Source organism: Corynebacterium sp. ACRPE, assembly GCF_022347435.1.
Taxonomy (GTDB): Bacteria; Actinomycetota; Actinomycetes; order Mycobacteriales; family Mycobacteriaceae; genus Corynebacterium; species Corynebacterium tuberculostearicum_D.
In genome coordinates, this window is record NZ_JAKRNA010000018.1 from 1 (window position 1) to 46,781 (window position 46,781).

General features: G+C 60.2%; 39 protein-coding genes and 1 tRNA gene. 21 read left to right on the forward strand and 19 right to left on the reverse strand.

The genetic code is table 11. From position 1 onward, the window contains the following. Positions 1 to 90 precede the first annotated feature (90 nt). Entirely contained in the window at positions 91 to 1,092 is a 1,002-nt protein-coding gene (locus MHY13_RS08910) for an IS1249 family transposase (protein WP_239282900.1), read from the reverse strand. Positions 1,093 to 1,801: 709 nt separating this feature from the next. Here MHY13_RS08910 and MHY13_RS08915 point away from each other — a divergent pair. Further along, positions 1,802 to 5,245, forward strand: a complete 3,444-nt coding sequence (locus MHY13_RS08915) for a bifunctional proline dehydrogenase/L-glutamate gamma-semialdehyde dehydrogenase (RefSeq protein WP_239282901.1) — start codon at positions 1,802 to 1,804, stop codon at positions 5,243 to 5,245. A 119-nt stretch (positions 5,246 to 5,364) separates the two neighbouring features. Then, positions 5,365 to 6,738, forward strand: a complete 1,374-nt coding sequence (locus MHY13_RS08920) for an AI-2E family transporter (protein ID WP_239282902.1) — start codon at positions 5,365 to 5,367, stop codon at positions 6,736 to 6,738. A 53-nt stretch (positions 6,739 to 6,791) separates the two neighbouring features. Here the strand turns inward: MHY13_RS08920 and MHY13_RS08925 are convergent, their stop codons facing one another. Continuing rightward, positions 6,792 to 7,382 carry a nucleosidase gene (locus MHY13_RS08925; RefSeq protein WP_239191710.1) on the reverse strand — a complete coding sequence of 197 codons (591 nt, stop codon included), beginning with the start codon at positions 7,380 to 7,382 and terminating at the stop codon, positions 6,792 to 6,794. A gap of 23 nt (positions 7,383 to 7,405) precedes the next feature. Continuing rightward, the gene (locus tag MHY13_RS08930; RefSeq protein WP_239282903.1) at positions 7,406 to 8,389 is read right to left on the reverse strand and encodes a hypothetical protein; all 984 of its coding nucleotides are present in this window, start codon (positions 8,387 to 8,389) and stop codon (positions 7,406 to 7,408) included. A 402-nt stretch (positions 8,390 to 8,791) separates the two neighbouring features. Between MHY13_RS08930 and MHY13_RS08935 the strand changes: the two genes are divergently transcribed. The 4 genes from MHY13_RS08935 (at position 8,792) to MHY13_RS08950 (ending at position 11,795) form a co-directional block, all read left to right on the forward strand. Beyond that, a complete protein-coding gene (locus MHY13_RS08935; RefSeq protein WP_239282904.1) occupies positions 8,792 to 9,883 on the forward strand; it encodes a hypothetical protein in 1,092 nt (363 codons plus the stop codon). An 81-nt stretch (positions 9,884 to 9,964) separates the two neighbouring features. Further along, positions 9,965 to 10,690: a hypothetical protein gene (locus tag MHY13_RS08940; RefSeq protein WP_239282905.1), complete on the forward strand. Its 726-nt coding sequence runs from the start codon at positions 9,965 to 9,967 to the stop codon at positions 10,688 to 10,690. Positions 10,691 to 10,919: 229 nt separating this feature from the next. Further along, a complete protein-coding gene (locus tag MHY13_RS08945; protein ID WP_239282906.1) occupies positions 10,920 to 11,408 on the forward strand; it encodes an LppP/LprE family lipoprotein in 489 nt (162 codons plus the stop codon). Between the two features lie 198 nt (positions 11,409 to 11,606). Further along, a complete protein-coding gene (locus MHY13_RS08950) occupies positions 11,607 to 11,795 on the forward strand; it encodes a hypothetical protein (protein ID WP_239282907.1) in 189 nt (62 codons plus the stop codon). On the opposite strand, the gene MHY13_RS08955 is transcribed toward MHY13_RS08950, so the two are convergent. Genes MHY13_RS08955 through MHY13_RS08965 form a run of 3 tightly spaced genes read right to left on the reverse strand, consistent with a single transcriptional unit; the run spans position 11,792 to position 14,759 of the window. Further along, positions 11,792 to 13,075, reverse strand: coding sequence for a sulfate adenylyltransferase subunit 1 (locus MHY13_RS08955; RefSeq protein WP_239282908.1), 1,284 nt, complete (start codon positions 13,073 to 13,075; stop codon positions 11,792 to 11,794). The genes MHY13_RS08950 and MHY13_RS08955 overlap by 4 nt on opposite strands. Beyond that, positions 13,075 to 13,974, reverse strand: a complete 900-nt coding sequence (cysD, locus tag MHY13_RS08960) for a sulfate adenylyltransferase subunit CysD (RefSeq protein ID WP_086588811.1) — start codon at positions 13,972 to 13,974, stop codon at positions 13,075 to 13,077. Before cysD ends, MHY13_RS08955 begins: the two co-directional genes overlap by 1 nt. After that, entirely contained in the window at positions 13,974 to 14,759 is a 786-nt protein-coding gene (locus MHY13_RS08965; RefSeq protein ID WP_239282909.1) for a phosphoadenylyl-sulfate reductase, read from the reverse strand. Before MHY13_RS08965 ends, cysD begins: the two co-directional genes overlap by 1 nt. Positions 14,760 to 14,931: 172 nt before the next feature. Here MHY13_RS08965 and MHY13_RS08970 point away from each other — a divergent pair, with 172 nt between their 5' ends. The 3 genes from MHY13_RS08970 (at position 14,932) to MHY13_RS08980 (ending at position 19,116) form a co-directional block, all read left to right on the forward strand. Next, a complete protein-coding gene (locus MHY13_RS08970) occupies positions 14,932 to 15,351 on the forward strand; it encodes a methylenetetrahydrofolate--tRNA-(uracil-5-)-methyltransferase (protein WP_239282910.1) in 420 nt (139 codons plus the stop codon). A gap of 85 nt (positions 15,352 to 15,436) precedes the next feature. Further along, positions 15,437 to 17,179, forward strand: coding sequence for an ABC transporter ATP-binding protein (locus MHY13_RS08975; protein ID WP_239282911.1), 1,743 nt, complete (start codon positions 15,437 to 15,439; stop codon positions 17,177 to 17,179). Continuing rightward, entirely contained in the window at positions 17,179 to 19,116 is a 1,938-nt protein-coding gene (locus MHY13_RS08980; RefSeq protein WP_301332348.1) for an ABC transporter ATP-binding protein, read from the forward strand. Before MHY13_RS08975 ends, MHY13_RS08980 begins: the two co-directional genes overlap by 1 nt. A 17-nt stretch (positions 19,117 to 19,133) precedes the next feature. On the opposite strand, the gene MHY13_RS08985 is transcribed toward MHY13_RS08980, so the two are convergent. Genes MHY13_RS08985 through MHY13_RS08995 form a run of 3 tightly spaced genes read right to left on the reverse strand, consistent with a single transcriptional unit; the run spans position 19,134 to position 20,756 of the window. Beyond that, positions 19,134 to 19,727, reverse strand: a complete 594-nt coding sequence (locus tag MHY13_RS08985) for a hypothetical protein (RefSeq protein WP_239282912.1) — start codon at positions 19,725 to 19,727, stop codon at positions 19,134 to 19,136. After that, positions 19,724 to 20,188, reverse strand: a complete 465-nt coding sequence (locus MHY13_RS08990) for a DUF6114 domain-containing protein (RefSeq protein WP_239282913.1) — start codon at positions 20,186 to 20,188, stop codon at positions 19,724 to 19,726. The genes MHY13_RS08985 and MHY13_RS08990 overlap by 4 nt, the downstream gene beginning before the upstream one ends. Next, positions 20,178 to 20,756, reverse strand: coding sequence for a DUF6230 family protein (locus MHY13_RS08995; RefSeq protein ID WP_204610822.1), 579 nt, complete (start codon positions 20,754 to 20,756; stop codon positions 20,178 to 20,180). Before MHY13_RS08995 ends, MHY13_RS08990 begins: the two co-directional genes overlap by 11 nt. 250 nt (positions 20,757 to 21,006) lie before the next feature. Here MHY13_RS08995 and MHY13_RS09000 point away from each other — a divergent pair, with 250 nt between their 5' ends. The 5 genes from MHY13_RS09000 to MHY13_RS09020 all read left to right on the forward strand — a co-directional run bounded on the left by MHY13_RS09000 (position 21,007) and on the right by MHY13_RS09020 (position 28,420). Further along, a complete protein-coding gene (locus MHY13_RS09000) occupies positions 21,007 to 23,811 on the forward strand; it encodes a (Fe-S)-binding protein (RefSeq protein WP_239282914.1) in 2,805 nt (934 codons plus the stop codon). Positions 23,812 to 23,845: 34 nt separating this feature from the next. Continuing rightward, on the forward strand, positions 23,846 to 25,123 hold the full coding sequence (locus MHY13_RS09005; RefSeq protein WP_239282915.1) for a cation:proton antiporter: 1,278 nt from the start codon (positions 23,846 to 23,848) through the stop codon (positions 25,121 to 25,123). 57 nt (positions 25,124 to 25,180) lie between these two features. Continuing rightward, positions 25,181 to 25,822 carry a DUF1707 domain-containing protein gene (locus tag MHY13_RS09010; protein ID WP_239228441.1) on the forward strand — a complete coding sequence of 214 codons (642 nt, stop codon included), beginning with the start codon at positions 25,181 to 25,183 and terminating at the stop codon, positions 25,820 to 25,822. A 55-nt stretch (positions 25,823 to 25,877) separates the two neighbouring features. Then, positions 25,878 to 27,107: a pyridoxal phosphate-dependent aminotransferase gene (locus tag MHY13_RS09015; protein ID WP_239282916.1), complete on the forward strand. Its 1,230-nt coding sequence runs from the start codon at positions 25,878 to 25,880 to the stop codon at positions 27,105 to 27,107. Between the two features lie 149 nt (positions 27,108 to 27,256). Next, positions 27,257 to 28,420 carry a YibE/F family protein gene (locus MHY13_RS09020; protein ID WP_239282917.1) on the forward strand — a complete coding sequence of 388 codons (1,164 nt, stop codon included), beginning with the start codon at positions 27,257 to 27,259 and terminating at the stop codon, positions 28,418 to 28,420. Positions 28,421 to 28,491: 71 nt separating this feature from the next. Here the strand turns inward: MHY13_RS09020 and MHY13_RS09025 are convergent, their stop codons facing one another. Continuing rightward, positions 28,492 to 29,814: a UDP-glucose/GDP-mannose dehydrogenase family protein gene (locus tag MHY13_RS09025; RefSeq protein ID WP_239282918.1), complete on the reverse strand. Its 1,323-nt coding sequence runs from the start codon at positions 29,812 to 29,814 to the stop codon at positions 28,492 to 28,494. A 42-nt stretch (positions 29,815 to 29,856) separates the two neighbouring features. Then, positions 29,857 to 30,420 carry a dCTP deaminase gene (dcd, locus tag MHY13_RS09030; protein ID WP_239282919.1) on the reverse strand — a complete coding sequence of 188 codons (564 nt, stop codon included), beginning with the start codon at positions 30,418 to 30,420 and terminating at the stop codon, positions 29,857 to 29,859. A gap of 65 nt (positions 30,421 to 30,485) precedes the next feature. On the opposite strand from dcd, the gene MHY13_RS09035 reads away from it, so the two are divergent. Further along, positions 30,486 to 30,559 (forward strand) — tRNA-Gly (locus tag MHY13_RS09035). A gap of 481 nt (positions 30,560 to 31,040) precedes the next feature. On the opposite strand, the gene MHY13_RS09040 is transcribed toward MHY13_RS09035, so the two are convergent. From MHY13_RS09040 to MHY13_RS09050, 3 genes are read right to left on the reverse strand one after another with little or no spacing between them, the layout of a single operon-like run. Continuing rightward, entirely contained in the window at positions 31,041 to 31,340 is a 300-nt protein-coding gene (locus MHY13_RS09040) for a hypothetical protein (protein ID WP_239282920.1), read from the reverse strand. Between the two features lie 13 nt (positions 31,341 to 31,353). Beyond that, the gene (locus tag MHY13_RS09045; RefSeq protein ID WP_204610816.1) at positions 31,354 to 33,042 is read right to left on the reverse strand and encodes a VanW family protein; all 1,689 of its coding nucleotides are present in this window, start codon (positions 33,040 to 33,042) and stop codon (positions 31,354 to 31,356) included. A 34-nt stretch (positions 33,043 to 33,076) separates the two neighbouring features. Continuing rightward, positions 33,077 to 34,237 (reverse strand): glycoside hydrolase family 3 N-terminal domain-containing protein, encoded by a 1,161-nt coding sequence (locus MHY13_RS09050; protein ID WP_239282921.1) that lies wholly within the window; start codon positions 34,235 to 34,237, stop codon positions 33,077 to 33,079. Between the two features lie 58 nt (positions 34,238 to 34,295). Here MHY13_RS09050 and MHY13_RS09055 point away from each other — a divergent pair, with 58 nt between their 5' ends. Genes MHY13_RS09055 through MHY13_RS09065 form a run of 3 tightly spaced genes read left to right on the forward strand, consistent with a single transcriptional unit; the run spans position 34,296 to position 38,093 of the window. Beyond that, the gene (locus tag MHY13_RS09055) at positions 34,296 to 34,802 is read left to right on the forward strand and encodes a universal stress protein (RefSeq protein WP_049359996.1); all 507 of its coding nucleotides are present in this window, start codon (positions 34,296 to 34,298) and stop codon (positions 34,800 to 34,802) included. A 22-nt stretch (positions 34,803 to 34,824) separates the two neighbouring features. Beyond that, positions 34,825 to 35,022 carry a DUF2613 domain-containing protein gene (locus MHY13_RS09060; RefSeq protein ID WP_005325448.1) on the forward strand — a complete coding sequence of 66 codons (198 nt, stop codon included), beginning with the start codon at positions 34,825 to 34,827 and terminating at the stop codon, positions 35,020 to 35,022. A gap of 2 nt (positions 35,023 to 35,024) precedes the next feature. Beyond that, positions 35,025 to 38,093 (forward strand): alpha-(1->3)-arabinofuranosyltransferase family protein, encoded by a 3,069-nt coding sequence (locus tag MHY13_RS09065; RefSeq protein WP_239282922.1) that lies wholly within the window; start codon positions 35,025 to 35,027, stop codon positions 38,091 to 38,093. On the opposite strand, the gene MHY13_RS09070 is transcribed toward MHY13_RS09065, so the two are convergent. Continuing rightward, entirely contained in the window at positions 38,014 to 39,174 is a 1,161-nt protein-coding gene (locus MHY13_RS09070; protein ID WP_239282923.1) for an acyltransferase, read from the reverse strand. The two genes, MHY13_RS09065 and MHY13_RS09070, sit on opposite strands and share 80 nt — an antisense overlap. A gap of 9 nt (positions 39,175 to 39,183) precedes the next feature. Here MHY13_RS09070 and MHY13_RS09075 point away from each other — a divergent pair, with 9 nt between their 5' ends. Further along, positions 39,184 to 40,338 (forward strand): DUF3068 domain-containing protein, encoded by a 1,155-nt coding sequence (locus tag MHY13_RS09075; protein WP_150850587.1) that lies wholly within the window; start codon positions 39,184 to 39,186, stop codon positions 40,336 to 40,338. Beyond that, complete coding sequence (locus MHY13_RS09080) at positions 40,328 to 41,746, forward strand: hypothetical protein (RefSeq protein WP_239282924.1); 1,419 nt, start codon at positions 40,328 to 40,330, stop codon at positions 41,744 to 41,746. The genes MHY13_RS09075 and MHY13_RS09080 overlap by 11 nt, the downstream gene beginning before the upstream one ends. Here MHY13_RS09080 and MHY13_RS09085 read toward each other — a convergent pair. Beyond that, on the reverse strand, positions 41,661 to 42,770 hold the full coding sequence (locus tag MHY13_RS09085; protein WP_239282925.1) for a glycosyltransferase family 4 protein: 1,110 nt from the start codon (positions 42,768 to 42,770) through the stop codon (positions 41,661 to 41,663). The two genes, MHY13_RS09080 and MHY13_RS09085, sit on opposite strands and share 86 nt — an antisense overlap. A gap of 24 nt (positions 42,771 to 42,794) precedes the next feature. Between MHY13_RS09085 and MHY13_RS09090 the strand changes: the two genes are divergently transcribed. Continuing rightward, positions 42,795 to 43,562, forward strand: a complete 768-nt coding sequence (locus tag MHY13_RS09090; RefSeq protein ID WP_239282926.1) for a class I SAM-dependent methyltransferase — start codon at positions 42,795 to 42,797, stop codon at positions 43,560 to 43,562. Here MHY13_RS09090 and MHY13_RS09095 read toward each other — a convergent pair. The 3 genes from MHY13_RS09095 to MHY13_RS09105 all read right to left on the reverse strand — a co-directional run bounded on the left by MHY13_RS09095 (position 43,543) and on the right by MHY13_RS09105 (position 46,596). Next, positions 43,543 to 44,196, reverse strand: a complete 654-nt coding sequence (locus MHY13_RS09095) for an ABC transporter ATP-binding protein (protein ID WP_239282927.1) — start codon at positions 44,194 to 44,196, stop codon at positions 43,543 to 43,545. The two genes, MHY13_RS09090 and MHY13_RS09095, sit on opposite strands and share 20 nt — an antisense overlap. A gap of 4 nt (positions 44,197 to 44,200) precedes the next feature. Further along, positions 44,201 to 46,165 carry a hypothetical protein gene (locus tag MHY13_RS09100; RefSeq protein WP_239282928.1) on the reverse strand — a complete coding sequence of 655 codons (1,965 nt, stop codon included), beginning with the start codon at positions 46,163 to 46,165 and terminating at the stop codon, positions 44,201 to 44,203. Positions 46,166 to 46,230: 65 nt separating this feature from the next. Then, the gene (locus MHY13_RS09105; protein WP_239282929.1) at positions 46,231 to 46,596 is read right to left on the reverse strand and encodes a lactococcin 972 family bacteriocin; all 366 of its coding nucleotides are present in this window, start codon (positions 46,594 to 46,596) and stop codon (positions 46,231 to 46,233) included. Between the last annotated feature and the right edge of the window lie 185 nt (positions 46,597 to 46,781).

A 46,781-nucleotide genomic window follows, 5' to 3' on the forward strand; every position in this document is an offset into this window, starting at 1 on the left:
TCGGGATGATAAGCCCCGCCGACTTCGAGAACCGCATCGGTCTAACCACCAGCAGAAAAGAAATAGCCGCCTAACCACTAGGTAGCTCCACTACGTGTCCACAATTTGCGGGCAACCCCAGATGCGTTGTTGTTCGTCGTGCAGTCCTCGGTGGGCGTGCATGAGGTTCTTTATTTGTGAGTTCACCCCGCCTTCTAGCTTGTTGGTCGTGCGTTCCAATCGTTGGTCTTGTTTAGCTTTGGTCAGGTAGGCAAAGAGGTGGCCTTGTTGGCTCATTTTCTTTAGCTGCAAGTAGATTCCGCGGTGGGTGTAGTGGGTGTACCACCATTTTTTGTTGCGGCGTTTGGCTTTTGGAATCTGGTCGAAGGGGACGTCTTTGACGTAGGTTCTGGCTTTGAGCTGGGTGCTAAATACGGTGCCGAACTGTTGTAGTTTTACGGTCCATTCGGCTGCTTTATCCAGGTTGTCAACGGCGAGTAGTTCAAAGGAAAGTCGTTGTAATGCTTTGCCCATAGCGGAAGTGGGATAAAGGCCGGTGGCGCGTTGAATATTGCGTTTGACGTGGACAATGCAGCGTTGAACCGGGGTATGAGGCCACAGCTGGTGTAGTGCTTTAAGCCCTCCGGCATCGCCATCGCAGGTAACCAATTGTGGTGGGGCTAGCGGGTCGAGCAGGCGCATGTAGGACCAGGAGGATTCTTTCGTGCACCAGAACCAATTGATGACATGGCTGGAGTCGGCAGCTACAACAAGGCATTTGGTGTTGAAGTAGGTGCCGTCGATGAAGATTTGGTCGTAGATTCGCTGCCTATCAACGCTTCGGGGTGGTTGGATAAGCCAGAACGGTGTGAAGCGTCGTTGCAAAGTTCGTGGTGAAACACCGCAGGTTTTAGCCGTTTCTTCCAGGCTGTTGCTGGAGGTGAGCCAGGAAATGAACAGGCGGAACCATTTGGCTTGCACGGCATCGTTATTCACGCGGGTGAAGGTGGCCTTGCAGGTGCGGCATCGCCATCGTTGGCGCCCAGCACTCGTTTTTCCGTGTTTCGTGCATGCCCTGCCGCAGACGGGGCATCGAGGATGATTTTTACTCATCCCCTCATCGTGAACCTAGGCGCCTAGCACACCGGCATGCCTTTGGCGGTATTTCACGGTCGAAGCTGGAATATCCCTTTGGATAAGTGAAATAGTACTAATAACAGCACGCCAGACCAGCTAGCCGTACAACCTCACCAACACATCCTGTCGTTTAGGCCCTAAACCCCACATGCTGGGGTTTATTTTTTGTTTTTCTACCCCCGCATAGCGATTTTCAAAGGAGACTAGCATCACGTTTGGCGCTTCCCTATAATCTATAATTACGACAACACCAAAGTTCATAGTATTTCCTAGGCAACAATAGGAACCTGAACCTGCAGGGTTGCCGCACGTCAGAGCGCTATACCGCTCACGTTTCTTCCTCTTCCCCTATAGTCACGTCATAGAAAGCAGGTGAGTGTTGAACACCAACCTGGCGCGCGTTCGTCGCAGCAGCGATAGGCCTCCCGTCCGCATTCGGCCCGCATAATGGCCCGCTGAACATCGCATTTGACCACGAATCTCTGCGACCTTCACTTTGCGTCGCGCGCACCCGCGTGTTCGCTCCTCACCCAGCTGCACCCTGCAGCACCACATAGCTCACCGCTCACCATCCCGACGCCGTATCGCCCAGCAATTCCAGCCCGGCGCAGATACATCTACCTTCACTCCCGAGTGAAAAGTGGTGTCTAGGATGTGACCCGTTTGAAAAAGAGGTAGAACCCATATGACTTCTCCTGCAAATACCCGCTTGCCCATCTCTGATGATGTGGAAGCAGTCCTGCCCGCAGCGATTAGCCGCGCCCACGACTGGTTGAAGTCCACTGCGGACGAAGAAGATAAGGCCACCGAACAGCTCGCGGACCTGCTGCGCGATGAAGACGGCGTGAAGTTCACCATGGACTTCGTCGACCGCGTCATGCGCCCAGAAGATGACAAGGTTGCCGCACACGCGCTGAAGGATATTTCCTCCCACTATGACCCGTCGTTCCTAGGCAGCATCAATGGAGCGCTCGTTGGTGCCGGTGGCTTCTTCGGTCCAATCCTGCCCAACCTGGTCATGCCGGTGGCCCGCCTGTACATGCGCAAGATGGTTGGCCACCTCGTTCTGGACGCCGAGTCTGATGCACTCAACAAGATTTTGGACAAGGCCGCCGAATCCGGCGAACAGCTCAACCTCAACCTGCTGGGTGAGGCCGTGCTCGGTGAGGAAGAGGCTAAGTCCCGCGCGCAGCGCACCCTCAAGCTCATCCAGAACCCACGCGTAACCTACGTTTCGGTCAAGGCTTCCTCCATGGTGGCCCAGCTCAATCACTGGGATATCGATGGCTCGGTAGAGCGCCTCAAGGAGCGCCTGCGTCCGCTGTACCAGGCTGCGGCGGACCGTACCGACAAGGTCTTTATCAACATGGACATGGAGGAGTACCACGATCTCCACCTGACCATCCGCCTGTTCAAGGAGCTGCTCAGCGAGCCGGAGTTCCTCACCTTGGATGCCGGCATCGTGCTGCAGGCTTACCTGCCAGATACCTTCGATGCGCTCAAGGATGTCGCTGACTTTGCCAAGGAGCGCGTGGCCAAGGGCGGCGGCAAGGTCAAGGTGCGCATTGTAAAGGGCGCGAACCTATCCATGGAAACCGTGCAGGGCGAGGTCCACGATTGGCCGCTGGCTACCTACACCAACAAGCTCGACGTTGACGCCAACTACTACCGCCTATTGGATTTCATCCTGCGCGAAGAGTACGCCGATAGCGTCCGCATCGGTGTAGCAACCCACAACCTCTACACCGCGGCAATGGCCTATGAGCTGGGTAAGAAGCGCGGCGTGCTGCACATGATGGACTCGGAGATGCTGCAGGGCATGTCCCCAGCGCAACAAGCAGCGGTACGCAAGGTCTTTGAGGGCCGCCAGATCCTCTACACCCCGGTTGTCCACGCAGATGACTTCGACGTCGCCGTGTCCTACCTGGTGCGCCGCCTAGAGGAGAACTCCGCGCCACAGAACTTCCTCTACGCCCTCTTCGCCCCGGGTGAGGAGCCGTTGGCGGACCAGGAAGAGACGTTCCGTCGGGCCGTCGCCAAGCGCTGGGACACCTTCGCTGGTGCCCGTCGCACCCAGAACCGCCTTGAGGAAGACGGCCGCCAGGCACCGCGCACCGGCCGCTTTACCAACGAGGCAGATACTGACCCGGCGCTCGCGCCGAACCGCCAGTGGGCGCAGGAAGCGCTCAAGCGCAATCCGGGCGAGCACGGCATCGCGGAGGTTACCGACCCTGCCGCGGTCGAAGGTCACATCGCTCGCGCCAAGGAGCTGGGCACCGAGTGGGGCAAGCGTCCTGCCGCCGAGCGCGCCGCAGCACTAGAGGCCGTGGCGGATCAGATTGCGTCCCAGCGCGGCAAGTTCATCTCCGTGGCTGCGTATGAGGCTAATAAGACTGTTACCCAGACCGACCCTGAGGTCTCTGAGGCGATTGACTTCTGCACCTACTACGGCCAGTCCGCACGCCTGCTGGAAGAGTCCTACTCCGAATTCACCCCGCACACCGTCACCGTGGTGACCCCGCCGTGGAACTTCCCCATTGCCATCCCCACCGGTGGCATTGCGGCGTCCTTGGCGGCGGGCTCGGCGGTCATCGTCAAGCCTGCACCGCAGGTGGTTCACTGCGGCAAGCTCGTGGTGGAGGCCTTCCGCACCGCCCTCGAGGCACAGGGCCTGGACCCAGATCTGGTGCAGCTGGTGCTCACTGATGAAGCCGAGGCCGGCAAGGCCCTGCTCTCCCACGATGACGTGGACAATGTCATCCTCACCGGCGCCTCCGATACCGGCGCGCTCTTCCGTTCCTGGAAGCCGAAGATGAACATTATGGCGGAGACTTCCGGCAAGAACGCTCTCATCATTACCCCAGCCGCGGACCCGGATCTGGCCATCGATGACCTCTACAACTCCGCCTTTGGCCACTCCGGCCAGAAGTGCTCGGCGGCCTCCCTGGTCATCTTCGTCGGCGCGGCCGGCAAGTCCGAGCGCCTGCGTACCCAGCTGCTGGATGCTGTCAAGACCCTTAAGCCGGGCCCGGGCTTCGATATCACCACCACCATGAACGGCCTGGCGGAAGCGCCGAGCGAGAAGCTCCTGCGCGGTTTGACCCAGCTCGAGCCGGGCGAGAAGTGGCTGCTCAAGCCGGAAAAGCTCAACCAGGAAGGCACCCTGTGGTCCCCGGGCATCCGCGATAATGTGCAGCCGGGCTCCTGGTACCACAAGAACGAGTGCTTCGGCCCCGTCCTGGGCATCATGTACGCCGATACCTTGGAAGAGGCCATTGCCTGGCAGAACGACACCGGCTATGGCCTGACCGGCGGCATTCACTCGCTTGACGACGCCGAGATCGAGTACTGGATCGACAACGTTGAGGTGGGCAATGCCTACGTCAACCGCGGCATCACCGGTGCGATTGTCCAGCGCCAGTCCTTCGGCGGTTGGAAGAAGTCCGTCATGGGCCCGGGTGCCAAGGCTGGCGGCCCGAACTACGTGGCGCAGATGGGTGAGTGGGCCGATGGCGAGCTCAAGCCACGCAACGTGGACATTGCCCCAGCTAGCCTCGCCGCGCTGCACCGCCTGCGCGATAACCTTTCCGGCAAGCTCACCGAGGAGGACATCACCTGGCTGTGGCGCGCCGCTGAGCTGGACCAGGTAGCGTGGCAGGAAGAGTTTGGCCGCAACCACGACCGCACCGGTTTGGTTTCTGAGGCCAATATCTTCCGCTATCGCCCACTTTTGACCAAGCTGCGCGTGCGCGTGGGCGAAGGCTACGAGCTGCGCGAGGTTGCTCGCCAGGTGCTGGCCGCCGCAATTACCGGCACCGCCACGGAAATTTCCGCCACCCCGGAGGTTGCCACCCAGTTGCAGGACCTGGGCTTCGACGTCAAGGCCATCACCGACGAGGCTTTTGCTACCGACGTGGCCAATGACGCCTCCTCCCGCGTGCGTGCTCTGGGCACCGTGCCGGATTCCATCTACGAGGCCGCGGTACGCTCCAACTCCGTGGTGCTGGACCAGCCCGTGCTTGCCGACGGCCGCCGTGAGCTCATGCCTTACCTGCTTGAGCAGGCAGTTTCGGTTACCATGCACCGCTTCGGCATTATCCGCAACGTAGGTAACCTGCGCGACGAGTAATCCCCGGCCGCGTCAGCGGACGCGTTAAAGGTACTGAAGGGAGGTAGCGCCCCGCCCCTGGGCCGCTACCTCCTTTTTCGTATATGCGCTGCGAGTTTTATGTGGCATAGTGGTAGACAATGTCTACGTCACATAATTCGTCTTCCCGCGACGAGGCCAAGCGCCCGTCTGCGCAGGAAAAAGGCAACGCAACACAGATCCAAAAGCCGGGCGAGGAAGATTCGCATACCCTCGTCGCTTATGATGACGCGCACCTTGGTGCAGAGGCTGCCAGCGAGCACCCTGCCGAGCGCGACGATAAATCCGCCGTCCTGGCCAAGGACTTCCGCACCATGGCCAAGGTCTCGGTAGTCTTCATCCTCATCGTCGCCGGCCTAGCGCTGGCCGGCTACCTGCTCAAGTTCATTTGGGTAGGCCTGCTGCCGGTCTTGCTCGCCATCCTCGTCTCCACGGTGCTCTACCCCATCAGCGCGTGGCTGCGCAGTAAGGGATTCCCGCGCTCGCTTGCGGCGGTGAGCACCTTGCTCGGCCTCATCATTGTCTTCTGCGGCGTCTTTGCCGCCATGGCCCCCGTAGTCACCAGCCAGAGCCAAACGCTCATTAATCAGGCCGAAGACGGCATCAACCAGCTCACGGAGATGGTGGAAAAGTCCCCCATCGATATCCAAAGTGACCAGCTACAGTCCGTGCTCCAGGACGTGGTCAAGTTTGCCAAGGGCCAAGCCTCCACCATCGCCACCGGCGTTATCTCTGGTTTCTCGATGGCCAGCTCCATCGTCGTGGCCGCGCTGATCATGCTCTTTGTCACCTTCTTCATCATTAAAGACGGCGACAAGTTCCTGCCGTGGCTGCGCAAGTACACCGGCAATTCCACCGGCTGGCACGTCACTGAACTCGGTGCCCGCATCTGGAAGACCTTGTCCGGCTTCATCCAGGCGCAGGCCGCCGTGGCCATGGTGGACGCAGTCCTCATTGGCCTTGGCCTGTGGGTTCTGCAAGTTCCGCTTGCGCTCGTCATCGCTGTGGTGACGTTCTTCGCCAGCTTCATCCCGATCATCGGTGCGGTCACCGCTGGTGCTTTGGCAGTTATTATCGCCTTGGTATCCAATGGCCTGACCAATGCACTATTGGCCTTGGCCCTTATCATCATCGTCCAGCAGGTTGAGGGAAATATTCTCCAACCGATGTTGCAATCCAAGGCAATGGGACTGCACGCGGCCGTTGTCCTACTTTCCGTCACCGTCGGCTCTACCCTGGCAGGCATCGTCGGCGCCTTCCTCGCCGTCCCCGTGGCCGCCACCATTGCCGTCGTTGTGCGCTACCACGCCGAGATGGCCGCGCTTCGCTCCGGTGAAGTTGAGCCCTCCGATATAGACATCATTACTGGCTCCAAAGACGACTCCGAGGACGTCAGCGACGTCGTCCACGAACACGACGAGACGCCACGCGACAAAGTAGAACAGCTCTACCAGTCAATGAGCCCGTTGAGCTAGACGCTCAACCACATAAAAAAGCGCGCCGGCCTCCGCCGACGCGCTTCATTTTTCTAGCGCAGAAAGCCTAAGTCCGTGGCGGCCGAGGCGAGCTGGCGCGCACCGCGGTCCAGGACGTTGGCCCAGGTGCCCTTGGATTCCTCATTGGCGGAATCGGACACCTGCTTAAGCAGGGTGCAGGGCACATCGAAGCGCTGGCATACTGCGGCGATGGAATAGCCTTCCATGTCGCACAGCTGCGACTTCTTGGCCAGCTCGGTGCGCAGGGCGGTATCGGAGACAAACATGTCGCCCGTGGCCAGTCCGCGCACCGGAAGGCGGCCGGAGGTCTCGAGCTCGATGGCCTCTGGCAGCAGGTAGCGGTTGATATCGGTAAGCACTTCTAGCTTGAAGTCATGCTTGGTGACCTTATTGACTTCGAAGACGCCGGCCATGCCGTCGATAAGCGCGCCGGCCGTGCCAATGTTGACCACGCGATCGGGAAGGGCGCCGTTAGCGCGGGCGTCGGCAAGAGCTTCCGTCAGCGCAATGGCCGCCGGAACCGTACCGATTCCGGTAATGAGCAGGGGTTCGCCTTCCGGAATGTGGGCGGCTTCCGCATCCACGGCGGCGACGAAAAGGGTGCGTCCGTTGAGATTCTCCATGCCTGCGAGAATACCTGCCCGCCCTAGTCAAAGTTCAATGTGCGGTTCTTCTGACGCAGGCGAATCGTAATGTTTTTCTGGCCGGCGCCAAGGGCAATGATTTTCCCGCTAAGCACCCGGGCGACGGCCAGGTCTTCCTCCGTCGGTGCTTCGGCCGCGATCCGCGCCGTAGGCAGCCAAGCATCATGCGGGTCTGGCGCGCCGAGGTGAATGAGCCGTTCGCGCTCCACGTCGATCCAATAGCCCTCCGTGGCCATGAAGCGATCGTGGCTCCCCTCGAAGGAATCGCGGCGCCACCCGCCCTCGGCCACGCGGAAGACAAAGGGGCAATAGCCAAAACGCGAAGGCACGATATAGCGCGTCTGGGGGCTGACGCGCCAATGGCCGCGCGCGGAGCTCCACACTTGGCGGTATGTATCGGCCAAGCTCATGCCCAGACGCAGGCGCTGCTGCCTGTCTTCGTCCAATCCAGCACCATCTACCTGGGTGTTTAGCTCCCCGAGCCGCGTGGCATCGGCCACGTACATGCCCAGCCACGCTTCCTCCGGAGTGGTGTACGGGCCGGTGATATCACGGTGGAAGGAATCCGGCACGGCTCTTTCCGCGTCCCGGGGCAGGCGCTGGCGGGCGGCGAAGGCCCACAGGCGCGGATGTCCCATGCGGTACAGCATCACCGTCGCCCGCGGCAGGCGGTCGTGCACCTGCTCGCGCGTCAGATAATCACCCGCGCTGATGCGCCGCAGCAGCTGCTTAGCGACGTCCCCCTCCACCTGTTGTTCCACTCCCGGCGCGACCTCCATCTCCGGCAACTGGCTAAGCAGCATCAGATCGATGATGTCCCCCAGGTCAAAGACCTTGCTCAACTCCGTCTGCGCCTCAGGGCCAAAAGCCTCGATTGCGTCATATCCCAGCGCACCGCCCAAACGGCGGATGAGATCCGGGGACACGCTTACCCGGTTACGGGTCGCGTGCAATTCGGACGCATTCAAATTGCGATCCAGTGTCACGAGTGCTCCTTTCTCCCCCTCATAGGGGATTCAAATTTCGGTCACGCTTGGGATTAAGCCGGACATAGAAGCGCCGTTTCGCTCTTCCCGCTCGCCAAAATTCCGCGTGCGTTCAAGCTCTCGCACTAAGACACAGCCCTTTCACCGGTTGCTAGGCCCTCATATCTGACAATCTTGGCGGCATTTTCCCCTTTTAGCCTAATCTCTTAGTCAAACAGATGTCACACTTATACCATTCGCTTTACGTGCAGATAACTTGAATAAAGCCGAATGCCTGTATTGACGTTCTATTTGAAAGCATTTCTGCAAGTCGTATGTCTATAGTATGACACGGATTAATCTTTAGATTATCCAATCTCTCTCGTATTCCGCTCTTGAATTGCTTATGAAGGAGTTCAGCCTTTGAACAACAACAATGCCTGGGGCCAGCCGGATCAGCCCTCCACGGATCCTTCTACTCAACGCATGCGCCCCATGCCACGCGAGGAACAAGCTTGGGGCACGCACTCACCTAATTCCCCTACAACCTCGACTTCTGCAGCATCACCTACAGGTAAGGACTTTGACGACCCTAAGTCCTCCGGAAAAGGTAAACGCATCGTGTTCCTAGTCATCGCTGTGCTAGCGGTTCTCGCTCTGGTTGGCGGTTTAACTTGGGCACTGGTCAATAGGAACGATTCAAATGATGCCGATGACCCAAATGAACCTGCATTGGCTGCTAGCTCCGAGGCTAAAGATACCTCCCACCCTGGGAAGGGATCCGAGTCCGACAAAGATGAGGACAAGTCCAAAAAAGACGAGGCAAAAGATTCCCCAGAGAGAAAAAATAGCGCTAAATCACAAGAACTGACCAAGTACGAAAAGTGTAATGAATACGCAGATGACAAACTCAGCGATTTGCGTGCTCCGGTAAAGATGTACTGCGATGACTCCTGGCTTTTTGCTGGTGAGTACGGAACCTCGGCCCAATCCTTGTTCTATTGGACCGACAATGCCTGGCACCGATACGAAACAGATGGAACGTCGTGGCCGTCGCATATGGGATGCTACGACCGGTCAAAACTTGAAGACGCCGGTGCCCCGCTCCCCTTGCTCGATAAGGTTTTGTTGTGCGACGCCAATGACAAACCCAGTGCGGAATCTGCAGCAAAAGATGAAGCTGGCGCTAGCGCAAAATCTATTGACGAAATGCCGGACGACAGCGCCGGCCCCCGCTGCGACGGCCGATACATTCTCATCGCGGAATCCGTTATGGTCCCCCTAGGCAGTGACCCCCATCCTGAGCTTTCTCGCGTCCAGGGTAAGTATCCGGGTTCACACACAATGAGCGGAAAAGCCTGCAGCTCTCTTCGCGGCCAAGTAGACGGCAATGACGTCTACGCCGTCTACTTCGACGCAGGCCATAGCGTGGAGAAAGTGTGCGAGCTAAAAGCGCAATACGGTGGCAATGCTCGTTCACTAAATAACGATGCGGACTTCTCCGACCCCTGCTAATCCCCTCTCCATGTAAATCCCCCCTTCCCTATTACTCTCTTCTCCCTACGACTCTGCTCTAACACCAGAAAGGAACTCTCTGTGTCCCACTACAACCTCTACGATTCTCTCTCCCTCGATGCTTCGGCCGATTCCGCCGATCTTATCGAAGAGATCGACAACAAGCTCACCCAAGTCGATCCCGGGGACGCCGCAGCGCGCGACGAACTGAGCACTGCGCGACAAATCTTTTCCGCAGACAACCGGCGCAAGCAATACGATAACGACTTGGCTAATACCACTGGGCCGGAAGTAGATATCGCACGCATCCGCTACATCGCCGCCCTTCCGTCCGAAACCGCGCCGCAAGAAAATCTTGCCTCCTATACCCCGGCGCCGGAATACACCCCTCAGCACTCGGCGCAACCACAGCAAGACTGGAAGCCACAGGCAACAAATCGGCAACTCAGCAGCGGTTCAAGCTTCAACGTGGCCAATAAACAAGTCACTGTTGATTTTAGTAATGTAACATTCCCCGTCGAACCAGACCGCCAACGCTGCCAATCCATCATGTGGTGCGTGCTATGGGGCATCCTGCTCCTCATGTGGCTCATTGCCGGAATCCGCGGCTTGTCCCTTGCCGGCGAAGCTAGTGACACCACCGCCATGGGCCTTATCTTTGATTCCTCGGAGCTTGAGTCCAAGACCGCAGATTTCAGCGCCTCCCTGATCAAAACTCTCGTAGCCACCCCGCTCATGCTGATTCTCTGGGAGTTCGTCTGGTCGATTCGCAAGACTATAGGACGCCGGGCAATTGAGAATGCCTAGCTCGCATAGCCCTTTCCATGGCCAAGTACTGGCTATCGGAGCAGCAATGGGCCTGGCAATCACGTCTTTCGCTCTGGCTGGCTGTGACGAAAATTCCACTGACACTGCTGGTCAAAAACTTCACTATGAGACTGCTTCGAGGTCCGCTTCACCAGAACAAGGAGACGATGTAGAGCAGGAAACCTCGACGAAAGGACCTATACCAGAAGGAAAAACTACTTCCAGGCCAGTGCCACCCAACGTAGTGATGGATGAGGAAGAGGACAGCCAGGCGTCCCAACTAGGTGACGAGAATTCTTCTGCTAGCGGAGCCGACCAAACCTGCGGTACGCACAGCGCACAGACAGCGTTCCAAGACGGCGTTTCCCAAGTTGCGCCGTGGGGCACCATCGGTTGGGAGCTTTTCGATTCCTCCGGCTACGACCCATGCGCTTCCCTATCGTGGGAAACCCTGATTATTGAGGGAGGGACAAGTTCTTCACCCTTCCACATCATGCTCTTTAACCACGGTGAATACTTAGGTACTGCAACAGCAAAGCCCTACGGCTTCGCTCCCACGGTTGAACGCGTCAACGATTCCGAAATAGCGGTGACCTATCACTGGCCACGCGAGGGCGAAGGCAATGCCAACCGCTCGGGTACGACCAATGCAGGCTTCCGGTGGGATGAAGGCCAGCAGAAGGTCATCATGTCCGGCGACGTTCCGCCGATGCAGTAGGTCGATGTAAAACAAGCACGTTTCGCTAAAATGTCACCAGTTTGGCGGCGAAACGTGCTTGTTTTGCGCGCTGCGTGACGCCAAGCGGCGGTGGGGCTTCAAGGTGCACGGAAGCCCAGAAGTGGCCACATTCTGAGCCTTCATGGGGAGTCAGGGAGCAATTATCGTGGCCGAAACGTAGCCGAAAGAGAGATAGGAATGAGCGAGAAGACGTTTCAGCAGAAGTTCGGGGCTTTCGCGCTGGTGGCGGCGGTTGTCCTGCCGATCGTGAACTTGACCGTAGTAGGGCCTACGGTGTTCGGTATCTCCACGCCGCTGCTGCTCGGCATCACGGGCATCATAATGATGCGCGGTGAGAGAAGCAGCAGCGGCACAAAGGGTGATTAGCGCAGGCGGTGGCCTACGAAGCCGGCGGCAAGGGTGTTGCCGGAGGATTGATCGATGAGCAGGAAGTTGCCCACCGCGCCGCGGGCGGCATAGTCCTCGACGGGGAGCTCGGCCTGGGTCTGGATGGTGATGTGGGCGATGTCGTTCATGGCGACGGACTCGGGGTCCTCGACGTCGGAAACGCCATCAAGATCCAGGGTGCGGGTGACGGCGGCGACGCGGGCTTTGACCAGGGAAGAGCCGTAGCGCAGCTTGAGCATCTGGCCAGGCTTAATCTCCTTTTCGGTCAGGCCCACAACGGTGGCGTCGAATTCGCGGGTGGACGCGGGACGCTGGGGGCCGGCGAGGAGATCGCCGCGGGCGAGATCGACGTCGTCGGCAAGCAGGAGCGTCACGGAGTCGCCGGTGGCGGCGGAGCCGGCTGGGCCGTCAGCGGTGTCGATCTGGGTGATGCTGCTGGTGCGGCCTTCAGGGAGGCGGACCTCGTCGCCCACGGAGATGGAGCCTGCCTTCACGCGGCCGGCGTAGCCGCGGTAATCGGAGGCGTGCTCGCGGATGACGTACTGGATGGGGAAACGGAAGTCCAGCTCATCGGCGCGGCCGGTGGCCACGGGGACGGTCTCGAGAACCTCGAGGACGGTCGGGCCGGTGTACCACGGCATAGTGGTGGAGCGCTCGACCACGTTATCGCCCTTGAGCGCGGAAATCGGCACCACGGTGGTATCGGTAATCCCCAGGCGGGTGGCGATCTGGTTGAACTCGGACTCGATATCGCGGAAGACCTGCTCGTCGTAGTCCACCAGGTCGATCTTGTTCACCGCGAGGACCACGTGGCGCACGCCGAGGAGGGCGGCCACGTTGAGGTGGCGGCGGGTTTGTTCGACAACGCCATGGCGGGCGTCGATAAGAAGCACCACCACCTGGGAGGTGGACATGCCGGTGACCGTATTGCGGGTGTACTGCACGTGGCCGGGGGTATCGGCGAGGATAAAGGTGCGCTTATCCGTAGCGAAGTAGCGGTAGGCCACGTCGATGGTGATGCCCTGCTCGCGCTCGGCACGCAGGCCGTCGACAAGCAGGGAAAGGTCCATGCCGTCGAAGCCGCGGTCGGTGGAGGTGCGCTCCATGGACTCAACCTGGTCCGCGAGCACGGACTTGGTGTCATAGAGCAGGCGGCCTACGAAGGTGGACTTGCCATCATCAACGGAGCCGGCGGTGCACAGGCGCAGGGTATCGCGCTGCTTGAGGGCGCCGACATTCGGCGCGAGGGTCGTGGTCATCAGAAGTAGCCTTCCTTCTTGCGGTCCTCCATGGCGGACTCGGAAAGTTTGTCATCGGCGCGGGTGGCGCCGCGCTCGGAAAGGGTGGAAATGGAGATCTCCGCGAGCACCTCGTCCGGGGTCGACGCGGTAGATTCCACAGCGCCGGTGCAGGACATATCGCCCACGGTGCGGTAGCGCACGGTGCGGGTTTCCAGCTCCTCGCCTTCGGCCGGGCCACCCCATTCGCCAGGTGCTAGCCACATGCCATTGCGCTTGAATACCTCGCGCTCGTGGGAGTAGTAGATGGAGGGCAGCTCCAGTTCGCGGGCACCGATGTATTCCCAGATATCGGATTCGGTCCAGTTGGAGATGGGGAAGACGCGGACGTTTTCGCCGGCCATCTTACCGCCGTTGTACAGGTCCCAGAGCTCAGGGCGCTGGCGGCGGGGATCCCACCCGCCGAAGGAATCGCGGATGGAGAAGATGCGCTCCTTGGCGCGGGCGCGCTCCTCATCGCGGCGAGCGCCACCGCATACGGCGTCGTACTCGCGCTCGGCGATGGTCTCTACCAGCGGCACGGACTGCAGCGGGTTGCGGGTGCCATCGGGGCGCTCCTGCAGGTCGCCGCGGTCGATCCAGTCCTGGACGCGGGCGACGTGGAGGCGAGCGCCGGATTCTTCCACGAGGCGGTCACGGAAATCGATAACCTCGGGGAAGTTGTGGCCGGTATCGACGTGGAGCAGCTCAAACGGCACCGTGGCCGGGGCGAAGGCGCGGCGGGCTAGCTCGAAGACAACGACGGAGTCCTTGCCGCCGGAAAAGAGGATGCCTACCTTGTCGAACTGCCCGGCCACCTCGCGCAGGATGTGGATGGACTCGTTTTCTAGGTCTTTTAAGTGTGGGGAAAGTGTGCTCATTATTCGTGTAACCCGCATTCTGTCTTGCCGTCTGCAAATACGCGCCCGGACCGGGCATCGTCGCCTTCACCAACCGGAAAGGTCAGCGGGGCGCAGCCGATGGAGCGGTATCCCTGCAGGGTGAGTGGGTGGATGATGAGGTTATTGTCCTCGATGTAGCGGTCCGTATCGTCTAGATCCCAGGTAATAATGGGCGAGATCTTCAACCGGCCGGTGCGGTCGAGGCTCAGCGCTGGGGCGGTGGCGCGGTGCTCGGAATCGGCGCGGCGCAGGCCAGTGACCCAGCCGGCATAAGGGTCCATGGCCATGTTCAGCGGCTCGACCTTGCGCATGCGGTTATAGGCCGCGGTATCGCGGGCGTAGAGGCGCGGGCCGTATACCTCGTCTTGTTCCTCTGGGCTGAGCAGCGGGAGCACCCGTACTAGGGGTAGGTCCGGGTAGCGCTTTTCTACCTCGTCGGCTACCTCCAGGGTTTCCTGGAAGTGCCAGCCAGTATCGATGAAAAGCAGGTCTGCATCGAGCCCGGCGCGGTGAGCGAGCTCGGCCAAGACCGTGTTCTCCATGGACATGGTCACGGCCAGGCGGCCGGGTGCGTGTTCGGCGGCCCATTCGGTAATGGTTTCCGCTGAGGCGTCATAAAGCTTATCCGCCCACTGGTCCACCAATTGCTGGTTGCGCGCGGCTACCTCGGCGTCCAGCGGCGCGGTATCGCGCGTGCCTTCCGGGGAGATGCTGGGGTCGCGGTAGTTCTTGCCACCGTCCAGCAGGTTCGTCGTTGGGTTCATGCCGTCACACATTAGGCAAAACCCCGAGGCGGCGCAGCGGATTGTGGGCGAAAAGCCGCTGAGCTTGGCGGGAGGTGCGAATAAAAAGTTTCCAATCCGTACCAAGCGGACTAGATTTACAGACAAGACAGTCTATTGCGGGCGTGCGCGCCCTGCACAAGGAGGCACTTTCATGCAGCGTATAGCCATCATCGGGGAGGGCCCGGCAGCCCTATCCACCGCCGAGAAGCTTATCAGCGCTGGCATGTGTGTGGACCTCATTACTCAATGCACCGCACCATTCGGTCTACTCCGCCGCTTTGCGGGCTTGGCAGGCGTGCTGGGCGACGCCGTCACGGGCTCCCACTGCGGCCCCGGCACCACTCCCCGCTTGCGCCTTATCGGCAACGTGCGGGTAGGACCAGACGGTGATATCACGCAGAACGAAATCCACCGCCTAGCCGCCTCTGGCAATCGCGAGCTCCTCGTATTGGAACTCAAGGCCCGCGGCGTGGCCGTCACCACGTGGGAAGGCCTGTGCGCCCCACTGCAGGATTTTGAAGACTGGCGCAGCGTCATCACCCGCGCACAACTGGCTCACGTGGGGATTTAGCAGCAGTTATCAACTAGCGCCCCACCCACCACCGGTATAAACTTGCACGGCTACCCAGCCACGGCAAGGAAAGGGGCGCGAGTCCATGGACCTGGTTCGCATTCTCGTTACACGGTCGGCGCCGTATACGCCGTATTTCATCGCGGTACTCGTATTGCAGGCCTTATCTACGGCCGCCACGCTGTACCTTCCATCGCTTAATGCCAAGATCATCGATGAAGGTGTGTCTCAGGGCGATGTGGACTTCATCTGGCGCACCGGCGGCATCATGCTGGCCGTAGCCTTTGCCCAAGTCATCACCGCCATCGGCGCGGTATGGTGCGGCAGCCGCACCGCCATGGGCGTCGGCCGAGATCTACGCGGCGAGGTCTTCCGCCACGTTAATTCCCTGTCCACTGAGGACATGAGCCGCTTTGGCACACCTACGCTCATTACCCGCGGCACCAATGACGTCCAGCAGGTGCAAATGGTCTACATGATGATGCTGAACTTCATGGTGACCGCACCCATCATGTCCATCGGCGGCATCATCATGGCCGTGCGCGAAGACGCCGGACTGTCCTGGCTGGTGTGGGTATCCGTAGCGGTTTTGCTCGGCACCATCTCCGTCATCATTTCCCGCCTCATGCCGCTCTTCCGCTCCATGCAGGACAAGCTGGATTCCATCAATGGCACCCTGCGCGAGCAGATCACCGGTATCCGCGTGGTGCGCGCCTTCGTGCGCGAGGCCTATGAGTCCGAGCGCTTCACCAAAGAAAATAAGAACATTACCCATCTGTCCTTGAACATCGGCCGGCTTTTCGTGGTGATGTTCCCGCTCATTACGGTGATCCTCAACGTGGCCACAGGCGCGGTCCTGTGGTTCGGCGGACACCGCGTGGATGAAGGCTTGGTCAACGTCGGCTCGCTGACCGCATTCCTGCAGTACCTGCTCCAGATTCTGGCGGCGGTCATGATGGGTACCTTCATGGCAATGATGCTGCCGCGCGCCATCATCTGTGCCCGCCGCATTACCGAGGTGCTCCAGCACGAGCCCTCCATTACCCCACCCAGCACCACGACCACCCCAGAGACCTCTGCGGGCACGGTCGAATTCCGCAACGTGGGCTTTTCCTATGCCGGTGCGGATGCGCCGGTGCTAGAAAATATCTCCTTTACCGCCCAGCCCGGCACTACGACCGCCATTATCGGTTCGACGGGCTCGGGCAAAACCACCCTGGTTTCCCTCATCCCGCGCTTGTACGTCCCCACCGAAGGCCAAGTGCTTATCGACGCCACCCCTACCACCTCCCTGGCCCGCCAGGACATCGTCCAGCGCGTCTCCCTTGTCCCGCAGAAGGCTTACCTATTTAGCGGCACTGTGGCCTCCAACCTGCGCTTGGGCCGCCCCGAAGCCACCGACGACGAACTCTGGGAGGCGCTGCGCGTGGCCCAAGCTGACTTCGTTGAGGATCTAGATATGCCTATCTCTCAAGGCGGCACGAATGTCTCCGGCGGCCAGCGCCAGCGCCTGTCCATCGCGCGCATGCTTGTCGCCCAGCCTCTGATCTACCTCTTCGATGATTCCTTCTCCGCACTGGACGTGGCTACCGATGCCAAGGTGCGGGCGGCAATGCGCGCCTCCTTTACCGAGCGCGAAAAGCCGGTGACCAGCATTATCGTCGCCCAGCGCGTGGCGTCAATCCGCGATGCCGACCAGATTCTGGTGCTGGATGCCGGCCGCATCGTCGACCGCGGCACCCACGAGGAGCTCCTTGGCCGCTGCGCGGTCTACCAAGAAATCGTTGATTCCCAAGAAACCGCCGGTGTTGCAGGAGGCGAAAACTAATGGCTGAAAACACCACCTCTACCACCGAGTCCACGGACGCCGGCCTTGATCCCATGGACGGCTCCGCACCCCGCCAAGCCAAGAATTTCTGGCCCTCCACCAAACGCCTTTTCTCCCTGCTTGCTCCCTTCAAGCGCCACCTGTGGGCCGTCGCGGCAATGAACATCATCTGCATCTTCTTGGCCGTGGTAGCCCCGAAGATCATGGGCAAGGCCATGGACGTCATCTTTGCCGGCGTCATTTCGCGCAACCTGCCCTCCAATATTTCCGCCGAGCAAGCCATTGCGGGCATGCGCGCTGGGGGCCAGGACCGCTTTGCGGATATGGCTTCCGCAATGGACTTCGTCCCCGGTGAAGGCATCGATTTTAACCACCTGGGCACGCTCATCATCACCGTAATCGCGATGTATATCGTCTCCTCAGGTTTCCAGTGGTGGCAGGGAGCCATCCTCAACAAGTTGAGCATGGATATCGTGTTTGACCTGCGCGAGCGCGTGGAGGCGAAGATTAATGCGCTGCCTCTCAACTACTTTGATTCCCAGCAGCGCGGCGATATCCTTTCGCGTACCACCAATGACATCGACAACGTGCAGCAGGCCCTGCAGCAGGCGCTATCGCAGCTGTTTTATGACGCGTTGCTGGTCATTGGCATCACCATCATGATGTTCAGCGTCTCCTGGCAACTCGCTCTCATCGCCCTGCTGTCCCTGCCGCTTACCGGTCTAGTTATCGGCGTCATCGGCACCCGCTCGCAGCGCCAATTCAAAACTCAATGGCGCTCCACCGGTCAGCTCAACGGCCAGGTAGAAGAATCCTTCTCCGGCCACGACCTAGCCATCGTCTTCGGCCGTACCGAGGCCATGACGGAGGAATTCGACAAGCGCAACGAGGAGCTCTACCGCTCCGCAGCTAAGGCTCAGTTCCTGTCCGGCATCATGATGCCCATCATGCAGTTCCTGTCCTACCTGTCTTATGTGGCCATTGCGGTACTGGGTGGTCTGCGCGTGGCCAATGGCCACATGACTCTGGGCGCTGCCACTGCATTTATCCAGTACTCCCGCGAGTTCAACCAGCCGTTAGGCCAGCTCGGCGGCATGATGCAGCAGGTGCAATCCGGCGTGGCCTCGGCCGAGCGCGTCTTTGAGCTTCTCGACGCCGGAGAGCAAGCCCCCGACACCACCGACGAGGACCTTCCCGGCCGCGCCCAAGGACTCGTGGAGTTCCAGGACGTTGACTTCTCCTACGCGGAGGATAAGGAGCTCATCACCGGTCTCAACCTGCGCGTGGAGCCCGGCCAAACCGCGGCCATTGTCGGCCCCACCGGTGCCGGCAAGACCACCCTGGTCAACCTGCTCATGCGCTTCTATGAGCTCGATGGCGGTCAGATTCTCATTGATGGGCACGATATCGCCCGCATGCCGCGCCATACCCTGCGTTCCCAGGTGGGCATGGTGCTCCAGGACGCCGTGCTCTTTAAGGGCTCGATCATGGAGAATATCCGCTACGGCCGCTTGGACGCGACGGACGAAGAGGTCATCGCTGCGGCAAAGGCAACCTATGTGGACCGCTTCGTTCACGCGCTGCCCGATGGCTACGACACCATCATCGACCAAGACGGCGGCGCAATCTCCGCCGGCGAGCGCCAGCTCATCACCATCGCCCGCGCGTTCTTGGCCCAGCCCGCGTTGCTCATCCTCGATGAGGCCACCTCTTCGGTCGATACCCGTACCGAGGTCCTCGTCCAAGAGGCGATGAACGCGCTGCGCGCCGACCGCACCTCCTTCGTCATTGCCCACCGCTTGTCCACCATTCGCGATGCTGACCTCATCCTCGTCATGGAAAACGGCACCATCGTGGAACAGGGCTCGCACGACGATCTCCTTGCAGCCCAAGGCGCATACTGGCGCCTGCATCAGTCCCAGTTCGCTCAGGGGTAGTCTTTCCCGGCGGTGAGCTACTCCAGCCCTACCGTCACGGTCGGCGCGTTGAAGTGGGCACCCTTGAGGTTCACCAGCTCAAGGGTGACATCGCGCAGTTCAATGTGGTCCATGACTACATCGGGCACCTCCGCATCGGGGACGGGGTGCGGCTCTGGAACACCGAGCTTGTCCAACACGGAATTGATATCGTCGCGGCTCAAATCGATATGTGCTGGAGGTGCGGAAACTGCTCCCACCGCCGGGGTGGCCTTAAGCTCGGTAGCCATAATGGTCACCGGTCCGCCGCGTACCTCGGTGGTATCCCCGCCCGTGGTCAACATGCCATCGCCGTAGCGGCCAGGCAGCGTGATCCCAAGGTTGTCGATGTCGAGGTTTTCGCCCTTCAGCTCCAGGACCCGCACATCACCGCTGGCGGTGGGGAAAGTACCCAAGGATACGGTGACATTCTTCGTCAGCGTCACCGTATCCGCGAAGACGGTACTGAAGTACGGAACCGCCGGGGCATCTTGCGCATTAACCCGTTCGGAACCGCTCGCACCGCCCACCACCAGGGCACAGGTGAGTACGGCCAAGCAGCTACGCGCCGCCCGCGGCATCGCCCTCGTCATTGCTCTGCTGCTTCCTTGGTGCGGCGCTTTTTCTCCCCCGGCTGCCACGCAAAGGTAAAGGCCCCGCCAATGATGCCAAGCAGGGAGCCGATGATGAAGCCGCCCAAATTGGACGTCGGCAAGGCAATAATGGCCACGATGATGCCTAGCACACCGACATAATTCGAGGTTGCTGGCTGGAACCACGCGCCAAGGCCGAACATGGCTAGCAAGACTCCGATAAGCAGCGTAGATACGCCAGAGATGGTGGAAATCATGACCAAAAGGTCAGAGATGCGGATGGTGATATAGGCCGGCGCGGCGATAATAATTCCGGAAAGGATGAGCAACAACCCCGGAAAAAAGGGCCGGCCAGAACGCCAGCGGCGAAAGCGCTGCCACACGTCAGGCTTAGATTCTTCGCCCGATGCCTCTGCTGCTGGAAGGGACCGGGTTTCTTCCGCTGTAGGCTCAGCAGCCATTTTCGGAGCCCTTCCGCACCGTTACTCCCACATTCTTGGCGGAAAGGCGTTGCGCGCCCACGGAGGTGGCCTTCACATCATCCGCTTTGAGGGAGACCTGCTTCGAGTACAGGCCCCACGCGCCGGGATCGGCGGTATCGCTGAGCTGATTCGCATCGATGCCCACGTTGACATCCTGCATCACCAAGGAACCATCCACGTCGGTCGCGCCGACCAGCAGGCTATCGGATTCCACGCTGCCCTCACCCTCAGCTTTCAAAGCTAGGGTAGCCTCCCCACCAACGCCGGGCACCTTCGGAACCGTCACGGAAAGGCACAGGTCAGAAACCTTGGCATGGTCCAGTTTGATACGCGCGACGGGAAGGTGTTCATCGCCCTTTTGATCATCATCGACAAACAGCGAAAAGCCCTCGCCATCTAGATGCCCCATCGTGATTTTGAAGAAGCTACCCGAAAGCGCCAGGTTGGCAGTCAAGCCGCCTTGCGCCACGGCGAATCCGGTAACGCCAAAGGCGGCAAGGCCTGCGGTCAAGGCCACCGCGGCCTTGGTGATATTCGTTTTGCCCATGGCGGTTTGCCCTTTCTACGGCGGTTTAGGCTCTCTTCTTGCCAGGTTAGGCCACGCTGCAGGCACCGGCACTGGCTTTACACTGCCGCCGTGTACAGCACGTTCAAAAGAATGTGACGGCCGAGTTTCTCATCTTGACAGTGTACAGTCCACCCCGCCGCGGCACCGCACTGAATGCAGACTCTGGGATTTTTGCCCCGAGGCTTTAAGGTAGATAACAACGTGGAGCATCAGTAATAAAGGAGCACGCATGACCACCGTGTTCGGTTGGATCGCTATAGCTGCATCGATTCCGGTGTGGCTGTACTTTTTCACCCGCGTATGGGCCCTCTTCAAGTTCATCCGCTCCGGCGGACCTAACCAGCTCAAGCGCACCGATAATATAGGCAAGCGTTTATGGCGCGTTATTGCAGAGGTCTTTGGCCATTCCCACTTCAAGGGTAAGCCTCTGGTCAATGCCGCCCACTGGCTGGTGATGGTGGGATTCCTTTTCGGCATCCTGGTGTGGTTTGAGGCCTATATTCAAACCTTCGCGCCGGACAAGGGCTGGCCCTGGCTCAGCCACTGGCCGGTCTACCACTTCGTTGAGGAAGTCTTGGGCATCGCGACGGTCCTCGGTATTGGTTTCCTCATCGCCGTGCGCCTCAAACTTGGCGATACCGAGCGCGGCAGCCGCTTCTTCAACTCCCAGACCACCTCGGCACGCTGGGTAGAGTTCATTGTCTTTTCTGAGGGACTCGGCATGATCTTGGTGAAATCCACCAAGATCGCCACCTACGGCGGCGGCTCCGCCTGGGCGGATTTCTTGAGCATCCATCTAGCCAAGCTCTTCCCTGCATCCCCAGCATTGGTGAGCTTCTTCGCCCTGTTCAAGCTGCTGTCTGGCATGCTGTTTATCGTCTTCATTTCCCGCAATTTCCAGTGGGGCGTGATGTGGCACCGCTTCACCAGCTTTTTCAACATCTTCTTCCAGCGCAATGCCACCGGGGAAAAGGCCCTACAATCCCTGCCCACCCCGGACTTGGAGGAAGACATCACCCCGGGTAGCTGGAAGATGCTGCTGGATTCCACCTCGTGTACCGAGTGTGGCCGCTGCCAAGAACTATGCCCGGCGTGGAATACCGAAAAACCACTGAGCCCCAAAAAGTTCATGATGGACCTGCGCCAAGGCGCACTGGATAACTACAACCCGCACGAGGGCCTGGATGTGCTGTCCATGGCCGGAGTCATCGATGATGACGTGCTGTGGTCCTGTACTAACTGCGGTGCCTGCGTGGATCAGTGCCCAACCGATATTGAACACATCGACCACATTGCGGACCTGCGCCGCTTCAAGGTGCTCGCAGAATCGGACTTCCCTTCCGAGCTCACCGGCTTGTTTAAGAATATGGAAACCAAGGGCAATCCATGGGGCCGGAATAATTCTGAGCGCCGCGCCTGGATCGATGAGGCCCGCGCCGATGGCATCGACGTCCCCGTCATTGGTGAAGACGAGGCCGATTTCTCCGATATGGAATACCTGCTCTGGGTGGGCTGCGCTGGCGCTTATGATGACGATGGCCGCCGCACCACTCGTGCCGTAGTAGACCTGCTGCATACCGCAGGCGTAAAGTTTGGCGTGCTCTCCACGGGTGAGACCTGTACGGGTGATCCTGCCCGCCGCGCCGGCAACGAGTTCCTTTTCCAGATGATGGCGCAGCAAAACGTTGAAACCCTCAACAACGCCTTCGACGGCGTCCCAGAGGGCCAGCGCAAGATCATCACCACCTGCCCGCACTGCTTTAACACGATCCGCAATGAGTACCCGGACTTTGACGGGCACTTCGACGTCTTCCACCACACCCAGCTGCTCAACCGGCTGGTGCGCGAGGGCTTGCTCAAGCCGGTGCCACGCACGCCGGAGAACCGCAAGCCGATTACCTACCACGATCCTTGCTTCCTCGGCCGCCACAATAAGGTCTTCGATCCTCCACGCGAGCTGCTCGAGGCCACCGGCGTGGAGCTGCGTGAGATGGACAAGAACCGCGACGAGGCCTTCTGCTGTGGCGCCGGCGGCGCCCGCATGTTCATGGAGGAAAAGCTTGGCACCCGCATCAATGACTTCCGCACCGAGCAGGCCCTCGAGACCGGCGCGGAAGAAATCGCCACCGGCTGCCCCTTCTGCAATGTCATGATGACCGGCGGCGTGAAGTCCTTGGCGCAGGATTCCACCCCCACCACCAAGGTCAATGACGTGGCGGTTATGCTGCGCAATTCCATCTCCCTCGACGAGGCTGGCACCCTGCCGGAGCCCCACCCCAAGGCGTTCCTTGCTACCCCGGTACGCAACCAGAAGTCCGCGGGCACCAATGACGCCCCGCTTGCCGACGCCCCCACTTCTACCACCCCAAACACCACCCACACCCCTGCCGCATCGGCACCAGCACCAGCCCCCTCCGCTCCTGCAGCGCCGGCCGCGCCCGCAGCACCGAGCGCTCCTACCCCGCCAAGTGCCCCAGCAGCACCTGCGCCCAAGGCACCAGCAGCTCCAACACCGCCTAGCGCACCTGCAACGCCTCCGGCACCGGCCGCACCAGCTGCGCCACAAGCTCCCCAAGCACCGGCAGCACCAGCTGCTCCAGCGGCACCGAGCGCACCTACCCCACCTAGTGCTCCAGCAGCACCTGCACCCAAGGCACCAGCAGCTCCAACACCGCCTAGCGCACCTGCAACGCCTCCGGCACCGGCCGCACCAGCTGCGCCACAAGCTCCCCAAGCACCAGCGGCACCAGCTGCTCCAGCGGCACCGAGCGCACCTACCCCACCTAGTGCTCCAGCAGCACCTGCACCCAAGGCACCAGCCGCGCCGACCCCGCCTAGCGCACCTGGAGCGCCAGCGGCGCCAGCAGCTCCGGCAGCGCCGACGCCGCCCGCAGCACCAAAACCGCCAGAGGCCCCTGCTGCGCCCACGCCGCCAAAGGCTGAGCCGCCAGCCGCACCGACCCCGCCAGCACCGCCGGCGGCTCCGGCACCGCCGACGTCGGAAAGCGTGCCCAATCCACCTGAATCTGAGTAGGCGCGCAAGGGCATTGGTGCGTACGCTGTAGTCCATGCATTTTAATGCGGGACTCCCCACCGATGCCCTGCTGCTGGCGGCAGGCGCAACCGAAAATACAAATTCCCTCGTCTCTTTCGCCTGGATTATGGCCGCGGCTCTACTCGCGCCGCTGGTCTCTTATATGTTGGGTTACCGCCTGCCGTCGGTGGCCCTCTTGCTGATTTTCGGCATGATTATTGGCCCTTCCGTCCTCGACCTCGCGGCCGAAGACGAAGGAATCGAAATGCTCAAGGAACTCGGCGTGGGCGCGCTGTTCCTCCTCGCCGGCTTTGAGATTCAAATCTCTACCCTCAAAACCAAAGAAGCCGGAACGGCACTTTCTACCTGGATCATCTGTGCCCTCGCCTGTGGCGTGGGCGCCTACTTCTTGGTGGATAACGTGCCAGGTGCCATCGTCGTCGCCTTGGCGCTTACATCAACGGCGCTGGGCACGCTCACACCGATGCTGAAACAGGACCGCATTCTGGGCACCAAGGTGGGCAACTCTGTGATGATTCATGGTGCCATTGGTGAGGTCGCCCCCATTACCGCAATGGCGCTGTTGCTGGGTACTCGTTCCACGCTGACGACGATGATCATTTTGTTGTTCTTCATCATCATCGCCGTTGCCGTTGCCATCATGCCGGCAGCTATCGCTTCGGCGATCCCCTGGGTGAAGACCGCCTTTATCTCCGGTGCGGGCTCCACCAACCAGACGATCTTGCGTCTTATCATCCTGATTCTGGCCATCCTCATGGCGGTTACGGCAGTCTTTGAACTCGATATCGTGCTCGGCGCCTTTGCCGCTGGCATTATTTTGAACCGCATCATCCCGGATGAGTTCCACCGCCGCCTTGAGCACCGGCTTGATGTGGTGTTTTATTCCATGCTCATCCCAGTTTTCTTCGTGGTCTCTGGCATGAGCATTAGCTGGGATACCATCGCCAATAATCCGTGGAAGGTACTGGGTATTCCAGCCCTTATTCTGGTGACGCGTGGTCTACCGGTCTTCCTGCGCGAAAATGTAGCGCATACCGGATCCGATATTGAAACCATCCGCGAGCGCCTCCAAGTGGGCTTGTATTCCGCCACCGGTCTGCCGATCATCGTGGCGGTGACCACCTTGGCGGTGAACTCCAAGATTATGGAACCCGAAAATGCCTCCATTTTTGTCTCCGGCGGCGCACTTACTGTCGCCCTCTTCCCATTCCTCGCCAGCCTGGTGGGCGGCAAGAAGCAGCCCGAAAAGAAGGACGAGGAATCTTCCGCCGCTGAGACCAAGGACCTATAGGCAGCGTTCGCTAAGAGCACGCCCCTAGCAGGGAGGAAATTTCCTAGACTGGGAAGCGTGAGTAATAGCTTTGGTTCTTCCCCTATCAATCGGACGATGCGCCTGTCCGATTCCGAGCGCAACGATGCAATCAATGACCTCGCCCGCGCCGTGGGTGAAGGCCGGTTAACCATGGAAGAGTTCGAAGACCGCTCGGACGACGTCATGCGCGCCCACACCCACCAAGACCTCGTGCCCGTCTTCCAAGACATTCCGGCGCGTGGTTCCCACGAGGTCAAGGTCTATTCCCGCGGTGAGGTCACGCGCGCCCATAATGCGGGCAAGAAGCCAAAGTTTGCGACCGCACTTTCCGGCTCGGTGGTGCTTGCCGTTGCCAGCCCAACGCTTATCGTGATGAGCGCGACCTTGAGCAGCCCATGGCTTTTGCTGGGAGGCGCGGTAGCAGCCGCGCTCATCCCTATCCTGTGGATTCTGCTCTACGTTGCCAAGGTGGGCCCTTCCTCGTGGCACGCCCCGTCCGTGCGCCAGATTGAAAAGGAGCAATTGCGCGAGATTCGCGCGCTCACGGCGCATGAGCGCGCACAGCAAAAAATGATCGAAGAAAAGATGTGGGCCGATCGCCGCATGCAAGCCGGCGAAATTACCGGACAGGCTATGGATCTGGCCAAGCGCAAGTTCAGCGAGTGGAATAAAAAATAGTCATTGCCACTGTTAAAGCGTTTTGTGTGGCTGTGAATCGTGGCACAATATTCCCATGACTTCTCCGAAACTCCGCATCTTTGACCAGTCCGACAAGCTCAAGGGCGTCGCGTATGACATTCGCGGCGAGGTCTCTGCGGAAGCGGAACGCATGGAGCTCGATGGGCACACCATCTTGAAACTCAACACCGGTAACCCAGCCGTCTTCGGCTTCGAGGCTCCCGACGTTATCATGCGCGATATGATCGCCGCCCTGCCTACTTCCCAGGGCTATTCCACCTCCAAGGGAATCATTCCTGCCCGGCGATCCATCGTTACCCGCTACGAGCTGGAGGATTTCCCGCCCTTCGATATCAACGATGTCTTCTTGGGCAATGGCGTCTCCGAACTCATTAGCATGACCACCCAAGCGCTGCTTAATAACGGCGATGAGGTTCTCATCCCAGCACCGGACTATCCATTGTGGACCGCAGCTACGTCCCTGGCGGGCGGCACCCCGGTTCACTACCTATGCGATGAGGACGATGATTGGAATCCATCCATCGAGGACATTGAGTCCAAGATTACGGATAAAACCAAGGCCATCGTGGTCATCAACCCGAATAACCCAACAGGTGCGGTCTACTCGCGCGAAGTACTGCAGAAGATAGTTAATATCGCCCGCGAGCATAACCTGCTCATCTTGGCCGATGAGATCTATGACCGCATTCTTTATGACGGCGCACAACACATCTCCATCGCTTCACTCGCCCCGGACCTGCTCACCATCACATTTAATGGTTTGTCCAAGGCCTACCGCGTATGTGGCTACCGCGCCGGTTGGATGGTGCTCACCGGCCCTAAGCACCACGCCCGTGGCTTCATCGAAGGCCTAGAGCTTCTGGCCGGAACGCGCCTGTGCCCGAATGTGCCAGCGCAGCACGCTATCCAGGTGGCGCTAGGTGGCCGCCAGTCCATCTACGAGCTCACCGGTACCGGCGGGCGCCTTTTGCGCCAGCGCAATATTGCCTATGAAAAGCTCAACGAGATTCCGGGCGTGTCTGCGGTAAAACCCATGGGCTCGCTTTACCTCTTCCCGCGCCTGGATCCGAATGTGTATGAAATCCATGACGATGCCAAACTCATGCTGGATATTTTGAAAGCGGAAAAGATCCTCATGGTGCAGGGAACCGGCTTCAACTGGCCGAACCCGGATCACTTTCGCGTAGTCACGCTGCCGTGGGCATCCCAGATCGAAAACGCCATCGAGCGCCTTGGCAACTTCCTGGTGAGCTATAAGCAGTAGTTTTCTTCCCCACCAGTTGCTAATGATATTGATATTCCATCACAATATGGTGCATGGGAAGACATTCTGCGGCACCTAAGCCTCAGCCGACCCGTAGTTCATGGGGTCGGCTATCTACTTCGTTAGCTCACCATCCATGTCGGTTAGCCTTGCTCGGCGTGCTCGTCACAGCGCTGATAGCCACCATTGCGGGCATGGCAGTGCTGTGGCCTCAGAGTCCAGCCTCCGAGCACACCTCCACTGATTTTCAGCAAACCTATGCCCTCAACCACCCACAGGTCGAGGGCACGGTCGACACGACAGATCACTCGGCTTGCCAATCGGAACTTACTGGACAGGCCTTTGATAAACCGCCGCTCATTCCAGGGACTGAGGAAGTGCAGTGCGACCGCGCCTTGGTCAACATCACCTCCGGCGAAGACGAAGGACGCATGACCCAACTGGTCACCTACGGAAATGCCGGCGATCCGCAGCTTAAACCGGGCGACAAAATTGTCCTTTCCAAGGCTAGTGACCCTTCCGGCGCTGTGTCCTATGCTTTTGCTGATTATCAGCGCACCGGAAGCTTAGCTCTGTGGGCAGTAATCGTAGCCGTCGTCATTATCGCTTTTGCGGCCTGGCATGGCGTGCGCGCCCTTATCGGCTTGGCACTAAGCCTAGGCGTGATCTTTGCGTTCCTCGTCCCCGCTCTTATCGACGCCCATAATCCCCTGTGGTCAGCACTCGTTGCCTGCTCCGCTATCATTCTGCTCGCCGTTCCTCTCGTCCACGGCATAAATTGGAAATCGGCATCGGCGGTGGGCGGCTCCCTTAGCGCTCTCATTCTTGCAGCAGCGTTAGCGTGGGCCGCTATCGATAGTTCGCAGCTACAAGGCTACAGTTCCGAGGACAACCTGAAGTTACTTCTTTATATGCCCAACGTATCCATCGTGGGCGTGCTTTTATGCGGCTTTGTAGTCGGTGCCTTGGGCAGCCTTGCCGACGTCGCCGTTGCCCAAGCATCCACCATTACCGAACTCCACGGAGCAGACCCTGATGCCCGCCCTACACAGCTTTTCCTCTCCGCAATGAAGGTGGGCCGTGATCACATCGCCTCCGTGGTCTATACGTTGATTCTCACCTATACCGGCGCGGCCTTGCCGCTGCTCATGCTGATTACCGCAGCAGAACGCCCTGCCGGACAGATTCTGAGCAGCGATCTCGTTGCAACGGAACTGCTGCGTTCCGGAGTAGGTGCGATGGCATTGACCCTCGCGGTTCCCATCACTACGGCCATCGCAGCTTTCACAGTGCCACAACGCGCACAAGCTTAGGCTCCTATACAAAAGGCTGAGCAGGGCGATTATTTCGCTGCTCAGCCTTTGGCATCTAGGGAGTAGAGGACCTAGAGGGTGCGCCCCAATGCCTCAATTTTCCAACCTGCCTGCTGCCAATCCGCGACAGGCAGCACATTGCGACCATCGATAATGTGCTTATTGTCCACCAGCTGGCCCGCCTGCTGCGGATCCAATTCCTTGAATTGCTTCCACTCGGTAGCCAAAATCACCAGTTCAGCCTCGCGCAGGGCATCGTCAGTGTCCGCGGCATAATCCAAGGTGGGGAATACCTTCTTCGCGTTGTCCATGCCTTCTGGGTCATAGACGGTTACTGCCGCGCCAGCCAGCGACAGGGAACCCGCTACGGCAAGGGCGGGCGAATCGCGCACGTCATCGGAATTCGGCTTAAACGCGCAACCCAATACGGTCACGCGGTGACCAAGCAGGGAACCATTGAAGGCTTCCTTGGCCAGGTCCACCACGCGGTCACGGCGGCGCATATTGATAGCGTCCACCTCACGCAGGAAGGTTAGCGCTTGGTCGGCGCCCAGCTCGCCAGCGCGGGCCATGAAAGCGCGGATGTCCTTGGGCAGGCAACCGCCACCAAAGCCGAGACCGGCGCCAAGGAACTTGCGGCCGATGCGCTCGTCGAGCCCAATGGCGTCGGCAAGAGCGGTAACGTCCGCGCCTGCAATCTCGCAGATCTCAGAAACGGCGTTGATAAAGGAAATCTTGGTGGCCAAGAACGCATTAGCGGAGACCTTGACCAGCTCGGCGGTCTGCCAATCCGTCACGATGAATGGGGTGTCCTGCGAGAGCGGCTGGGCATAGACCTCGCGCGCTACCTCTTCGGCGCGGCTTTCACCCTCGCGCACGCCGAGAACAATGCGGTCTGGGGTGATGGTGTCCTTGACGGCGTAGCCCTCACGCAGGAACTCCGGGTTCCACGCGATTTCCACGGTGGTGCCTTCTGGGGCAAGCTCATTGGCTAGCTCTTGGAGCTCCGCAGCCGTTCCCACCGGAACGGTGGACTTACCAAAGATGATGTGATCACCCTTGAGCTTGGGCACCAGATCCGTGATGACGGCCTTCACGTAGGTCATATCCGCCGCGTAGGAACCGCGGCGCTGCGGAGTACCTACGCCCAAAAAGTGCAGGTTGCCGAACGCGGCTGCTTCTTCATAGTCCGTGCTGAAGTCAAGGCGGCCGGCCTCAATATTGCGCTCGAGAACCTCCGGCAGGCCCGGTTCAAAGAACGGAACCTTGCCCGATTTAAGAGCGGAAATTTTATTGTCATCTACGTCCACGCCTAGTACTTCATGGCCGAGCTCGGCCATGCAGGCAGCATGGGTTGCACCCAAGTATCCGGTGCCGATTACAGTCATACGCATAAAGCCCCATATTAGAGGCTCTATGTGAATGCCGGTTTAAGCCTATCGAAAATTCAGGTAAGACTTCGATGGCGTCGGGCCACGCTGCCCCTGGTACTTCGATCCCAGCGAGCCGGTGCCATATGGGCTTTCCGCTGGTGAAGTCATCTTGAAGATAGCCAGCTGACCCACCTTCATACCCGGCCACAGGGCGATGGGCAGGTTGGCGGTATTAGAAAGCTCGAGCGTGATGTGGCCGGAAAAACCTGGGTCAATAAAGCCCGCGGTGGAGTGGGTCAACAATCCCAGGCGGCCAAGGGAAGACTTGCCCTCCAATCGACCGGCCAAGTCTGCCGGCAGTGTGAATTTTTCCAGCGTGGCGCCGAGCACGAACTCGCCTGGGTGCAGGATGAAGGACTGATCTTCTTCTACCTCCACCAAGGTGGTGAGATCCGGCATTTCCTCTTTGGGGTCAATATGCGTGTACCGCGAGTTATTGAAGACCCGGAAATACTTATCTAGGCGCACGTCTACGGACGAGGGCTGGATGAGCTCGCCGTCGAAGGGTTCGATGCCCAATTCTTCGGCGTCAATGGCGGCACGGATATCACGATCTGAAAGAAGCACGGCCCCAATTCTACTCATGCCGAAGGCCGCGGTGTATAGTAGGCCGGAGCGTGCAAGCGCGCAGTGCCGACGTAGTTTAATGGTAGAACTGCAGCTTCCCAAGCTGCTGGCGCGGGTTCGATTCCCGTCGTCGGCTCCAATGTCATGAGTCGCGACATGTTTGACAGATGAGTCGCGACATCGTTAACAAACCGGCATTCCAGTTGCTTTTTGTTCTGGGGTGCCGGTTTCTTCGATCAGGCGGGCAGTGCCAGGGCGCATCGTTCCAAGCAGCAGTACCAAGACGCCGTAAGAACACCTACGCCTGACGGGCGGAGCCCTTTCCCTCTTGGGCTCTAGAAGGTGCCTTAGGCCCTGAATGGCCGCGCTCTATTTCGACGCCACCGGATTGGCGTACAGCTTTGACGATGGCCATATTGCGGTTAGGACTGTTCATAGTGTCAAACATGTCCCGACTCACCAGTCAAGCATCACCCGACACGGTAAGATAGCCCTAAGCGTCAAATATGTCGCGGCTCACCTGTCAAGCATCACGACGATTCCCTCAGGCACAGACTGTCAAATATGTCATGAACTCAGACACCGTCGTCGGCTCCAATTTTCGGGGGGACAATATCGTGCTAGTCGGTGGCGCTTAGCCACTCGGCCAGTTCTTTTTGTGCTCGTTCTACCCCGCCTGGATAGTGTGCTTCCAACTCTGCGGCGGCTGGTTCGAAGAATTTCTCCGTGAGCGCGACAAGATCGCGCTCAGGAACAGTGCCGCGGATGTCATCTAGCGGGGCGCGGAACGTCATTCCACAATCGGTCCGGCGCTGATATCCGCGCCAGTCTTCGCTGTAGATGCGAAGTTCTGCCCCACGCAGGTTGGACTCAATGACCACGTTGCCGAATATGAGTGTGGTAAGGGTTCGCTCTTGCATGGCGCCGAGTCTACTAGCCGCAGCGGACGATGGGCTGAGGGTCGTAGACCGTGGTGGTGGTCTCGCGGGAGAGTTCCTTGCCGCCTAGGTCCTTGATGATGCGGGTATCGGACGTCGTAAAGCCCGGCGCGCCAGAAGAAGGCGAGCAGTCGCTGCCTGGGACGGACATAGGCTGTGGGTCGGTCTTAGCCCAGCGGCCGTTGTTCACAGACTCGACGTCGACAGTCTTGGTGCCCTTCAGGCGCACGGTAATCTTGCCGCCGCCGAAGTCGGTCTCAATGCGGACCGGGGTATTGAAGGTATTGGTGAACTGCAGGTCGATGGCGCCCTCGTACACGGTGGCTTCGCGGCCGGCAGGATAGCGCGAAATGTAGTACGAGTGCGGGGTGTGGGCGGTATCTTCCATGCCCGCAAAGTAGGCAGCGTTGTACAAGGTGGTGGCGAACTGGGAGATGCCGCCGCCCACGGCGGAGCCGGAGTGGCCATCGATAATGATGCCGGACTCAACGTAGCCCTGTGCCGTGCCGCGAGGGCCCGTGTGGCCGTTGAGGGAGAAGGTCTCGCCTGGGTTGACCACGGCGCCGTTGACCTGTTGGGCTACCAGCTCGATATTCTTGCCGGAGGCAGCGGAGTAGCCCTCAGTGGTGAACTCGCCCACGGTGTCGTTGAAGGTCGCCTTCTTGGCATCGTCGGTGGTGAACTCTGCCGGATCCGGCTTGTAGGTAGCATCCCACTCGCGGTCATCGCCGGTCACGCGCTTGTCAAAGTCCTTCATGGTCGGCTCCCAGTCGATGATCTCGCCGTCTTCGGACGGGGTGATCTGCTTGTCGTTACCGTTGAAGGAAATCTTGGCATTTACGCCAGGGACATCGGCGCCCTCGGAGCGCTCGGCCAGCAGCTCTTGCGCGCGGTTGGTATCCACGGCGAGCTTGAGCTTGCCGTCCTTCTTTTCAATGCTGGTGAACTGGGAGATTTCCGGCTTATTCAGGGTAGCGCTGACATTATTCTTGGCCTTCAAGGTAATGGGATTATCCAGCGCCTTGGCGGCATCGCCAGTGCGCATGGCCTCGATAGCTTCATCATTGATGGCCGGCTCTACCTCTTCTGGGTCCACGTTTACGCCCTCGGAATCGAGCCAATTATCCGTAACCGCATTGTGCAGGGTGCCGGCATCTACGGTTTGGCCGAGCTTGGGGTCGGTGACCTTGAGCTCACCATTGTTGAGCTCCAGCATGCCATCGACTGGATCGGTGGAGAGATCCTTCTTCACGCGGTCCAGAGCCGGTTGCAGCTGGGCCTCATCCACATTGGTTTCTACCGGAATATCCCGGGTGGAGCGGAAGAAGCTATACAGGCGGGTAAAAGGATTGAGGGAAGGCTCCTCAATATTGTCCACGGCGCGCTGGTTATCCAGGGCGAGGCCCGACTCGGAGGGAACGAAATCGGTGTGCAGGTCGCCGGAGGTAACGCTCACGGGCTCGGTTTCTACGCCCGCAAGCTCGTCTTCGAGCTTCTCTACTGCGGCGGTGCGATCCATGGCGGAGATATCCACGCCGTTGACGGAAACGGCGCGCGGAATCTTGTCCTGGTTTGCTGCGACATCCCAGGCATAAGCAATGCCCGCGATCAGGACAAGGCCAACCAATACGCCGAGCGCGATGAGCCAGCCTTTAGCACCGTTTTTTCCTTCTGCCTTTTTCACGCCTTAAAGGTTAACGGTTTTAGTGGCATTTTTCCTAGTCCTGTGCGGGCTCGGGTGCAGCGCTGGCCGGGGGAGCGCTGACATGGCGGGCGGCATCTGCAAGGCGTTCGAGTGGCAGGCGGCCCTGGTCGACGGCGCCAACAACGGCGTCGATCACCGCATTAATGTCGCCTTCGGTGGACCACAGGGGCATGTCGGCACCGGCATTGAGGGAGTCCACGACGGCGTCGGCAAGCGGGTGCGAATCCGCAATCGCCTTCATGCCGCCGATGTCATCGGTATAGATGGGCCCGTCGTACTGCAGGGTCTCGCGGGCTAGGCCATAGGCTTCCGGCAGAATGGAAGCGGGAGTCTGACCATCGCCCAGGCCGGGCACGGCGAGATGGCCCATCATCAGTGCGGCATTGGGTGCTTGGGGAAGGGCAGCCTTAAAGGGAATGAACTCGTGGCCTTCTAGTTCTTCTAGCGGCGGGGTAACGGCCTCGGCCAGGTGGGTATCGCCAGAAGCACGGCCGTGGCCCGGGAAATGCTTGAACACGGCCTTGACCCCAGCGGAATCCAGCCCGCGTGCAAAGGCCGCACCATACTCGCCTGCTTGGACCGGATCGGTGGAAAATGATCGATCGCCCACAACTTCCAGGCCATTGCCATCGACGTCGAGCACCGGTGCAAAGTCCACGTTGATGCCGTGTGTCTTGAGGCTCATACCAATCTCGTGTGCGAGCTGCTCCACCTCTTGTGGGGAACGCTCGGCCGCCATCTGTTGCGGCGCGGGGTACTCGCCCAGGATCTCCGAGAAACGTTGCACGCGCCCGCCCTCAAAATCGATGGAGACCTCAAAGTCGCGGCCCACCTCTTGGCGCAGGGCATTAATATCGCGGCCCTCTTCCTGCAGCAAGTTTGGATCCGCCCAGCTAGGGATAAAGATTCCGCCCACACCTGCCTCCAGCTTGGCCTTAGCATCGTCGTAGTTGGTGACCGGCGGCATCAGCACGGAAGCAGCCATGGCGCGGATGTCCTGCTGCGGGGCGGCCTCCTGCGAGATCTCTTCGAGCGTTTCGTGCGTCGCGGCAGGTGAGCTCGACCCAGCCGGGGTGGTGGAGCCCTGGCTCTCGTTGTCCTCCTGGGTGGAGGTAGAGCAGGCGCCTAGGGCCGTCACGAGGGCGAGGCTGGCAAGGATGCGCGGAGTTTTCATGCCTTCTAGTGTGCAATATTCCTCGCGTTCTGTCGCAAGCGGTGGGTAGACTAGTGACATGAGTAACGGCGAGACAATGCTAATTGCCTACGATGGCACCGAACGAGCCGGCCGCGCCCTCGAGTACGCGGCCCAGCTGCTGCGGCCCACCACGGTAGAAATCCTCACCGCCTGGGAGCCGGTAGCCCGGCAGACCGCCCGCGCCGTCAGCCGCACCGGAATGCACCAGTCCACCGTCTCCCCGGATGGCGTCGAAGAGGATCCGGCCTATGAAGAGGCGCTAAAGATTTGCCGCCAGGGCATCGAGCTGGCCGAAAGCCTGGGCCTAGCCGGCCGCGCCCACCTGGTGGAATCCGCTACCACCATCTCCTCCGCCATCATTGATGCCGCGCATGAGCTGGACGTGGACGTCATCGTGACCGGTACCCGCGCCCTGACCGGCTTCCGCGCGTGGTGGACCAACTCCACCGCCGATCAGATTGTGCGCAACGCCGGCCTCCCGGTCTTCATCGTGCCGCAGGAAAACGAGGATGACGCGGACGATGATGAGGCAGAATACTTCTAAATAGCTGCTAGTATCTTTAGCCATGGCTCTGGAAACCGATTCTTTGAACAAGCGCACCCTTGGCCCTGCCATCGGTAGCGCTGTTGTGGGCATCGCGCTCGGCGTCATCACCATCATCGGCATCGCACAATTCTCCGGCACCGATACTGTGCCGGAAGGCAATGCGGTTTCTGCTTCCGATGCGGTTTTGGGCGGCCCTGAGTACGGATCCCGCAACTAGGTGTGCGTACCCTCCGCGGGCGGCTTGCCCGCCCCTACCCGCTGGGGATCCTTGCCCTAGCGCTCATCCTCCTCGTGCAGCCGTGGGGGCTGACGGCGGCCGATACCAAGCATGATCTGGCGGCCGATCCGCTGCACTTTCTCCGCGGGGCGCTCAGCGCCTATACGGATACCTTTACCCTGGGGCAGCTACAGAATCAGGCCTATGGCTATCTCTTTCCCCAGGGACCATTCTTCGTTTTAACCCAGCCCCTGCCCGATTGGGTGGCCCAGCGCCTCTGGTGGCTACTGGTCTTAAGCGTCGGCTTCATCGGCTTCCATAAGCTCGGCCGCAAGGTGGGCCTGCGTGGCTGGTGGGTCTGGGTGGCGGCGATGCTCTACGCGCTCTCGCCGCGCACTCTTTCTACCCTGACCGCCATTTCTTCTGAGACCTGGCCGGTCATGCTCGCTCCCTGGGTTATCCTGCCCTTCCTCAATGCCAAGCTCACCTGGCGCGATGCCGCCGCGGCCACCATCCCGGTGGCGCTGATGGGTGCGGTCAATGCCACCGCGACCATCGCGGCGTGTATCCCGGCCGCTGTAATCCTGCTCTACCGCCGCGCCTTCAGACCCGGCGCGGCCTGGCTCTTAGGGTGCCTGGCGGTATCGGCCTGGTGGATCGGCCCGCTCGTCGTGCTTGGCCGCTATGCCCCGCCGTTTACGGAATTCATCGAATCCGCCCGCGTAACCACTCGCTGGCTCAACTTGCCCGAGATCCTGCGCGGAACCACGAGCTGGACGCCGTTTGTCGATACCGAACGCGTAGCCGGCTATGAGCTAGCCACCGAGTCCTTCTTTGTGCTGGTCACCATGGGCATCGCGGCCGTGGGCATCTACGGGCTCACCAAACTGCCGCGCGTGTGGTCCGTCGTGTTGGTAGTGGGCATCGCGGTGCTGGGTTGCCAGGCGGGGTGGTACCTCGATGCGCTCGATGGCCCGCTGGCCGCGTTGCGCAACCTGCATAAGTTTGACCCGCTGGTGCGCCTCCCACTGCTTTTGGGTGTCGCGCGCGCCTGCGCACAGCTGCCGCTACCGCACAGCTTGCGGCCTACCAAGAAGCAGACAGTAGGCGCGCTCACGCTACTGCTGTGCATCGCGGTCATCTCCCCGGCATGGTCGCAGCGCTTGCTGCCGCTGGGGGCGTATAAGGAGGTTCCCTCCTACTGGCACGAGGCCACGGACTTTATCAATACTCATGCCGCCGATACCCGCACCCTTATCTACCCAGAAGCATCCTTTGCCCGGCAGACCTGGGGGTGGACGCGCGATGAGCCGGCCCAGCCGCTGCTCGATGTCCCGTGGGCCGTACGCGATGCCATTCCACTCGTGCCCCCAGAGGCCATCCGCGGGCTCGACGGCGTGATGGCCGCGCTCAAGGAGGATCCGGCCACCGGCGTGCGCTCCCTTCAGCGTCTCGGCATCGGCGCAGTCATGGTGCGCCACGATCTCTTCACCGGTGAGGACGAGGCCCTAGCTAGTAAATTTGGCGGCGAAGTCCACCGCTTCGGCGAGGTCGATGTCATCTTGCTCAACCACGCCGGCATGTCCTTAGGACCCACAGACCCAGTCCGCGTGGCCGGCGGCGGAGAAGCCTTGGCGCTTCTCGACGCCCACTGTGGCCCCACCACCCGCCAGCTCGTCGATCGCGACGCCGATATCGTCACCGATACCCCGACGCTCACGGACCGCAACTACGGCACCCTCGATGGCCCCATCTCCGCGCCCCTAGCCGCGGACGATCCCAGCCACGTGAATAACCGCCTGCGCGATTATCCCTCCGCTGGGCCGCTTACCCAGGTGGAAACCCACGGCGGTTCGGTAGCAGTCTCCTCCTCGGCCGCCGATGCCACGGCCTTTGGTGGCGCCCAGCCGAAGAAGTCCGCCACGGCCGCGGTGGATGGAGAAAACTCCACCGCCTGGTGGCCCGCGCCGGGCGATGATGCCGGGTGGATTGAGCTGCGCGGATCTTTCACCCAGCCGCGCCTCAAGCTCATGGCCACCAGCGCCACCACGGTAACCGTGCGCTCTGGCAGCGCGGCCGTAGACGTGGATTTGCAGCCCTTCCGCTCGCAGGAAGTCCGCGTTCCCGGCGGCGATACCGAGGCCATCCGCGTGGAGCTCTCCCACCGCACCGGCATCGCGGAGTTAGGAGTGGAAGGCCAGCCGGTCGAGCGCGTGGTGACCGTCCCGGATACCTCCCCTGACGTGCACCAATTCTTTTTCCAGCGCATGCTGCAGGATACCGGCGTGCTCATCCGCGATTTCACGGCACCGCGCTCCATGCGGGTGACGGTGGATTCCACCAAGCCCGTGCTTATCGACGCCCACCGCTACTCCCCCGGCGACTCCCTCACCCTCAGCCCTGGCACGCACCGCGTGCGCACCACGGGGCCGTGGGTGAGCCTGCGCGAGGAGGGCTGGCAACCAGCAGGCTCTTCCGAGCCCACCGGGTACTCGATTGCAGCCGCTGATGAGGATCGCCTCTTGGTCACCGGTCGTGCCTTCAATAAGGGCCTGCGCGGCTACCTAGGCGAGGAAGAGATCGCCCCGCGCGAGATCGATGCGGCCACCCAAGCTTTTGTCATTCCAGCCGGCCGTTCCGGTGACTTCCGCATGACCTTTAGCGCCCAACCGGTTTACCGCGCCACCCTCCTCTTCGGCGGCGCCTTGGGCTTGCTCACCCTCGGCCTGTGCATCTTGGCGGCCGCGCGGCGCTCGTCCCAGCCCACCTGGCGCGCGCCGCGCGGCGGTGCCGCCTCGGCCGTAGTCGCTCTCGGCGCGCTGGCCCTGACCGGCTGGCCGGCCGCGGTGGCGGCCGTTGCCGCTTGGTTGGTGCTGCGCTGGACCACCATTCCGCGCGCCTACCTCGCGCCCGGTGTCGTAGCGGCGGCCGGGGCGATCCTCGCCCGCGCGCCGTGGACATCGGGCTCCTATGCGGGCGATTCGCTCCTGCTTAGCTGCTTGTGTGCCGCGGGCGTGGCCTGTCTTTTCGCCTCCGACCGAGGAGAAAATCCCGGCCGGGACGCTCGATGAGCGTATAGCTCGCGGCCGAGACCACCACGGTGGCCACCACCGTTACGGCCAGAATCACCCAAAAGTCCAGGGGCTTCCCGCTAAACAGCGGCACCCCGGTAAGCGGAAACGCCAGTCCCAGAATGGCCACATGCCACAAGAAGATGGAATAGGACCACGCGCCCAGTGCCTGCATGAGCGGGCTGGTCAGCCAGGACTTATCCCGTGGGGCAAGCGCTACCGGTACCACCACGACTGCGGCGAAGGCCGCTCCCGCAATGATCCGGCGGGAAAATTCGCCCGGTTCTGGATGCACCAGTCCCTGCGGCCCGAACCACTCGCGGCTGGAAATCCACAGCACCACCGCTGCCACGAGCCACCATGCCCAGCGCGGCCGCAGCGCGCGTTGCACGCGCCGGCTAACACCGGCCTCTTCACATTCCGCGGCCAACATTCCCACGGCAAACCACGAAGCATACGCCGGCGGCCAAATCTGCGAATTGACCTGATCCTTGGTGTAATCGGCCACAAAGGGAACAAAACCCCAGGCCCAGCTAATCACCGCGCCCAGCGCGATGGCCGCTACCCGCCAGCGCCGAGGCAGCGCCCCAAGAAGCCACACCAACAAAGGCAAGGCAAGGTAGAAGAAGAACTCCACGCACAGCGACCACAGGTGGGTAAGCCCCGGTGCTAGCCCGTCCACCACATAGATCTGGGTAGAGGTGAGGTTGCTGAGAAGTTGGGTGAGGGAGAGCGAGTGGGCGTCGGGAAGCAGGAGCATCACCGCCACCACGCAGGCATAATAGGCTGGCACTAGGCGGGCCACGCGCGAGCGCGCATAGCCGGATAAGGTGTGCAGGCCACGGCGACGCCACAAGAGGAAGGCACTGAGCGCAAAGAAGACGGCGACGAAATAATCAAAGCGCCCGGCAAACCCCCACCCGGTTCCGGTCTGAAAAGACACGTGGGTGACAATGATTCCAAGGGAGGCGACCGCGCGTAGACCGTCCAGCTCCGGCAGATGCTGGGGTACGCTTTTCACAGATGCCTGCGGCTGCACGCTTGCTCCTAACCCCGGATCGACCTGAAACTGATTGGACATACTACTGCAATGAAACGCTACCTTTGGCCACGCTCGCCACTGGCGTGGGTTGTCATTGCCGCCGTCATTTTCTTGGTGCTGGGTACCGTCGTGCCGCCGCTGTATAACAATCAAACCCGGCCGCTGGCCTTCGACCAAAACATCAACACCGTCACCGCGCCGTCGGCTGGCGTGTGGATGGATGCGCCCGAGTTTATCGCCGGGGCCAAAGCCACCGGCGATAGCAAAGACCCGCAGTGCCAGGAAAAACAGGCACCCATGTGGTGCTACCTGCACCACGACCTGCTTACTATCGAGCGCAATACCACCACCTCTGAGGTGGCAGAAGATGATGCGCTCGCTAACTCCGATTCGCTCTCTCGCCTGCTCGCCGGCAATACTCCCCTTGCCCGAATCACGGAGCATTCCGTGTTGAACCGCGAGTCCACCTACCCAGTCGCGGCGCCAAAGGATAAATGGAAATTTGTCCTACCGGCGCTGGATACCGGCATGGCCCGCACCGACTTCGAGCGCGATGGAATCAACTACTTCTTTCCCTCCGGTACCGAGCAGCGCTCCTATCCGTTTTTCGACCTAGCGACGCAATCCTCCACGGCGGTGGACTTCACCACGACGGAAAAGCTCGACGGTATCCCTACCTATTCTTTCCACCACGATATCCAGCCCATTTCCCTGGCTGATATGCGCAAAAGCATTACCGCCGAGGTCGATACCGGCACCGGCGATAAGCAGCTAGCGGCCGAGGATTTCCGCATCTCCGGGCCAGCGAAGCGGTTCTACGACGCCGAGTCACGCGAGCTCCTCGGCTTGGATGCCACTGACCGAGTCACGGTAGAGCCCTTCTACACCATCGGCCGCGATATCTCCGTCGAGCCCACCACCGGCACCATGGTGGACCTGCGCGAGAACATCAAGATCTTCTTTGCCGCGGACGAAAAGCAAGCCGGCACCATGGTGGCGAATGACGATACAGAAGACCGCTCCATCCTTGCCGCTGATCTGCGCTGGTCCGATGAGACCCGCGCGGAGCGCCTTAATGAGGTGCGCCCGGTCATTCGCACCATTCGCGCCTTGATGGTGGTCGGCTGGGCCGGCAAGGCCATCGGCGTTGGTCTATTGCTCTGTGCCGCCTATATGTACATGCGCCGCCACCGTGAAGGCTAGGCGTCTTTTACTCCTTATCTGGGGCACCCTCCTCGTGGCCGCGGTGTGCTGGCCCTTTGCCTTGCCCGGCGAGTTCTTGTGGCGCGATATGGCGTTGCTTGACCATCCGGCCCTTTCCCCTTCTGCCTTTGGTGGCGGCAGTTTGCCCGCCCGCAACGCACCGCAGGACGGTTTCCTTGCTCTCGTGGGCGGCGCGTGGGCGGCACGGGTGCTCATTTTTGCCGCCGCCGCGTCCTCCGCGCTCACCGCGGCGCGCTGGGCACGCTCTACAGTCGCCGCGGTGAGCGCGATGGCGGTGGCGGTGGCCAATCCCTTCGTCATCGAGCGTCTCCTGCAGGGCCAGTGGTCGCTTGCAGTGGCTGCGTGGCTGTTGCCGGTCATCGCGTGGGCTGGAAGAAAGCACAGCTGGGTGGCGTGGCTGGCCATGTGGGGAGCATCGCTTACCCCTACGGGCGGGCTCTTTGCCGTGGTGACCGCGGCGGTGACCTGCCGCAAGCGGGTAGCGCTCGGCGGCGTGATTCTGTGCTTGCCGTGGGCCATTCCGGGCATGTTCAACCCCGCCGCGCCCGGCGATACCGCGGCGGCGGTGGCCGCGTTTGGCCCGCGGGCAGAAGACTACGTCGGCACCGCGGGCGCGCTGCTGCGGCTCGGCGGTATCTGGAATGCGGAGGCGGCCATCGGATTCGCCGTGTGCGGCGTCATCGTGGCGATCATCGCCCTGCTCGGGGCGTGGCGGGTTCCCGCACGGTTAAGCGTCCTTGCAGCGATGGGGCTCGGCGGAGCGATGTTCTTCTGGCTGGTTCCCGGTGCTCTGGTGTGGTCCATCGATCACGTACCAGGGGCGGCGCTGCTGCGCGATAGCGGGAAACTGACCATGTTGGCGTTGCCGCTCTATGTGGCCTCACTGGGGGCGCTGCCGAATCTTCCGGCGGCACTGGCCACCATGGCCGCGACCGTGCAGCTGCTGCCCGTTCCGGGACGCCTCGCTGTGCTCGCGCCACGGGATACGGGGATAGATGAACAGTTGGTGCGCGCGATTGACGGCCGCGTGGCCTTCTTCCCGGAGCGCGCCAACCTCGTGGAGGTACCCGGCGGCGTGGCCGTCGACCCCTACTCCAAGGCGGTGGCCATGGTGGAATCAGGAGAATTGAGCGTAGACGGGACCGTGGTGGACCAAGCCTCGCCGCACTACCGGGCGGCGCTGCACGCGTGGGAAGAGCACGATATGAACCGGCTGGCCGAGGTCGGCGTCGGTGTGGTCGTGGTGGACGGTGCCATAGCCGCGGAAACCAACGCGCCGCGGCCGCAGGTTCCGTGGGCGCTTACCGCTTTGTGGATGGCGTGTCCGCTACTAGCCCTTGCAGCAATTCCGCGAACTGCTCGCCGGTCTTCTTCCACGAGAAGCTAGCGGCAAAATCCCGCGCGTTGGAGCCGAGGGTGCGGCGAAGGGGGGCGTCGGCAAGCAGCTGCTTGGTGGCCGCCACGAAGTCCTCTTCGCGCTCTACTAGGATGCCGGTCTTGCCGTTGATAACGCTGTCACGCAGGCCAAACGTATAACCTACGGCGGGCACCCCATGTTGGGCCGCCTCCATTACTGCCAAACCCCACCCCTCTTTGCGCGAGGGCATAAGCAAGGCATCGGCGCGGGCGAGCAGGGCGTGCTTATAGTCCTCGGTCACCTGGCCGCGGAAGCGCACGCGATCGCTTACCCCATGCTCCTCGGCATAGGCGCGCAGGTTAGCCTCCCACCAGCCGGAGCCGATGACGTCCAGGACCGCGCCCGGGGTCTGCGCCACCGTATCCATGGCATGCTCGATCTGCTTATGCGGCACCAGACGCGAGAGCGTGACTAAGTGCACCTCGGCCTCTCGTTCCAGGGAAGGAACGTGATCCGGAACCGGGTCCAGGCCATTGGCGATGATGTGCGCGCCCTTAATGCCCAGCGCCTCTAAATCCTCGCGGGAGGCCTCAGACACGGTGACATAGGGAGCGCCGCGGTAGACGCGCGGGGCCACTCGGGACTCAAGGAACCAACCAAGCCGACCGAGGAGAGGGCCCGCCACCGGCCACTGTTCGCGGTGGCAATGGTGAGTAAGCAGCACCGTCGGTGCTCCAGAAACCAGGCGAGCGAAGAAGGGGATGCCGTTTTGGGTATCGATTACCGCATCCACTCCGCGCAGGTCTCCCAACCCCAGGCGGCCGGCCAACATCGCCGCCCAGGCACGCGGATACACGCCGAATTTGGCGCCACCGCGGCTATAGCGCACGCCGTCGCGCACCTCGCGGTGGGCGGCGTTCATATGCTTGGAGGTGCGAAAGACCACCTCGTGGCCTTCAGACGCCAGGTACTCGCCCACGCGCTCCAAGTAGCGCTCCGAACCACCGCCTTGTGGGTGGGTGGTATCGCGCCAGCATAGTAAAAGAATCTTCATCGTGAGGTATTAGCCTAGTGGGTTATGAGACATACCCGTGAGATGGCCACGCTGCGCCGCTCCTTTCAGCTGCTGCGTTCCTTCCGCTTTGAGCAGACGCGCCCGGAGATTTTCTACGGCGGGCTCGCGGAGGATACGGCCGCGCTGGTGGATAACCTCGGCCGCGACTTGGGCGTGCAGCTTTTCGGAGCACGGGTGCTCGATGTCGGCGGCGGACCGGGCTATTTTGCGGACGCCTTTTCCCGGCGCGGCGCCCGCTATGTGGGATTGGAGCCAGATGCCGGCGAGATGTCTGCGGCCGGCATCCATTTAAGCAATTCCGTGCGTGGCGATGGCACCAACCTGCCCTTTGCCGATAATTCCTTTGACGTGGTCTATTCCTCCAACGTGGCCGAGCACATCCCCAATCCCTGGGATATGGGCGAGGAGATGCTGCGCGTAACCCGCCCCGGCGGACTTACCATCCTGAGCTACACGGTGTGGCTCGGCCCCTTTGGCGGCCACGAGACCGGCCTGTGGGAGCACTACATTGGGGGTGGCTTTGCCCGCGATCGCTATACCCGCCACCACGGCCATCCGCCCAAAAATGTCTTTGGCACTTCGCTTTTCGACGTCCCCTGCTCCGCCGGCCTTGCCTGGGCCCAGCGCACCGGCGCGCTCCAACTCGCCTTCCCCCGCTATCACCCCAGCTGGGCTTGGTGGCTCACCCGTGTGCCAGGGGTACGGGAGTTTGCGGTGTCTAACTTGACGTTGGTATTGCAACCTAAAAGTTTCAATGGCAATACGCGCTGAGCTCGAATACCTCGCTACATTGATCCCGGACTCGATCATCGTGGGTAACCACGACGACAGCAGCACCAGCAGCGGCTTGCTCCTGCAGTAGGGACAGCACGCGGTCACTGTTCTTACTGTCGAGAGCCGCAGTTGGCTCATCCGCCAAGATGAGGCTCGGGGTGCGTACCAAGATACGGGCAAAAGAAGCTCGCTGCTGTTCGCCACCGCTTAAGGAAAATGCTTTCTCCTTCTCTCGCCCAGCTAAGCCCACCTGCTCCAGCGCACCGGAAATAACTTCTGACTTCTTAGCCTGCGGCGTCTTAGGAGGCAATGCTACAGCCAAATTATCGGCAACCGAATCGGTATCAACCAGAGCAAAATCCTGAAATAGATAGCCAATATCGTTGCGACGCACTTTTCGCGCCTGCCTTTCTTTCATACGCGTAGCATCGTGACCGAGCACTTCCATGCTTCCGCCGGTGAGCGAGTCCAGAAGACCTAAGCAATTTAATAGCGTGGTTTTTCCGCAGCCCGAAGGCCCAGTTAAGGCGACTACTTGCCCTGGCGCGATATCTATATCCACGCCGGACCACAAGGTGCGTTTAGCAATGGAGTAGCGACCTTCCCGAATCTTTATTACGGCCTCATTCATTCTTCTATCTCTTTCCTGCCCGATATGAGATGTGCACCATTGTCATTACTGAAACGACAGCCACAAGAATCGAAAGCCCAACCCCGTAGGCCATTGCTTCTGGCGTTACTTTCAGCTGAGCGACGACGGCGGGCATACTATTCATGCGTTCTAGCTCTCGTGCTTGGCCGCCTTTAAACCATAGATAAGCGATGGTGACGCAACAGATTGCGGCGTCAGCAAGCCATAAATATCGATACGCCCGAGTCATGGGGATTCCCATGAACCGGTAGACGCGAAGCCGCTGTGCAAACAACTTTCGATACAAAAAGCCCGCAATGACCGCCATGGTTAGCGCAATCAAAGCCGCAGCAATGACACCGAGGACCAACGCAACGGTATCGGCACGCAGCGAAGCGTTTCCCTTGGCCCAAAGATGTGCAGCCGAGTTGGTCTTCAAAACGAAGTTGCTAAGGTCCGGATCATCGCGAAGCTCAGGCGGAACCCCACCCAGAAAGCCAGTGCCATTCTGAGTCATGCCGGCAACAATGGTTCTATCTGACGGCAGCTGGTCGTCCGGAAAGATGGTCATCACCGGCCCCGCAGTTTTTATCTGTTCTCCCCAACCAGTTTCATCTATCTGCCAAGTAGCTACGTCAAAGTCATCACTATCGAGGATCTCCACTGGGCATTCGTGCTCGCTGCAATAGAAGTCCTTCGGGACCGAATCTGCAATGCCTTCCAGTCCTCGCGGAATATACCTCGTGGGCTCGTGCGGCGGACTATTCTGCAATTCCTCGCGCAGTGGGCCTTCCACCGAACGCATCGCTGCCGTGTAATTGAAACTGAGCATATCCCGGCCGACTCCACCGAACTCTGCCGGTGAGTCCTCAGAAAACTGTACATATTGAAACTGACCAACCGCAGATTTAGCCCGCGCAAGCTCGGCTAACTTGTGTGTTGAATCTACGATGCCATCGCTATCACGCGCCCCTGAAAGTTCCAGGATCTGCAAATCATCGGCTTGCTTCCAGAAGTTACCAACGCCATTTTGCACCTCCACTTCATGCAGGTGGTTTAGTGCTGGGGCTATGAGTCCTACAGCTGCAATGCAGGGCACGAGTTTCAACAAAACGACAATTGCCACGGTACTGCGCTGCGGCAGCTTCCCTTTGAGCCGATCCCTCAGCGCTAGCTTTTTACACGCCCATGTAGTCAGGAGGAATGCCACCACCATGACAGCGAGAAGCGGGAACAGAAATACTGCCGAGTAACGCATAATCCCTAGCATCACTCGTGGTGAAACTAATATTGCGCATAGCACCAATGCCACCGCCCCGATGGCCAGTGCACTAAGAAATGCACTTGCATAAGAACGCCGAAACTCACGTGCAAATATGACGCTAGGCGATAGTCCCATGAGCTGCCACACGGCATAATCCCTCGTTCGTGCGATCGCGCCGGCCACGACGACAGCAAAGCACGTGGCCAGAATCAAAAAATAAATTCCGGCTAGCGCGGTATCCGTAAAAAGGAACGACCACTCTAGGCTTTCAAGTTCCTGGTGCTGCGCGCTGTAAGCATCCAGAATCCCATACACTGTATTTTTGAAATCCTCGCCTCCGGACAGTTGGAGAAGCTGACGCGGATCCTCATCCGGTAATTCCGACAGATCGTGTACGCGAACTGGACTGCCCGGCGCAATCGTGTCGTACCAACTGCTGCCAAAGTCCCCTGCGGCGTAGACGTCGGTATGGTCCGGTTGCTCGAGCTCCACTGCAATGCGCTCACCCTTCGATTGCGCAGCCTCATCGAGTGCAGCAAGAATTTCAGAGCCCTGGCCATCATTCGATCCGACGTTAATGAAAGAGCCGGTTTCAAATATTCCCTCCGACTGCGTCATCGCAAACGCCCAATACCCCAAGAACAATGCGGATAGTACGCAAAATGCGGCGAGAATTCGTTGAGAAAGGCTAACGCCTTCTTTCATGAAATACTTCCTTAACTAAAGCAAGGGTCGCCCATGACGGCGACCCTTGTGACGCTTACCTTCTATTAACACAAGCGGTAATAAGCGCCATCCGCCCCGAGCCAACGAGATGATGCCTGCGCACGGGCCCACGTATTCGCTGGCTGGCAGCCAGAGTCAACGTACTTGTGGCCATTCACGGAACTACCGTGATTAACACTGGGATGGTGGTAGTTCGACCACACTCGTCCTCCACCCTTACCGTGTTCCCACATACCCCCATCGACAAGTTCTCCTGCCAAAGCAGTTCCCCCAAGTGCACTAGCACCTAGTACAAAAGCAGCGGCTGCGGAAGCCAGACTTTTTTCCGCATCTATTTCTCTCCTTTTCCGAAATGAAATACCCGTTTTCCGGGCCGATAAAATAATTTCATAATTATTAATAGTTGTCATCGTTAACGATAAAGAGTTTCACTTTTATTAACTAAGATTAACTTATTGTTTACTTTTTATATCTGGCGGATTCTAGTGGTCGTGGAAACACTTCCTATGTTTCGGTTGAGTTTATCAGTGCTGCCATTTTCTCGGCTGGTGTTTGAAAGCCCAGGGTTTTGCGGGGGCGGCGGTTGAGTTGCATG

Excerpts from the sequence above, each read along its gene's own strand:
- MHY13_RS09050 (WP_239282921.1), bottom strand. The coding sequence starts at position 34,237 with ATGAAAACTCCGCGCATCCTTGCCAGCCTCGCCCTCGTGACGGCCCTA.
- MHY13_RS09060 (WP_005325448.1), top strand. The coding sequence starts at position 34,825 with ATGGCTCTGGAAACCGATTCTTTGAACAAGCGCACCCTTGGCCCTGCC.
- MHY13_RS08995 (WP_204610822.1), bottom strand. The coding sequence starts at position 20,756 with ATGGGCAAAACGAATATCACCAAGGCCGCGGTGGCCTTGACCGCAGGC.
- MHY13_RS09070 (WP_239282923.1), bottom strand. The coding sequence starts at position 39,174 with ATGTCCAATCAGTTTCAGGTCGATCCGGGGTTAGGAGCAAGCGTGCAG.
- MHY13_RS09085 (WP_239282925.1), bottom strand. The coding sequence starts at position 42,770 with ATGAAGATTCTTTTACTATGCTGGCGCGATACCACCCACCCACAAGGC.
- MHY13_RS08950 (WP_239282907.1), top strand. The coding sequence starts at position 11,607 with ATGAGCGAGAAGACGTTTCAGCAGAAGTTCGGGGCTTTCGCGCTGGTG.
- MHY13_RS08980 (WP_301332348.1), top strand. The coding sequence starts at position 17,179 with ATGGCTGAAAACACCACCTCTACCACCGAGTCCACGGACGCCGGCCTT.
- cysD (WP_086588811.1), bottom strand. The coding sequence starts at position 13,974 with ATGAGCACACTTTCCCCACACTTAAAAGACCTAGAAAACGAGTCCATC.
- MHY13_RS09075 (WP_150850587.1), top strand. The coding sequence starts at position 39,184 with ATGAAACGCTACCTTTGGCCACGCTCGCCACTGGCGTGGGTTGTCATT.
- MHY13_RS09100 (WP_239282928.1), bottom strand. The coding sequence starts at position 46,165 with ATGAAAGAAGGCGTTAGCCTTTCTCAACGAATTCTCGCCGCATTTTGC.
- MHY13_RS08920 (WP_239282902.1), top strand. The coding sequence starts at position 5,365 with ATGTCTACGTCACATAATTCGTCTTCCCGCGACGAGGCCAAGCGCCCG.
- MHY13_RS08915 (WP_239282901.1), top strand. The coding sequence starts at position 1,802 with ATGACTTCTCCTGCAAATACCCGCTTGCCCATCTCTGATGATGTGGAA.
- MHY13_RS09015 (WP_239282916.1), top strand. The coding sequence starts at position 25,878 with ATGACTTCTCCGAAACTCCGCATCTTTGACCAGTCCGACAAGCTCAAG.
- MHY13_RS08925 (WP_239191710.1), bottom strand. The coding sequence starts at position 7,382 with ATGGAGAATCTCAACGGACGCACCCTTTTCGTCGCCGCCGTGGATGCG.
- MHY13_RS08990 (WP_239282913.1), bottom strand. The coding sequence starts at position 20,188 with ATGGCTGCTGAGCCTACAGCGGAAGAAACCCGGTCCCTTCCAGCAGCA.
- MHY13_RS09025 (WP_239282918.1), bottom strand. The coding sequence starts at position 29,814 with ATGCGTATGACTGTAATCGGCACCGGATACTTGGGTGCAACCCATGCT.
- MHY13_RS08975 (WP_239282911.1), top strand. The coding sequence starts at position 15,437 with ATGGACCTGGTTCGCATTCTCGTTACACGGTCGGCGCCGTATACGCCG.
- MHY13_RS08970 (WP_239282910.1), top strand. The coding sequence starts at position 14,932 with ATGCAGCGTATAGCCATCATCGGGGAGGGCCCGGCAGCCCTATCCACC.
- MHY13_RS09040 (WP_239282920.1), bottom strand. The coding sequence starts at position 31,340 with ATGCAAGAGCGAACCCTTACCACACTCATATTCGGCAACGTGGTCATT.
- MHY13_RS08985 (WP_239282912.1), bottom strand. The coding sequence starts at position 19,727 with ATGACGAGGGCGATGCCGCGGGCGGCGCGTAGCTGCTTGGCCGTACTC.
- MHY13_RS09055 (WP_049359996.1), top strand. The coding sequence starts at position 34,296 with ATGAGTAACGGCGAGACAATGCTAATTGCCTACGATGGCACCGAACGA.
- MHY13_RS08955 (WP_239282908.1), bottom strand. The coding sequence starts at position 13,075 with ATGACCACGACCCTCGCGCCGAATGTCGGCGCCCTCAAGCAGCGCGAT.
- MHY13_RS09090 (WP_239282926.1), top strand. The coding sequence starts at position 42,795 with ATGAGACATACCCGTGAGATGGCCACGCTGCGCCGCTCCTTTCAGCTG.
- MHY13_RS08965 (WP_239282909.1), bottom strand. The coding sequence starts at position 14,759 with ATGAACCCAACGACGAACCTGCTGGACGGTGGCAAGAACTACCGCGAC.
- MHY13_RS09000 (WP_239282914.1), top strand. The coding sequence starts at position 21,007 with ATGACCACCGTGTTCGGTTGGATCGCTATAGCTGCATCGATTCCGGTG.
- MHY13_RS09095 (WP_239282927.1), bottom strand. The coding sequence starts at position 44,196 with ATGAATGAGGCCGTAATAAAGATTCGGGAAGGTCGCTACTCCATTGCT.
- MHY13_RS08910 (WP_239282900.1), bottom strand. The coding sequence starts at position 1,092 with ATGAGTAAAAATCATCCTCGATGCCCCGTCTGCGGCAGGGCATGCACG.
- MHY13_RS09105 (WP_239282929.1), bottom strand. The coding sequence starts at position 46,596 with ATGACAACTATTAATAATTATGAAATTATTTTATCGGCCCGGAAAACG.
- MHY13_RS09005 (WP_239282915.1), top strand. The coding sequence starts at position 23,846 with ATGCATTTTAATGCGGGACTCCCCACCGATGCCCTGCTGCTGGCGGCA.